This window comes from Chitinophaga sp. SVR4-12A, from assembly GCF_056754765.1.
Map to the genome: position 1 here is coordinate 1,960,831 of NZ_JBPGWP010000001.1, position 57,671 is coordinate 2,018,501.

At 49.1% G+C, this 57,671-nt stretch carries 39 protein-coding genes (1 of these 39 running past the window's edge); 15 read left to right on the top strand and 24 right to left on the bottom strand.

Annotated features, from left to right (window positions below):
• Positions 1-75: 75 nt before the first annotated feature.
• The 13 genes from ACR9Y8_RS07945 to ACR9Y8_RS08005 form a co-directional block, all read right to left on the bottom strand.
• Positions 76-1,371 carry an AAA family ATPase gene (locus ACR9Y8_RS07945; protein WP_481212710.1) on the bottom strand — a complete coding sequence of 432 codons (1,296 nt, stop codon included), beginning with the start codon at positions 1,369-1,371 and terminating at the stop codon, positions 76-78.
• A 213-nt stretch (positions 1,372-1,584) separates the two neighbouring features.
• Complete coding sequence (locus tag ACR9Y8_RS07950) at positions 1,585-2,730, bottom strand: glycoside hydrolase family 76 protein (protein WP_481212711.1); 1,146 nt, start codon at positions 2,728-2,730, stop codon at positions 1,585-1,587.
• Between the two features lie 118 nt (positions 2,731-2,848).
• Positions 2,849-5,230 (bottom strand): ABC transporter permease, encoded by a 2,382-nt coding sequence (locus ACR9Y8_RS07955; RefSeq protein WP_481212712.1) that lies wholly within the window; start codon positions 5,228-5,230, stop codon positions 2,849-2,851.
• 115 nt (positions 5,231-5,345) lie between these two features.
• Positions 5,346-5,693 (bottom strand): hypothetical protein, encoded by a 348-nt coding sequence (locus tag ACR9Y8_RS07960; protein ID WP_481212713.1) that lies wholly within the window; start codon positions 5,691-5,693, stop codon positions 5,346-5,348.
• A 28-nt stretch (positions 5,694-5,721) separates the two neighbouring features.
• Positions 5,722-6,225: a hypothetical protein gene (locus ACR9Y8_RS07965; RefSeq protein ID WP_481212714.1), complete on the bottom strand. Its 504-nt coding sequence runs from the start codon at positions 6,223-6,225 to the stop codon at positions 5,722-5,724.
• Between the two features lie 87 nt (positions 6,226-6,312).
• On the bottom strand, positions 6,313-7,866 hold the full coding sequence (locus ACR9Y8_RS07970; RefSeq protein WP_481212715.1) for an MFS transporter: 1,554 nt from the start codon (positions 7,864-7,866) through the stop codon (positions 6,313-6,315).
• Positions 7,867-7,902: 36 nt separating this feature from the next.
• Positions 7,903-8,391 carry a hypothetical protein gene (locus tag ACR9Y8_RS07975; protein WP_481212716.1) on the bottom strand — a complete coding sequence of 163 codons (489 nt, stop codon included), beginning with the start codon at positions 8,389-8,391 and terminating at the stop codon, positions 7,903-7,905.
• 131 nt (positions 8,392-8,522) lie between these two features.
• Positions 8,523-14,807 carry an SDR family NAD(P)-dependent oxidoreductase gene (locus tag ACR9Y8_RS07980; protein ID WP_481212717.1) on the bottom strand — a complete coding sequence of 2,095 codons (6,285 nt, stop codon included), beginning with the start codon at positions 14,805-14,807 and terminating at the stop codon, positions 8,523-8,525.
• A gap of 57 nt (positions 14,808-14,864) precedes the next feature.
• Positions 14,865-16,106, bottom strand: coding sequence for an SDR family oxidoreductase (locus ACR9Y8_RS07985; protein ID WP_481212718.1), 1,242 nt, complete (start codon positions 16,104-16,106; stop codon positions 14,865-14,867).
• Positions 16,072-16,896 (bottom strand): oxidoreductase, encoded by an 825-nt coding sequence (locus ACR9Y8_RS07990; RefSeq protein ID WP_481212719.1) that lies wholly within the window; start codon positions 16,894-16,896, stop codon positions 16,072-16,074. The genes ACR9Y8_RS07985 and ACR9Y8_RS07990 overlap by 35 nt, the downstream gene beginning before the upstream one ends.
• Positions 16,897-17,444: 548 nt before the next feature.
• Positions 17,445-18,974: a RagB/SusD family nutrient uptake outer membrane protein gene (locus ACR9Y8_RS07995; RefSeq protein WP_481212720.1), complete on the bottom strand. Its 1,530-nt coding sequence runs from the start codon at positions 18,972-18,974 to the stop codon at positions 17,445-17,447.
• 19 nt (positions 18,975-18,993) lie between these two features.
• A complete protein-coding gene (locus ACR9Y8_RS08000) occupies positions 18,994-22,056 on the bottom strand; it encodes a SusC/RagA family TonB-linked outer membrane protein (protein ID WP_481212721.1) in 3,063 nt (1,020 codons plus the stop codon).
• Between the two features lie 45 nt (positions 22,057-22,101).
• Complete coding sequence (locus ACR9Y8_RS08005) at positions 22,102-24,927, bottom strand: glycoside hydrolase family 2 protein (RefSeq protein ID WP_481212722.1); 2,826 nt, start codon at positions 24,925-24,927, stop codon at positions 22,102-22,104.
• A 177-nt stretch (positions 24,928-25,104) separates the two neighbouring features.
• Here ACR9Y8_RS08005 and ACR9Y8_RS08010 point away from each other — a divergent pair, with 177 nt between their 5' ends.
• Positions 25,105-25,542, top strand: a complete 438-nt coding sequence (locus tag ACR9Y8_RS08010) for a phosphohydrolase (protein WP_481212723.1) — start codon at positions 25,105-25,107, stop codon at positions 25,540-25,542.
• A gap of 49 nt (positions 25,543-25,591) precedes the next feature.
• Here the strand turns inward: ACR9Y8_RS08010 and ACR9Y8_RS08015 are convergent, their stop codons facing one another.
• Complete coding sequence (locus ACR9Y8_RS08015) at positions 25,592-27,493, bottom strand: glycoside hydrolase family 97 protein (protein ID WP_481212724.1); 1,902 nt, start codon at positions 27,491-27,493, stop codon at positions 25,592-25,594.
• 62 nt (positions 27,494-27,555) lie between these two features.
• Here ACR9Y8_RS08015 and ACR9Y8_RS08020 point away from each other — a divergent pair, with 62 nt between their 5' ends.
• Entirely contained in the window at positions 27,556-28,368 is an 813-nt protein-coding gene (locus ACR9Y8_RS08020; protein WP_481212725.1) for a M23 family metallopeptidase, read from the top strand.
• A 7-nt stretch (positions 28,369-28,375) separates the two neighbouring features.
• Here ACR9Y8_RS08020 and ACR9Y8_RS08025 read toward each other — a convergent pair whose 3' ends face one another.
• Together ACR9Y8_RS08025 and ACR9Y8_RS08030 are read right to left on the bottom strand one after the other, a co-directional pair.
• Entirely contained in the window at positions 28,376-29,023 is a 648-nt protein-coding gene (locus ACR9Y8_RS08025; protein WP_481212726.1) for an NADPH-dependent F420 reductase, read from the bottom strand.
• Positions 29,024-29,056: 33 nt separating this feature from the next.
• Positions 29,057-31,810 carry a substrate-binding domain-containing protein gene (locus ACR9Y8_RS08030; protein ID WP_481212727.1) on the bottom strand — a complete coding sequence of 918 codons (2,754 nt, stop codon included), beginning with the start codon at positions 31,808-31,810 and terminating at the stop codon, positions 29,057-29,059.
• A gap of 197 nt (positions 31,811-32,007) precedes the next feature.
• Here ACR9Y8_RS08030 and ACR9Y8_RS08035 point away from each other — a divergent pair, with 197 nt between their 5' ends.
• The 7 genes from ACR9Y8_RS08035 to ACR9Y8_RS08065 all read left to right on the top strand — a co-directional run bounded on the left by ACR9Y8_RS08035 (position 32,008) and on the right by ACR9Y8_RS08065 (position 42,936).
• Positions 32,008-33,333, top strand: a complete 1,326-nt coding sequence (locus tag ACR9Y8_RS08035) for a sugar porter family MFS transporter (RefSeq protein WP_481212728.1) — start codon at positions 32,008-32,010, stop codon at positions 33,331-33,333.
• Between the two features lie 44 nt (positions 33,334-33,377).
• Positions 33,378-34,271, top strand: a complete 894-nt coding sequence (locus tag ACR9Y8_RS08040; protein ID WP_481212729.1) for a carbohydrate kinase family protein — start codon at positions 33,378-33,380, stop codon at positions 34,269-34,271.
• Between the two features lie 178 nt (positions 34,272-34,449).
• Positions 34,450-34,665, top strand: coding sequence for a carboxypeptidase-like regulatory domain-containing protein (locus ACR9Y8_RS08045; protein ID WP_481212730.1), 216 nt, complete (start codon positions 34,450-34,452; stop codon positions 34,663-34,665).
• 2 nt (positions 34,666-34,667) lie between these two features.
• Complete coding sequence (locus tag ACR9Y8_RS08050) at positions 34,668-37,526, top strand: SusC/RagA family TonB-linked outer membrane protein (RefSeq protein WP_481212731.1); 2,859 nt, start codon at positions 34,668-34,670, stop codon at positions 37,524-37,526.
• Between the two features lie 19 nt (positions 37,527-37,545).
• Positions 37,546-39,267, top strand: a complete 1,722-nt coding sequence (locus tag ACR9Y8_RS08055; protein WP_481212732.1) for a RagB/SusD family nutrient uptake outer membrane protein — start codon at positions 37,546-37,548, stop codon at positions 39,265-39,267.
• Between the two features lie 35 nt (positions 39,268-39,302).
• Positions 39,303-40,988, top strand: a complete 1,686-nt coding sequence (locus ACR9Y8_RS08060; RefSeq protein ID WP_481212733.1) for a glycoside hydrolase family 32 protein — start codon at positions 39,303-39,305, stop codon at positions 40,986-40,988.
• 163 nt (positions 40,989-41,151) lie between these two features.
• Positions 41,152-42,936 carry a T9SS type A sorting domain-containing protein gene (locus ACR9Y8_RS08065; RefSeq protein ID WP_481212734.1) on the top strand — a complete coding sequence of 595 codons (1,785 nt, stop codon included), beginning with the start codon at positions 41,152-41,154 and terminating at the stop codon, positions 42,934-42,936.
• Between the two features lie 53 nt (positions 42,937-42,989).
• Here the strand turns inward: ACR9Y8_RS08065 and ACR9Y8_RS08070 are convergent, their stop codons facing one another.
• The 4 genes from ACR9Y8_RS08070 to ACR9Y8_RS08085 all read right to left on the bottom strand — a co-directional run bounded on the left by ACR9Y8_RS08070 (position 42,990) and on the right by ACR9Y8_RS08085 (position 47,217).
• Positions 42,990-45,530 (bottom strand): BamA/TamA family outer membrane protein, encoded by a 2,541-nt coding sequence (locus tag ACR9Y8_RS08070; protein WP_481212735.1) that lies wholly within the window; start codon positions 45,528-45,530, stop codon positions 42,990-42,992.
• Between the two features lie 94 nt (positions 45,531-45,624).
• The gene (locus ACR9Y8_RS08075; RefSeq protein ID WP_481212736.1) at positions 45,625-46,473 is read right to left on the bottom strand and encodes a DUF3667 domain-containing protein; all 849 of its coding nucleotides are present in this window, start codon (positions 46,471-46,473) and stop codon (positions 45,625-45,627) included.
• Between the two features lie 17 nt (positions 46,474-46,490).
• Positions 46,491-46,886, bottom strand: a complete 396-nt coding sequence (locus ACR9Y8_RS08080; RefSeq protein WP_481212737.1) for a VOC family protein — start codon at positions 46,884-46,886, stop codon at positions 46,491-46,493.
• A 46-nt stretch (positions 46,887-46,932) separates the two neighbouring features.
• A complete protein-coding gene (locus ACR9Y8_RS08085) occupies positions 46,933-47,217 on the bottom strand; it encodes a winged helix-turn-helix transcriptional regulator (RefSeq protein ID WP_481212738.1) in 285 nt (94 codons plus the stop codon).
• Positions 47,218-47,525: 308 nt separating this feature from the next.
• Between ACR9Y8_RS08085 and ACR9Y8_RS08090 the strand changes: the two genes are divergently transcribed.
• The 3 genes from ACR9Y8_RS08090 to ACR9Y8_RS08100 all read left to right on the top strand — a co-directional run bounded on the left by ACR9Y8_RS08090 (position 47,526) and on the right by ACR9Y8_RS08100 (position 49,222).
• Positions 47,526-47,882, top strand: a complete 357-nt coding sequence (locus ACR9Y8_RS08090; RefSeq protein WP_481212739.1) for a hypothetical protein — start codon at positions 47,526-47,528, stop codon at positions 47,880-47,882.
• A gap of 258 nt (positions 47,883-48,140) precedes the next feature.
• Positions 48,141-48,518 carry a DUF1801 domain-containing protein gene (locus ACR9Y8_RS08095; RefSeq protein ID WP_481212740.1) on the top strand — a complete coding sequence of 126 codons (378 nt, stop codon included), beginning with the start codon at positions 48,141-48,143 and terminating at the stop codon, positions 48,516-48,518.
• Between the two features lie 5 nt (positions 48,519-48,523).
• The gene (locus tag ACR9Y8_RS08100; protein WP_481212741.1) at positions 48,524-49,222 is read left to right on the top strand and encodes a hypothetical protein; all 699 of its coding nucleotides are present in this window, start codon (positions 48,524-48,526) and stop codon (positions 49,220-49,222) included.
• A 63-nt stretch (positions 49,223-49,285) separates the two neighbouring features.
• On the opposite strand, the gene ACR9Y8_RS08105 is transcribed toward ACR9Y8_RS08100, so the two are convergent.
• The 3 genes from ACR9Y8_RS08105 to ACR9Y8_RS08115 form a co-directional block, all read right to left on the bottom strand.
• Positions 49,286-50,902: a hypothetical protein gene (locus ACR9Y8_RS08105; RefSeq protein ID WP_481212742.1), complete on the bottom strand. Its 1,617-nt coding sequence runs from the start codon at positions 50,900-50,902 to the stop codon at positions 49,286-49,288.
• A 170-nt stretch (positions 50,903-51,072) separates the two neighbouring features.
• Positions 51,073-51,954, bottom strand: a complete 882-nt coding sequence (locus ACR9Y8_RS08110) for a Nif3-like dinuclear metal center hexameric protein (RefSeq protein ID WP_481212743.1) — start codon at positions 51,952-51,954, stop codon at positions 51,073-51,075.
• Between the two features lie 12 nt (positions 51,955-51,966).
• Positions 51,967-52,719, bottom strand: a complete 753-nt coding sequence (locus ACR9Y8_RS08115) for an MBL fold metallo-hydrolase (RefSeq protein ID WP_481212744.1) — start codon at positions 52,717-52,719, stop codon at positions 51,967-51,969.
• 27 nt (positions 52,720-52,746) lie between these two features.
• Between ACR9Y8_RS08115 and ACR9Y8_RS08120 the strand changes: the two genes are divergently transcribed.
• Together ACR9Y8_RS08120 and ACR9Y8_RS08125 are read left to right on the top strand one after the other, a co-directional pair.
• Positions 52,747-54,048 (top strand): peptidoglycan DD-metalloendopeptidase family protein, encoded by a 1,302-nt coding sequence (locus ACR9Y8_RS08120; protein WP_481212745.1) that lies wholly within the window; start codon positions 52,747-52,749, stop codon positions 54,046-54,048.
• 72 nt (positions 54,049-54,120) lie between these two features.
• On the top strand, positions 54,121-54,882 hold the full coding sequence (locus ACR9Y8_RS08125) for a TVP38/TMEM64 family protein (RefSeq protein WP_481212746.1): 762 nt from the start codon (positions 54,121-54,123) through the stop codon (positions 54,880-54,882).
• Here the strand turns inward: ACR9Y8_RS08125 and ACR9Y8_RS08130 are convergent.
• Positions 54,874-56,757 (bottom strand): serine hydrolase, encoded by a 1,884-nt coding sequence (locus ACR9Y8_RS08130; protein ID WP_481212747.1) that lies wholly within the window; start codon positions 56,755-56,757, stop codon positions 54,874-54,876. The genes ACR9Y8_RS08125 and ACR9Y8_RS08130 overlap by 9 nt on opposite strands.
• A 391-nt stretch (positions 56,758-57,148) precedes the next feature.
• Here ACR9Y8_RS08130 and ACR9Y8_RS08135 point away from each other — a divergent pair, with 391 nt between their 5' ends.
• Positions 57,149-57,671 carry the 5' end (the start) of an RtcB family protein gene (locus ACR9Y8_RS08135; RefSeq protein WP_481212748.1) on the top strand. It continues 701 nt past the right edge of the window, so the window shows 523 of its 1,224 coding nt (coding positions 1-523); its start codon is at positions 57,149-57,151; its stop codon lies off the right edge, out of view.

Genomic DNA, 57,671 nt, shown 5'->3' on the forward strand with positions numbered 1-57,671 from the left:
AGCATTTGGATATACCAGAATTCACATTTCCCATCTCCCACGACTGCATATTTGACCTTTTTAGGAGGTATTTTCTTACTTTCTCTCATTGCCCATAGAAATATAATAGTCCCCCAAATTAGGAATACCTCCCAATTTACCGATTTTATATGCGTTATATACATTGCTTGTGTCTCTGATTACCGAACTGTCAAAATCCGCTAAAGAGTATAGCTCTGTTGCACAACTTTCTTTTTTGTCAGTAAACCAAATTACATCATCCCTAAAAAGATCTCTGTTATTTAATATTTCCCTGTTATGCGTCGTAGCAATGATTTGAGAATTTTTAGAATTAACTAAGAAAGCAAGTATAAAATGAATAAACAAATCGGGATGCAACGACGATTCGATCTCATCTATCGGAGCAAAAGTTGGCCGGCTTATTAACAAGCTGAGCAAGCCTGCAAACCCGTAGTACCTTTGTGTGCCTTGTGATTCAGCATCAAAAGGAAGAAAATATTTTGCTCCTCCAACGGTATGTTCAAATTCGATCTCTTTTTGCCTTCTTTGTTTAATCCTTTCAATTTCCTCGTTCGAAAACTCGAATGCTGTAAATATATTGAGGGTCCCTTCGGATATTTCCTTTCCATCTTTTAATAAAATGTCCGAAATGTTTAAATCTGCCTTCTTCAATATACTAATTACGGTTGACTTATCTATTTCTGCACTGTCCAATCTTCTGGTGACGTAATCATCTAATCCGATTGTTGAAACAATTATAGACCTCATATGTTTGCTGAACCAGTCAATTACATCCTTTAGCTCTTTAAACTCTATGTTGGTCTTAAGAAATCCTCCTAAAACCGTATTATTCCAGAGTGTGTTTGATGCCAATGTTTTTTCAGCGGTCTTATCCGTTTTTATTTTGCTGCCAAAAGTTATTCTTGAGAATTCACTATCTAAATCGGTATCCCTTTTGAATATATTAGCTTTTGTAGGGTTATAGTGATCCAGTCTTTCCTTTATAATTGCGTTTCGGTTAAATTCAACCTCATAGTAGTAACGAATATCATTTTGTAAAAATTCAATTGACAAAATTGAATTTTGCTTTGGGGTAATTGGGTCGAAAAGGAAGGGGCTAAAGTTTAATTTATCTGTTTTCTTTTCTTCCGGGTTTAAAACCAGATCTCTTAAAAAATCAAGCGCTTTCAAAATAGTGGTTTTCCCGGACGCATTTGCGCCATAGATTAATCCAAATTTAAGTAGTCGTAGACCTTTCGCAGCTTCAACCACGTAGTATTCTTCAAGGTGGTCCGATTTTTCTGCTTCAAAAGACAACCTTTGTCTTTCTTTTACGGAGCCGAAGTTCTGCACATCAAAGGCAATAATCATCTTGACAACTTATTTAAAATTGTAAACAGAACCCAAATATAAGGCAGAAAATTGGATAAATTTGGATTATATATCCAAATAATGTAATCGATTTACATTTTTGACACCAAAAATGTACTTTTCAGTAAGACAAGGTCTTCCAGCGAGTAGCGCCTTAACGGGTTGGAAAAGAGCAGACCTTTGACACACGCCAAAGGCCTGCACCTTTCACTATCAGAACAACCAAACGCCATTCATCATAGCCACACCACAGGTAGTTTCAAAACTATTCACATAATTATCCGGTGTTCTGCGCCACCACTGTCCCCACATGAGGCCACTGGAATTCCGATAGGCCCAGGCTTCCGCTGCGTTATAGTTCAACCAGGCGGAATACGTGCCCTGGTAACCATGGTCTTTTACAAAGCGGCATGCCCAGCGTGCAAAGATGGATTTAAAGCCCTGGCAGTCTTCGTTATCATATTCATCGGGTAAGAGGCCCTGTGCGTTGCACATTACATTCTTCGTATAATCCATTGCTTTAGCTGCCATTGCCTTGAAGTTGCTGGACGGATAATAATTATGCAGCAGGCTGCAGGCGCCGATAAAAGTGCCCTGTGTATAGGTACGGGCGCCTTCTGTGATAACGCCTGCTGCATTCATAGCGCCTTTTACTTCACCGGTACCGGCTACGTATAATTTACTGACCATCCAATCTACGATCATCTTTGCTTTATCACGGTAGCTTACATCGCCGGTGGCCTGGTAGAGGTACATGGCGCAGATGGCGGCGGGTGCATTCACACAGGCGTTCTTGGTGTTGTTGGCGGTGGTCCACCATAAACCGCCGCCCAGGTTCGAGTCCCAGGCACGGTTCCATACCAGGTCGAAATTGTTCTTGGCCATGTCTTTCATACCGCCGTCGTTGGTGATCTGGAATGCGCGGATACACATCAATGCGCCCCAGATAACGTCGTCGTTAAAGCTGTTGGATGACCAGAGTAAACCGTAGGCATCACGCATACCGTTGTAGAGGTATACCATTTTGTTGCGGAGATCCGTATCGTTATGGATCAACACCGCATCGACAATGGTTTCGATCGCTTCTGCGGATTTCCAGAAATCCGTTCTGCCGGTATGGGTAATATCCGAATAGTAGTAGGCCTTAAAGGAAGGGCCATAGGTGCCATACTGGTGATAGAATGCATTATTATAGCACTGCATGGCCAGCAGGGCTTCGGCTTTTGTGGGCTGTGCAGATTCGACGCTTACCTGCCTGGTATCGGAGGCCGGTGTACCGCTTGTTTCGGAAAGGGTTGCTTCTTTTTTGGTACAGCTTACAAAAGCAAGCGTAAGAATGAGGATAGCTGGGATTCTCATGTGCTTAGTTTTTTGTGAATGAGGGAATTACGTGGAATTGGGTTTTTCCTGTCCATATAAGGACAGGTAAGCACATGAGAATTCCTTACAAGAAAAGAAAATAAATACCGGCGGCCGGCTACTCTGTCCGCAATGCTTTCAGTGGGTTGGCAAACCCGGCTTTGATGGTCTGGAAACTTACCGTTAGGAGTGTTACCAGGAGCGTGAGGATAGCGGCTACGACAAAGATCCACCAGGAAAGATCTGAACGGTACTGGTAAGCCTGCAGCCAGCTATGCATAAAGTACCACGCGAGGGGAATGGCAATCAGCAGGGAGGTGATCACCAACAGTACGAACTCCCTGGATAAAAGCTGCCAGATGCTGAATACGTTAGCCCCTAATATTTTACGTACGCCGATCTCTTTTGTACGTTGTTCTGCCACGAACGAAGCCATGCCGAATATGCCCAGGCAGGAAATGAAAATAGCCAGGATGGCGAAGAAGGCGGAGAGCTTTCCAACCCGCTCTTCCGCAGCAAATTTCCGCGCATACTCGTCATCCACAAATTTGTATTCGAATGGCTGGCCGGGGTTATATTGTTTATATACTTCTTCTATTTTCTTCAGCGCAGTGCCTGCATCCGTACCGGGATCTATTCTAATATTCAGCACGCCCACTTTCCAGGGAGCCATATAGAAAATAGCAGGAACAACCGGATCAAAAGGCGATTGCATCACCATATCTTTTACGACGCCGATAACGCGAAAGGAATAGCCCATCCAGCGTACTGTTTCACCCACTGGCTGGTTAAAGCCCATTAGCTTTGCTGCCGACTCATTCAATACAAAGCTCAGGGCATCGGCGCCTTCAGGGCCTGAGCGGAAATCACGGCCAGCAATGAACTGCCATCCAACCGTCTTTCCGTATTCTTTGGAGATGCCTACGGTGGCAAAGTTTTGCGTATTGCCCCGGCTCTCCTTGCCTGCCCAGTCAAAATTTGACTGTTCGTTATTTGATTCGGTTACAGGGGTGGAAGACTGGGCCACTTCCGCTACCGTACCTGTGTTGACCAGGTCATTACGAAAGGCGGCAAAATGATTGTAGATCTGGGGAGTAAGGGTCTTAACGGTGATCAGCCCATTGCGGTCATATCCAACAGGCCTGTTCTGTGTAAACCGTATCTGGCGGAACACGACAAGGGTGCCTATGATCAGTATAACAGACACTGAGAACTGTATGACCACTAAGGCCCTTCGCGCCAGCACCGCCGGCCTGCCTGCTCTGAATGCGCCCTTCAGGACCTTCACCGGCTGGAAGGAGGAAAGATAAAATGCAGGATAGCTACCGGCCATCAGGCCCGTAACAATACCGAAGCCGATACCGGCGAGCCAGTAAAGAGGATTTAACCATGGTAACACCAGCGTTTTACCTGCTACCTCGTTAAACAAGGGTAGCATCAGCCATACCAGCAATACGGAAAGGACCAATGCAAAACCGCTCAGGAGCAGCGATTCGGTGAGGAACTGGGCTATTAATTGCCGCTGCAGTGAACCGATAGACTTACGGATACCCACTTCTTTTGCCCTTTTAGCGCTGCGCGCTGTAGTGAGGTTCATAAAATTAATGCAGGCCAGGAGCAGCACAAAACCGCCAATAAGACCAAACAGCCATACATATTGGATCCTGCCGCCTACGTTCACGCCATTCCTGAACTGGGAGTACAAATGCCACTGCCGCATAGGATGAAGGAAGACAGCAGGCTTGAAGCGTTCATCCACATTGTCTATTTTCCGGGACTTGATATCCCTGATCTTTTCTGATACTTTGCTGATAGCTGTCTTATCTGCCAACTGCACGTAGATCAGCCAGCCGTTATTCCCCCAATTATTGATATTCTCTTTTACACGGCGGCCCTGCAGCTCCCAGGGCACGATAAACGATACGTTATTTAAGGTGGTGTTCAAGGGCAGGTCTTTATAAACAGCGGTTACCCTCAACTGTGCATCATCATCAAATTTCACCATTTTCCCGATAGGGTCTGCGCCTCCAAAAAGCGCAGCGGCAACAGATTCGGAGAGCATAATAGATGAAGGAACGCTCAATCCTTGTGGGGAACCTTTTACAATCGTTAATCCGAATAAACCCGGGGCGTCTGCCTCCATATAATTACCGCTTTTTACCAGCTTGTTCCCTTCTACTGCAAGAATATGGTTGTCGGTAACGGATGACATGACTACTTTCTTAAACTCGCTACCATAGGCAGTACGCAGTTCCTCGCCTAAAGGGATAGGCACCTTGCCTTGTGTTCTCACTTGGCCATTCAATTCCTGGTGCTGCATGACCTGTGCGATGGAATCATAATCCTGGTGATACCTGTCAAACGACAGCTCATCCCAGATCCACAGGCCAATCAGCATTGCCACGGCAATACCTGCTGATAATCCGGCCACATTAATGAGTGATTGCATCTTGTTCCTGGCAAGATTGCGGAAAGCGATTCTCAGGTAGTTTTTAAGCATAAGGGGCAGTAAAGCAATGCTGCCTCGAAAAACATGCCAGCGCTTAAACAGCTAATTTCCAGTTTATTAATTTTCGAAGTCTGGAGAAACTGTTCATTTCTGAACAGTGCATGACCTATTTCGATACAAGCTGCTTTTTCTCTTCCTCTTCCTGCTCCACCATCCATTGGGTAAGCTTGTATCTGGGCAAGAGTGCATCCAGCCTTTTCTTCAGCCATTTGGACACGAGCTCAAATACGATGAAGCCGATGATAATGGAGATGGCCCATTCCATCATGTTATAGGTTTGTTTATCTACCACTGTTCTACGGGCGGCCAGGCCCCAGAGATTTTTGATGCTGCGGGTAGTAAAGTAATGGGATACCAGGCGGGTGGAGATCATACCGATTACAAAGCCTATAAAGTTGCCGATGTAGTTATTGTAGACGTATTCCAGGAACTTCCTGATGATGCGGATCTTCATAGGCATTAAGATATATTATTTTCTTTTGTTAAGCAACTTTACAGCATCCGTACCATAAGGTACGGTTGCTATAAAGGATGAATGCCAGGGTATTGCAGGTCCATAAACCGCAGCTGTTCTGTTTCGCCTGCAGCACTGTTCCACCTTGTCTTACAAAGGGCACACGCAGGGTGTTCACCGTTAGCTTAGCGGGAGTAGTAGCAGCGCTATCCACTTTTACGCCTTCGATGTCAATACTGGCTGAGGGGATAGATACTTTCAGACCGCTGATCAGCTTTGTTGCATTGCGGCGGAATGCTACATATCCACCATATTCATCCACGGCAAAGCTATCGCTTTCGATGCGGGTCAGCGAAGCGGCGCCCCTTGCAGAGCTGATCACCAGCTTATCGTCTTTCAGTTCCACCAGGCCCTCCGTGATCTCACTGCCTTCCGTGAAATTGTACTTGCCTGTGTATTCATTTAAAGCGGCGTTCTGCGCGCGTGTTCCGAGCGCTGCTAAAAGCGCCATGATAAAAAGGACATTTTTCATCAGTAAATCCATTTAACGTTTTAAAAAAAGAGCGTGGAAATTACCCTGGCGGCACGATTCTTTTCAGAAAGAGGGATGAAATTATTGTTATGCTTTAAGCGCGTGCTTTTTTACCGCGCTGCTCCTGATGAAAAAGAATGCCATGAGGGCGCCTGCAAAGCCCAGCATGGCGGAGATCTTCATAATTCTGCCATAGGCGGCAATAAAACTGTTGTGATACAATACCCGGATCTTTTCCTTATCGGCCGCTTTGAGCGATGCGGGAACTGTGGCATTGCCTAATTCATCTGACTGCTGCAGCACTTCCTGCCTGGCCTTGTTGTCAAGCGGCAAATGAGTTAATTCGTTTTGTAGTGAAGCAGAAAAGAACAGCACCGCCATTGCACCAAAAATGGCATTGGCAAAAACGCCTGCAATACGAGACAGGGCATTGTTGATGCCGGAAGCGGTACCAGAGAAATGCTCGCTCACAGCTCCCATCACCGTTGCCGTGAGCGGCGCTACGGTAAAGGACATTCCAAGTCCTAATACGATCACACCTGGGAGAAAGCTGGAAAAATAATCCGAGGGCCCTGCTGTTTGCTTAACAAAAGATAAGAGCAGCAGGCCTGTTCCCGCTACTGCAGGACCAACAATAAGCAAGAGCCGGGGACCGATCTTATCTGCCAGGCTGCCTGCAAAACGCGCTAATAATACCATCAGTATGGTGAAGGGCAGAAAGGTAAGCCCGGACTGCAGCTGGCTGTAGCCCTGCACCTGCACCAGGTTCAGGGACAGGAACAACATACCTGCACCTAAACCGGCATACAAAAAGAAGGTAAGCAGGTTAGCCCCCGAGAAGCTGCGATTGGCAAAAAGCTGCAGCGGCATCATAGGATGCGGACTTCTCTTTTCAATGTAGACAAACGCTATCAGCAATAACAGGCCCAGGGCCAGCGATCCGTATACCTGCCAGTGGTTAAACCCCAGGGCAGGCATCCGTAGAAATCCAAACGTGAAGAGCGCCAGCCCCAGCATAACGGTAACGGCCCCTGGAAAATCCAGTGTTTCATCCGCGCTTTCATCCCTGGTTTCGTTTACCTTCTTCCAGAGGATCAGCATGGCGCCTATACCGATGGGAATGTTGATGAAGAATATATAACGCCAATAGCCCGCATCGGCCAGTGCTCCACCTAAAATGGGACCGCCAATGGTGACCACTGTGGTAAAAGCAGACCAGGTGCCGATGGCCTTTCCCCGCTCCTTTTCGTGAATGGAAGAGGAGATCAGGGCGAGGCTTCCGGGGATCATCAATGCGCCTCCTATACCCTGCAGCACCCGGAAGAAGATGAGGAGCAGTACACTCGGGGCCAGTCCGCAGGCAGCCGAGCCTGCAATAAAGATCACGATGCCAATCATGAAGATCTTCTTACGGCCCAGCTTATCACCAAGGGCGCCGCCGATCAGCATCAGGGAAGATAACATCAGCAGGTAGGCATTCAGGATCCAGAACAGGTCTGGCCCCGTTGCGCCAAGGCTTTTTTGTATGGAAGGCAATACCACATTCAATGCGGTGGAATCAATAAACGCCATGGCGGAGGCCATGATAGTGGAAACCATGATCCATTTTCCGGCGGCGCTTGCAAGGGGTACTGTAGGCATGAAGAAAAGTTTGCTACCTAAAGCTACGGGATTTATTTAGGGGAGCTTATAAAACTGTAGCCTGACGCGGTACACCCCATTGCTGTATTTACGTGTATAGGTGCCATATACGTTTGTATAAAGGCCTGCCCCGCCTGTGATTGGAAAGTCGTGATCAGGAGCGATGGTATCGCCGGGCGCCAGCTTAAATACGCCTGTAGCCGTGATAGTGCCTCCCAGGAACTGGAAGACCGTGGTGGTTACGCAGTCGTAATTACCGCTATGCTGGTTGAGGTACATGCTGGAGAATACGTTCTGCACGCTGGTGGTAGCGTCATTTGTACTATCGTGACAGATGGCCAGCGCCTGTTCCGTAATGCCTTTGTATACACCGGCGGTGGTTTGCTGGTGATCATACAGGGTATCGAACTGTTTCTGTATATCGTTCTGTGTATAGGTAAGGGAGATAACCGTTGGCGGAGTACCTTCCTGCTTACAGGCTGCAAAGAGCAGCAGTGCACTTGTGATAATAAAGATGGTCCTCATAGCTTGATATTCCAGGCTAAAATAGCATATTTTAACGTGCTGTGCTAATAAACTCAAAAGCAAAAGCCGTCTCAAAATTACTTTGAGACGGCCTCCTTTTAACAACACTTAATAGACATCAGCGGGATTTTTTACTTAGCAAGCTGGTAGTCCTCCACCTTCTCATGCAAAGGCGCTACAACTTCTTTCCTGGCGACCTTTTCGCTCTTCCGTTTTTCATCCTGCGTGCCTGTTTTTAACCGGTATATCTTAGTCTTTGCCAGCTGCGCCAGCTGGGTAATAGTTCCGGCGCTCAGTATTTCCATTACCGGGAGATCAATTCCTAATTTAGACTGCATTGCTACCACCAATTCAACAGACATGATGGAATCAAATCCCAGGTCTGCCAGTTTAGCTTCCGGCTGGAGCGCATCTGCAGCGGCGCCGGTGATTTCGGCAATCAGCTGCTTAATACCATCCAGCACGATATTATCCCATTGATCATGCTCCAGGGCCAAAAGATTGCTTATAAAAACAGACAGGGATTTGTTTTGTCTACTTTCCAGCAATCCTGCCACTCTCTTCCAGGTACCAGGGAGCGAATTCGTCATTTTATTCCAGTCAATATCGATAATGCCGATGTGGTTTTGAAAGTGGCTAATCGCTTCCCCCATTAAATTCAGGCCAATGGCAGGGTGAAGGGGCCTGTACCCGATATTGGCCACATGTGATTGCGCCTGCTGATTGCGTGCCAGCATACCCGTTTCACCAATAGCGCCCCAGCTGATACTGGTAGCAGGCAAGCCTTGCCGTCTCCTTTCCAGCACAAGGCCATCTAAAAAGCAGTTGGCCGTTGTATAAGCCACTTGCCCGGTATTGCCTGTATAGCTGGTTACAGAGGAATAACATACAAAGAATTTTAAGGGCAGTTTTTTGGTTTGCTCATGTAGGTGCCATGCACCCAATGCTTTTGGCAACAACACCTTATCAAAAAGGGCCGGTGTAACTGATTCAATGATACAGTCTTCCATTGCAGCTGCGGCATGTATTACACCTGCCAATTTCAATCCTTTATCCGATGAATGCAACACTGCTCTTTTTACCGAGGCAGGGTCCGTTACATCTAATTGGATAGTATAAACGACGGAACCGCAGGCTTCGATCTTTTCCTGGATATATCTGTCTTCGTTTGCTATGCGTCCGCTCCTGCTGCCCAATACCAGGTGCTTTACACCCTGTTCCGCCGCCCATAGCGCAGTCCGCAAACCGAAGCCGCCGCAGCCTCCTGTAATCAAAACGCTTTCGTTCTCAGCGAAGCTAAGTCTTTCGCTGGTTTCGGGTACTGTTTCCAGGTCGGGGTTGCTGAAATCAATCACCACTTTACCCAAATGGGTACCCGAAGCCAGCTTTTTAAATGCATCCCTACATTTAGCCCCGTCAAAAACGTCATAAGGAAGCGGAGGCAGCGTTTTAGAGATATAATCCTTTAGAAAATTCAAAAAGAACTGGCGGGCAGGCTGCGGCGACACAGGAAGTATCTTATCAAGATCAAGGGCAATGAACTGTATGCTTTTATTAAAAGGAAGCAATGAAAGCCTGCTGTTGCTGGTAATATCCTGTTTGCCGATTTCAATAAACCTGCCGAGTGTGCGGAGAAGTCCGAGGCTTTTATGCAAGGCAGGCCCTGACAGGGAATTTAGTACCATATCCACTCCTTTCCCATCTGTATCCCGCAGTATTTCATCGTAAAAATTCAACGATCTTGAATCATACACGTGCGTAATACCCATGGCTTTCAATAAAGCTCTTTTTTCACTTGTACCGGCGGTAGCATATACTTTGGCGCCCCTGGCCTGTGCTATATTGCACGCCGCCAATCCTACGCCACCGGCAGCCGCATGGATAAGTATACGTTCGTCACTTTGCAGGTGGCCCAGTTCAACCAATGCAGTCCAGGCAGTGTAGTATACGAAAAACGAAGCCGCTTCCTGGAAAGATACCTGGTCAGGCAAGCTGAATACATACTCCTCGTTAATATTAATATGTGTCCTTAAACCGTTGCCGATAAAATATACCCTGTCTCCTACCTTTAGTTGTTTAACAGACGGATGGACCTGCGTAACAACGCCGGCGCCCTCCAGGCCAAAATCAGTGCCGAAGAACGTGTTCTCCAGGGCAGCTTCATTCAGCATACCCATCGCCTTCATTACGTCCTTGAAATTGATCGAAGAAGCCGCTACTGCTATCTGCACCTCGTTAGCACCGGGTGCATTGATCTTCATGTTCCTGAAAACAAGGCTTTCCATTTTTCCTCTTTGCAGTATCTCCAGGCGGTATGGCCGGTTGCCTTTATTCTTTACCGGCCTTTGCGCCCTTTGGGGGAAACTAATGTCTTCTCTTACCAGGGCGCCCTGGCACCAGCCGGATGCAGTATAAATCAGTTCTTCTTCTTCAAATGAGCTTTGCAGTAGTGTTCTCAGGTCAGCTTCCGGCAGTGGATGCTGCAAATCGATCGTTTTTAAATGTATGTTGGGCATTTCCGTCATAACCGTTCTGGCAAAGCCGGTCAGCGCAGTATGATGAGGATTTATCTTTTCAACTGCAGGATTTAACTCATCGGCGAGGCCGTGTTCTATCAGCAGCAATAACCGCTGCAGCTGATCCCTTTTAACCGGGCTTTGCAATAAAGTGATCAACTGGTGACAATCATTCAGCATATCCGTTATATTGTTGCTGCCGCCACCTGCCAGGTAAAGCAACTGAAAATCCTTGTCCTTCACCCGCAACAGCTCAGCAAGCGGAATAAACTGAATGCGCAGCTGTGACAGCGCCGGAATCTTGTTAAAGGCTGTCCGATCTCCTGTTGCCAATAAAGTGGTGTCCGCATAATCATCATTGGAAACGAACCGGTACGTTGAAAAAGTATACTTATATATCAGGTTTTGCATTGGATTCAGCTCTTTGCCGATGCTTGCCTTTTTGCAGAAGAGCCCTTGCAGGTCAACCAGTACATCGCCTTTGTCATCCAGCAATTGCAGGTTGCCTGAGATGCTATTGTCGCTTTGCCCGGTAATCTCGCCTACACAGTAAACAATAGCGGGCAGCGGCTTAAATACCTTAATGACATCGATTTTAACAGGCAGGTAGGCCTTGCCTGGGTGGGTATTGGCCAGCAACAGCAAAATTGACTGAAAGGCGCCATCCAGGATCGCCGGGTGCACAACAGATTGCCCACTGTTTGTTTCACCTGCATTTTGCAAAGTAGCGAATACCTGGTTGTTGTTAAAAAATGAATAAGACGAAATGGTTTGAAAATGCTCCTTGTAATTTAACCCGATCGATACAAAATAACGATAGGCATCTGCTTTGGTAAACGTGTGGGGAAGCGCCCACAGCATATCCATGTCTTTGCGGGCTAAAGCAGCATATTTATCAGATACCCAGGCCGTGCCCTTTACATGGCTTGTCCAGTTGTCGCCAATTTTGGACGAAATCGAAAAATCACCTTCAGGATGCAGGGTAGTGAATAATTCCGGGTACTCCGCTTCCTGGAATGAAAGGGGTGCATTAAATTCCAGCTGCTCGACAATCACTGTTCTGCCGGAAAAACCGGCAGACATTACTGATAAGATGCTTTCCACATAACCTGCGCCGGGAAAAATGATCGTGTTCCCGATCTGGTGATCTTTCAGGTAACGCAAGGCCGGCCGGTTGATCTGAGTTTTCCAGCAGATACCTGGTCCGGCTATTTTTTCCTGCAAAAAGGGATTCTGGTTGTTTTCGCCCAAGCGGAAACTGGTAATTTCAGCCGCCTGTGCCCAGCAATATTCCTTGTCCCACACATAAGCCGGCAGCCTTATTATCTTACCTTCAATGCCGGGGTTCAATAGAACGGGCACTCCTGCACCTACCAGCTCCTCTATGTTTGCATAAATGGTCCCGGGTTCGTTGGCTTGCCGTTTTAATGTAAAGAAGGTGTTGGTACTTGCACCTGATGCTGCAGCAATCTCTTTGATGGCGCCAGCCAGTACGGGGTGCGGGCCGATCTCGATGAAATTAATATATCCCTGTTTCATCAGTTGTTCAAGTGTTTGACTGAAAAACACCTGCTGCCGTACATTTCTCCACCAGTAGTCTGCATGGTGTATAACGGTATCGACTACTGCGCCGGTAACCGTAGAATAAAGCGGTATCGCCGGCAGGCAAGGCTGTACAAAGCTGAAGGCCTCCAGCAATTCTTTTTCAAGCACCGCTGTCTGGGAAGAATGATAGGCTACTTCTACCCGAACAAATTTGGAAAAGATACCGTCTGCAGTCAATTGTCTATCAAGCAAGCTTAAACCGTCTTCTGTTCCGGCGACAGTCACAGATTGAGGGGAATTGATAGTAGCAATTTCAAGACCCGGGAATGATTGGAGGTAATCGGCTGCCTTCTCCCAACTAAGTCCCACTGCCAGTAGGGTGCCTTTACCCGCTATTTTCTCCAAGATAGCGCCCCTGTGGTAAATAATGCGCACTCCTTCCTCCAGCGTAATTGCTTTTGCGATCACTGCTGCAGCAATTTCTCCTACACTATGGCCTACTATCGCGTCTTTCGGAACGCCTTTTGCAGTCAGCATTTCACTCAAGCCCACCTGGATAAAGAAATTGGACGCCTGGGCAAGATCGTTCCTGGTGATTTGCGAAGCAGCGGCACTTTTTTGCATCTCAGTTAGCAATGAATAGCCGGCAATGGCAGTAAAGATCGCGTCACATTTGTTTAACGTATCCCTGAACACAGCATCATGCCGGTAAAGTTCCTGCCCCATACCATGCCATTGCGGCCCCATACCTGTAAAAACCCAAACCAGCCGCTGATCCTTGTTTGCTATCATCCTGGGATACTCTTCCTTTTGTATTTTCAATTTCAGGGCAGCCATCAGCTTTTCCCGGCCCGCTGCGTCTACAAGCCATGCAACATCATGCAGTGTTCTTCTTCTTGTTAACGTATAAGCCAGGTTGTGAAGTGACAAATCCTTTTGTTTTTCCAGGAGGCGCAGCAGGCTCATGGCGTTCTCTTTCAGCGCTTTGGGTGACTTTCCGGAAATCCTGAACTGATATATAGCCGGCTGTTCAGGTGCTTTAACGGATAAGGTTACATCCGGGCTAAACCGGGATAGAATCGCATGGCCGTTGGTACCGCCGTAGCCAAAAGAATTAACGGCAGCATAGGTTGGTTTGCTTTCCAGGTACCAGGTAGTGCCCTGAAGGGGAATTCGGATGTTTAATTCGGAAAACGGTATGCTTGTAGACAAAGGCCCAAGATTCATGTGCGGTACAATCTCCTGGTTTTTCAGCACCAAGGCAGCTTTAATCACACCGGCCAGCCCTGAAGCAGCTTCTGTATGGCCAATATTTGGCTTTATTGAACCAACAGGCAGAGCCTGGGGCCTGCTTTTTCCGTATATACTGCCTAACGCGCTCAATTCAATGGGATCACCTGCTTTTGTACCGGTTCCGTGTGCTTCCACATAATCAATTTTTGACGGGTGTATGCCACTTACTCTCAGTGCCTCCCGGATCACTTTTACCTGAGCATCCGGGTTTGGGAGCGATATGCCTTCCGTTCGCCCATCCTGGTTAACCGCGGTGCCTTCAATTACTGCATAAATGGAATCGTTATCTGCGATGGCCTTTTCCAGCGATTTTAAAACCAGGACGCCTGCGCCTTCTCCCCTTCCATATCCATCGGCTTGTTCAAAAAAAGCCTTAGACCGGCCATCCCTGGCCAGATATTTCCCTTTGCACATGTATATGCTTCCTGCCGGGTTAAGCATTACATTTACGCCACCTGCGATCGCCAGTTCTGCTTCGCCGTTCTTAATAGCCTGGCAGGCAAGGTGAAGGGCCACCATGGATGAGGAGCAGGCCGTATCAACGGTAACAGAGGGGCCCATCAGGTCAAAGGCATGGGAAAGCCTGTTGGAAAGTAAAGTAGCAGAACCGGCTACTGCGGTGTGTGTATTCATATACTGCAACGCATTGCCCGCTACCCGCAGCATCAGGTTATCCAGCATAAAACTGCCGATGAATACACCTGTATTTGTTTTCCTGAGCGCGTGAATGTCCAGCCCTGCATCGTCAAATGCTTCGTATGCAATTTCCAGGAGCAGCTTTTGCTGAATGTCAAGCGTCAGGCTCTCCCTACGCGAGAGGCCGAAAAAATTGTAATCAAAGTCGTAAATATTTTCCCTGAGGAATGCCCCCCTTTTTACATACATTTTCCCCGGCGCATCTTCATTCGGATCATAGAATTTGTCTAAACTCCATCTGTCTTCCGGAACATCGCTTAGCCCGTCGTCACAGTTCTTCAACAGCTGCCAGAAACTTTCAGGATCAGTGATATTCCCTGCATACCTGCAGCCAATGCCGATAATGGCAATTCTCGTTTTTTCCATAAAACAATTGGGTTAAATAGTGATAGTAAACAAATGATCTGTATGGACAATACTTTTTTAAAGTGATCTGAATTCGTTTTCAAAAGCGAACGCATACAGGTCTTTAAATCCTCTTTCTACATCCACCTCGGCAACGTCAGGTATAATTTCTCTAAGCCTCCTGGTATCAAATTGATGAACCGGGGTGGACAGGTAACTAGAAAACATAGGGCCTATTGTTTCATAGTACTGCTTTTCCAGTACTGACCTGTTCCCGGGCGGAGGCGTGTGGGGTATCAGGTCACATTTTATACCTGCATAACTGCACATACATTGCAACAGGTAGCTAACAGCCATATGCCGGGAACTGACTGCATTCAATTGATCTACAGTATCATTTTCAAACGATTTAACAATAGTTTTGGCTACGTAGTCGACCGGTACAATGTTCATACTGCCGGCGGGGTTCGATTCAATCCTTATTTTTTCTCCCTTATGAAGAATGTTTGACAAACTGCATGTCAGCAAAAATTTTCCAAACAAGTAAAACACGTTAAAAGTAGGGGTATAATATAATGGCTCATCCAGCATCCGGCCACATATGCTGGATGGCCTAATGATCTGCCACGCTTTACCATGATGCCGGCAGTATTGAATAAGTTCATATTCCATTTTAATTTTGAACTTTTCATACGGGTTACGGTTTTCAATCGAATCGCTTAAAACAGGGCTGCCATCTGCATCGAATTGTATATACTGGTCGGTGATCAAACCTTCATAATGACCTATTGAAAAAGCGCTGCTTATAAAAGTGAATTTATGCAATTTGGGCGTGCACCACGACAGTAAATGTTTTGTGGTCAGATAGTTGTGGGTAAAGGATTTTTCATGTGCAGTGGCAGTATTGGACAGGTCTGTTTCCGCGGCGGTATGAATAACATGGAGTTTATCAAAATCCTCCAATACGGCAAGATGCACGGTGTTCAATTCTTCAATGCCTGCTTCGATAAGTGTGATATGCTTCAATAAATCATCCACCGCATACCCGGCTAAATAGGCAGGCCTGTAACCATGGTCAATGACAGCTTTTAGCCGTTCCAACCCGGTTTGGTCCAGCCTGCCCCGTACAACAACGGCCAACTTCCCTTTCTTCTTCCCGGACGCATATAGCTGTAGTAATTCATACAGGACATGCCGGCCAAGTATCCCGGTAACACCGGTAAGCAATACATTTGTATCGGACATAAGAACAATGATTAGGTAGGCAAATAAATAAACGGTTCTATTATGCTCTAAGCAGGCTAAGTGATATTTTGTCAAATAATCTGTCATTGAGCAACCATCTCAGAAATATCATCTTACCCGCAAGGTATCCGACGGTATAGCGTGGGTTGGGCTTCCTGCTATTAATGGCCTTCACTATTACCTCACTTACCACCGTTGCACTTGAGGCTTTTCCCTCATAATACAATTTCTTCATAGTGGCCGCCAGACTGGTGACCATTGGAGTATAATCTGATTTCACCGTATTTTGTGTTAATGGTGCAGACACCACCTCATCAAATCCGGTTTTTATTATACCGGGCTCAATTATAATAACGTCGATCCCAAACTGCTGCAATTCAATTCTCAAGCAATCAGACCATGCTTCCAAAGCATGTTTTGTTGCATTATACCAGGCTCCCATAGGAGTGTATATCTTACCAACAAATGAGGAAACATTCACAATTGTTCCGGATCTTCCGGCACGCATATGGGGTAGTACTTTCTGTGTAAGGCTGGCTAAGCCAAAAAGGTTGACTTCAAACTGCCGTCGGGCATCCTGCAATCTAATTTCTTCTACCGCACCAAAAATGGCATATCCGGCATTGTTGACGAGGACATCCACACCTCCGTGCTTCCGGCTGATGGCTGCCACAGCACTCACAATATCCTCCTCTTCGGTAATATCCATTTTTATAATCGTTGCGCCGGCAGCCTCCAGATCATGCATTAGCTCGATCCGTCTTGCAGCTGCATAAACGATCAAACCTTCTTTTATTAGTCTTTTTGCCGTTTCTTTTCCTATGCCGGATGAGGCGCCGGTTACCAGTGCTACTTTTTTTTTCATTTTGTAATATTTAACGTTTTCAAAAGAGAATCATTAGCGCTTATTTATTAATTAACCATAGCCCTTCCTGCGTGCAGGGCATAAATCAGCCATACCTATCTCCGTTTGTGGAAAAGGAAGCAAATAAAGATGTGGGCTGCATGCGACTATTGCGGCACTTTATGAGATTATGTCATGAGCAGATATATGATATGGTCTTATTTAGATAAATGGGTTGTTGAACACGGGCGTCTTTGCGTCCTTCATCCCATACATCGCTTTTTTCAATGAGTGGGTTGACTGGTTGTGTGTTACTGATAGCATGACGCGCCATAGACGTATTATATCCGGGTTTTCATTTGTGGCAGTTCAAATATAGGTATTACTGCAAAATCGTAGTGTCGTATTTCTTCGCCCCCCAAGGTAGAATTAATTTTACATGAGGCAAGCCCAGAGCTGAGATGGTGATGTTATCGTAATGAGACAGCGTTGTAGAAATAATACTAACTCAAATTAATAATATGCCGTATAAATAGCTGCTTGCCGGCGTACCGGCAAGCAGCCTGTTCTTACCAGAGAGGATTCTGTTCTATCTTACCATTCGCATCGATTTCCTGTTGCGGAATGGGGTAATAATCATGTTTCTTCGCTACATAGAAATTCTTTCCTACTTTATCGCTGTTGGTCAGTTCCTGTTGCAGGAGGCCCCAGCGTTTCAGGTCATAAAAGCGCAAACCTTCGCGACAGAACTCTATCATGCGCTGGTGACGGATCTCTGCCATCATCTGGTCCTGCGTATAGCCGGCAGGGAGATCAGCCAATTTAGCGCGGTCGCGGATGCGTTTCACAGGGGCGTAGGCCTCTGCCGGACGGCCCTGCATGGTCACTGCTTCTGCGTACATCAGCAGGATGTCTGCAAAGCGTAAAGCCCGTTCGTTGATGTTGGAGGTGTAGTTACCGCCACCGGTGCCCCTGAGCTCATTTTCATTCTGCCAGTTCTGGTATTTCTTGAAGCGGGAGGTGAAGGAATACTCTGTGGGGAAAAATTTAGAGATAGCCTGTTTATAGAAGGTGCCTTCCTGTCCCTGCCATACCAGGGTGGCGTACATGCGCGGATCAAAATCGCCTGCGATGGTCTTTTCCTTCTTAAACTCGTTGAGCACTTTATTGGTAGGATAGGCCTCAAACCAGCCGGATACCAGCGAAGGAGCGAACTCCTGTGCGGTGGTAACACCGATTGATTCAGCAGGGCCCGAAGTAGCCCAGGGATTAGCGCCGCCTACATCCTGGATCTGGATCTCGAATACTGATTCTTCATTATTCTCGCGGGTAACGGTGAAATTGTCTTCATAGTTTGCCGTGAGATTGTAAGCATAGGGCGCCGCCAGCAGCTGTTTGAAAGCAGCTTCCGCTTTAGCCCACTGCTTTTGATACAGGTAGGCTTTGCCCAGGTAACCAAGAGCAGCGCCTTTGGTGGCGCGGCCGGTCCACTCAGGGGCCCATTTAATGGGCAGGTCTGTTACCGCTGCGCTCAGATCTTCCTCTATCTGTTTCCATACCTCCGCTTCAGGAGATTTAGCGATGGGGTATTCTTCTGTACCTGCAGGGATCGTTAAACGGATGGGCACATCCCCGAAATTGGTAACTAATATAAAGTAGTTAAGCGCACGCAGGAAGTGTGCTTCTGCCTTGTACTGTTTCTTATTCTCATCGGTAACACCGGCCACACCGTCTGTACGTTCCAGGATCTGGTTGGCCCTGAAGATAGCCTGGTAGGAGCCTTCCCAGAGGCCGTTCAACACGCCGTTGTCCGGGTTGTTCGTAAAGGTGGATAAGGAGTAAAGATCCTTTACATCGTTGCGGATGAAGAAGTCGTCTCCTCTGCCATTGGAAAGCTCTACGCCACGTACGCCCCAGTAACCGGTATTTACGTTACGCAGCAGGTTGTAGGTAGAGCCTAAAGCGGCCAGCACATCTGCTTCTGTTTTCCAGAAATCGTCCACCGCTACTGCATTCGGGTTCTTTTTATCGAGGAAGTCTTTGCTGCATCCCATGAACAGGACCGCCCACAGACATGCGTAAATGATATATCGTTTCATAAGAATCTCTTTGAGTGCGTTAGAAATTAAGTTGTACACCGATCGTAGCCGTACGTGCCAGCGGGTATTCTACGTGACCAAAATCCACCCCACGGTCAAGGATAGACGAACTGCGGCCAATGTCCGGGTTGTAGCCGTCATAGCCGGTGATGGTGAACAGGTTGTCGAAGCTCACATAGGCGCGCAGCCCGTCTGCACCCACCTTACGCAGTAGTGCGGTCGGCAGCGTATAGCCCAGCTGCAGGGAACGCATACGCAGGTAAGTACCGTTTTCCAGGAAACGGTCAGATACCCTGGTATTGTAGTTAGGATCATCGATCACAGCGCGGGGAAAATCCGTATGGCGCTCCGGTGTCCAGGCGTTCAGCGTGGCCTTGGAGTAGTTAAACTCGAGGTTCATGCCATCCAGGTCCATTCTGAGGCCGTTATAGATCTTGTTGCCAACAGTGCCCTGGAAGAACATGGCCAGATCAAAGCCTTTGTACCTGGCATTAAAGCCAAGGCCATAAGAGAATTTAGGGAAGGCGCTGCCGCAGTATTGTTTATCTTCATCGGAAATGATACCATCCCCATTGGCGTCTACAAAACGGATATCACCGGGCGATGCATTGGGTTGTACCAGGTTGCCGTTCTTGTCTTTGTATGCATCGATCTCTTCCTGCGAATTAAAGATGCCATCTGTTTTGATCAGGTAGAAGGAACCTACGGAGCCGCCTTCTTTGGTAGTGGTGGTGGAGGATCCGTGGTGCGTAGGCTGGCCGCCATAGAGCGGCAGACCGCCCAGCAGCTTATCTACTTTATTCCTGTCTAATGCGAAGGTGGCATTAACGCCGTAAGAGAGCTCTCCTAAGCGCCCGTTGTAAGCAGCGGCTATTTCAAGGCCCCTGTTGAAGATGGCGCCTGCATTCATCACCGGATCGGAGGTAACGCCTACGGAGCCGGGAATGGGCAGGTTCATAAGAATATCGGTGGTATGCTTGATGTAATAATCTGCCGTTAAGGTAAGTTTATTGTCAAAGAAACCGGCATCCACGCCTACGTTGAAGGTGGATGTATTTTCCCATTTTATGTTGGGATCTACCAGTGCGCGTTGAATGGCGCCGTACCATTTAGCCTGGTCGATACCGGTTACATAGTTGAGATTAGTGGCGATGGTAGCAATGTACTGGTAATCGGCCATTTCCTGGTTGCCCAGGATACCGTAGCTGGTTCTCAGCTTCAGCTGGCTGATGGTTTTGCTCAGCGGTTTAAAGAAGTCCTCGTTGCCGATGTTCCAGCCCAATGCTATTGAAGGGAAGTTACCATAGCGATGTGCCGGAGAAAAGCGGGAGGAGCCATCACGGCGGAAGCTGGCGGTGAGCAGGTAGCGATCGTCATAAGAATATACGATCCTGCCTAAGATAGACAGCAGGCCGCTCTGTAATTCATAACCACCGCTGCTGCGCACCCCGGCGCCGGCATCCAGTACTTTTACGCCATCCGGCAGATCCTGCACGGAAGCGGAGTCTGTACGGAAGCGGCTCACCTGTGAAGCATAACCTGCCAACACCTGCAGGCGGTGCTTGCCAAAAGTATTGCTGTAGTTCAGCGTATTCTCGCCCATTACAAAATTACGTTCATCACGTCTTTCCCAGAGATCGTTGGTGGCATGGGCAAACAGCTCTCCTACTTTGTAGCGCTGCGCATAATCGTATGCTTGTCCGCCGGTGTAGATATAACCCAGGTTGAACTTATAGGTCAGCCCTTTGAACAATGATACCTCTGCATAGGCATTGGTGATCACATTCGTATACCTGTTCCAGATGCTTTCCAGGTTAAGCTGCGCCATTGGATTGGCCACGTTCACCACCGGGCCGTAGGCGCCTGCGTAGCCGCCTTGTGCAGTGGGATCATATACCTGGAAGACCGGGATCATTTTTACGGCAGAGCCTACGGGGTTACCACCCTGGCCGCCCCAGCCGCCGGGCATGGTAATGGTCTTTTCGCGGGAGATAATAACGGTCTCGCCTATCTTAAAACGGCCTTTGGTGGTTTCAGACTTGATGCGCAGGTTAAGGCGGTTATAGCCTGTTACTTTTACAATGCCTTCCTGGTTGAAGTAACCGCCGGAGATGCTGTAATTGCCATTCTCGCCGCCACCGCTGATATTGAGCTCATAGCTCTGTATGGGAGCCGTGCGGTACACCTCATCCTGCCAATCCGTACCGGCGCCCAGGGAGTCTGGATTCTTTGCGATATCCAGGCGGGGAACGCCTGCTGCGTCATGAGCGGCATTGCTCACAGTGGCCCACTCGCTTGCATTGAGCACGTCTAGTTTCCGGGCCAGTTTCTGTACGCCATAATAGGCATTGAAGCTGATAGCCGTTTTACCACCGGCGCCGGAGCGGGTCGTTACCAGCACTACGCCATTGGCAGCGCGGGAGCCGTAGATAGCGGCTGCAGATGCATCTTTCAGCACTTCGATGGAAGCGATGTCAGAAGGCATCAGGTTGTTAATGCCGGTTACCTGTACGCCATCTACGATGTACAGCGGGCTGTTGTTATTCAGGGTACCTACGCCTCTTACCAGCACGCGGGTACCGGAGCCTGGGTCGCCACCGGCAGACTCTATCTGTACGCCGGCGATCTTGCCCTGCAAGGCTTTGGATACGTTATTCATTCCGGCTGTTACCAGGTCGCCGGCTTTTACGGAAGCTACGGCCCCGGTAAGGTCTGATTTGCGGATGGTGCCATAGCCCACCACTACCAGCTCTCCCAGCTGTTTGGAACTTTGCTGCAGCTGTACATTAGCAGCTGCGCGGCCATTGAGCGGCACATCCTGCGGCTGATAGCCGATGAATGTGAACATCAATGTGGCGTTAGGGTTGCTGACTGTTATCCTGTACTTTCCATCCGGTCCGGTGACCGTGCCGGTAGTTTTTCCTTTCTCTGTGATGCTCACGCCGGGTAATGGCGTGCTGGCTGAATCTGTTACCGTTCCTGTTACCACTGATCCCGTTTGTGCAGAGAGCCGGGAAGTGCATAGCAGGCATAGCAACAGCATGCAAATAAGGCTGCATGACCTGGTCATTGTTCTTTGCATAGAAATGGGTTTAATAGTGAAGAAAACTAAAGCGGGCGAAAACGTCTATTCATATAAAGCCTGAATATTTTTTATATCTACTGCTACAGCCGGTTTAAAATCTTTTCCTTCCATGTATGCCAGCAGGCTGCTGTACAACTGGCGTGCGGCCAGGCGATGCTCCAGGTCATGTGTGAGATCCATGGAGCTGACCATGATCTTTCCTTTTCCTACCTGCGCTTCGAACAACAGGGCCAGCTTCCTCGCATCAAACCAGGTGTCTATCAGCTGCACGGCAGGCATGAGCGACGCCGGAAAACCGTGCAGGTCCATAGGCTGCGCAGTATGCAGGAGGTCCCACCATTGCCAGTTGCTGTAATACTCCGTAGGAAAGCTTTTGAATAAAGGCGCAGCGGGCCTGCACAGGATACCGAGGGTGTGTGGCCCCTGGCCGCTGGTCCATTCGGTGTTCCAGAATACGGTTGACATGCCGGTCTTTATTTCCTTTCCTTTACCAGACCTGATCTTTCCATTGAGCAGCAGCAGTACGGAGGCGCCGTTCTCCAATTGCTTTTGGATCTGTGGGGTGAGTGTTTCGGTTACTACCAGATTGGCAGGTGCTGTTGTGTTCACCTGGTCTGGATACACCCAGAAGTCCCAATCGTTCACGCCTAGTTTGCCTACGCTTATCTCCAGGTTCAGCTTTTCCGGCGCCTTTACACGGGAAAGATCGAAGGAGATGTTGCCCGCGGGATTGTCTGTACGGAAATCGAGATCAGCCTGCAGAACGCCACTGGACAATACCCGTTTATCCTTTCCTGTTATTCGCCAGTGCAAGGGTGTTTGTTGCAGGCGGTCTTTTCCGAAGTGTGATACCTGCACTGCTGCGCTAAAGGTTTCTGTATTCTTCCAGGTGAATTTTGGTATCAGCGCCAGCGGAACAGTGGCGGAAGAAAAGCGGTGGAATGCAGCCGGTGTAAAGTAAGGTTTACTGTTCCAGAAGGGGTCCAGGATGCCTACGAGCGCAGTGCCTTGTCCGGGAAAATCGTGCAGGTCCAGCAACTGGTAGCCGGCATAATTGGTACGCATGCCTGCTTCAATGTCTGCCTTATAGCAAAGCGCCTGCAGCTTACCGGAGGCCATGAGAAAGTCATGCGCCTGTGGCAGCAGGTGTTCCTTTTTCATGAAATCGCGGAAGATCTCAAAGTTGCGTGCCTGCAGTAAACCTGTATATTTCTTTATTTCTGTAAAGTCGGGATATACGCACCACTGCCCTATTTCATGCGCTACTACGGGTTTGCCCGGTGCGGGCAGCTTTTTCATCTTCTCCTTAAAATCAAACAAAGTGTTGGGCGGCTGTGCGTTGATGACGCTTTTCAGCTCTTCGCCCCAGCCTTGTATACGGGGGTCAGGTGTGATGTGGTAATCGTTCTGTGCAATGAGCGGCCAGCCGGAACCAGCGCTATACAGGCGACGGTTGTCTTTCTGCTGCCAGTATTGAACGAAGGCGGCGAGATAAGGATCCCGTTTCTTACCGCCGGCAGGTTCATTGGTGGGCACCAGCATACAGAAGGAAGGGTGATTGCCATAGGCAGCTACGATGCGATTGCTTTCTTCATACAGGTAGCGGTCTATTGGAGTACCTTGTCCCACCTCGGCCCAGGCGTCGACTTCCACGGAGAGATAGATACCTGCATGATCGGCGGCTGTAAAGGCAGCCTCGGGCGGGCACCAGGAATGGAAGCGCATATGGTTCAGGCCGTGCGCCTGCAGGATGCGGAAGATGCGGCCCCAGGCAGCAGTGTCTGTTGGCGGATAACCAGTGAGCGGAAAGATGGCACATTCCAGTGTGCCGCGGAGAAAGATGGGGCGGCCGTTCACAAAAATCTTATCACCCTGGGCATGGATATCACGCATCCCGAACAGCACCTTACGTTCATCGCTGTACTTGTTATCCGCCGTCTGTAAGTGAACGGAGAGTTGATATAACCCGTGATGAAATTCATCCCATCGCTGCGGGTCATTCCCCATGGGATATTGCAAGGTGACAACGCTATCGGCGGCAGCAAGGTCTTGTGTAAGCGGTGGCAGTGCAGTGCCTTTGCCCGGTAATTGCGCATGCAGGCTAAGCTTAGCGGCAGCGGCCTGCGGAGTAGTATGCCCGATCCAAACCTTTACGCTGGCTGTTTTAGCAGCGAGATCAGGGAACACCTGTACCTGTTTGATGAATACAGGATCGCCTGCTTCGAGCGCCATGTTACCGGCAATGCCATTCCAGGTGCCCTGTGTCTGATCACTGGCGCTGTGTGCGTTCACGCCAACATCCACAATATAGCGGTTGTCTACCCGGATACTGAGCGTGTGTTTACCGGGTGTAAGCAAAGCGCTGAGGTCGTACACATGCGGTGTTGCCAGGCTGCTGTCTGCCCCTGCGGGCTGATCGTCTACAAAAACGGTGCTGCTCCAGTGGCAGCGTTCCAGCGTTAAGGTGATATGTTTATTTTTCCAGTTTGCGGGAATATTCACTTCCCGCTGATACCAGGCCGGGCCGGTGTAATATTTTACGGGCGTGAGCCAGAAGGGAAATTTATAATTCTCATCGCTGCGATAAGGGGCGTACTTTTCCTGTTGCAGGAAGCGCTCGGCTTTTTCACCGATCCAATTGATGCGCACGGAAGGGTTGTCGCCATAACCTTGAGCCTGCATGCTACCGGGCAGTTTTACAGGATCTGTCAGCTGCTGGCGGTACCATTGCTCATCAAGTCCTTTATCTTCCCTATCGAGCTTAAAATGCCATTGGCCTGCCAGTGGAAGCTTTTGCTGTGCGTGTAAGAAAAAAATATTGCAGCATAAGATGCCGCCAAGGGCTATCAGTAACTTGGTTTTTTTCATAATGTGGAATCTCTGTTATTGACTACTGTATGCTAAAAATGGAAAAGGTATGTGTATACAAATTTATCTACTGTGTGTTGGGTACACAATGGAAAATATAACTGTAAATGATGGACAATTTTCTTGTCAAACTGACATGATGTCAATGAAAATAGTGCTTTTAACTATATTTACCATATGACACTCCAAAAAGCGATCGAAATAGCCTTTGAGGCGCACAAAGGCCAGACTGATAAATACGGGGCGCCTTATCTTGGTCATGTTACCCGGGTGATGAACATGGGGAAGACAGAGGAAGAAAAGATCTGCGGTGTATTGCATGATGTGGTGGAAGATACGGACTGGACATTTGATCAGCTGGCGGCAGAGGGCTTTAGTCCAAGGATCCTGGAAGCTTTACGCTGTGTTACGAAATTATCTCCTGATGAAGATTATGATCATTTCACGGCACGCATACTGCCTAACCGCCTGGCCTGCCAGGTAAAGCTGAATGACCTTACGGATAACATGGACCTGCGGCGTATGCCGGAAGTAAAGGCGGAAGATGTTGCACGCCTGAACAAATATCTGAAGGCCTACCGGCAGGTTACCGCTGCTATTGATGCAGCTTCCTGAGCCGTGCTATATAACCGCCACCCGGGGCCATGTGGATGCTGAGCGAATCCTAAGCGGCCAGCCGAAAGGTATCTATACGATAGTCTGAAGGATAGCGGTCTGCATTAATGCCGTCTGCGCAAATAGTTGCCTCATAAGCGCCGGCATCCAGGAAAGACAGCGGGACAGATAATTCCCGGGGCGACCAGTCTGTCATCCCTCCAATGAACCACTCCTCTCCTTTCTTACGCGCAGTAACAATATAGTCGCCTAATGCGGCGGTGATGACCAGCGTAGTATCCCAAACAGTAGGGATACTGCCCAGGAGCTCCATATAAGCAGGCTCCATGAGGCCCTGGGAGGGGTTGCCGGAAAAGATCTGCATGGGACTGTCGTATACGATGAACATTGCGCCCTGGTGACAACGGGTGCCCTGCGACATCACCTTATCAGCAATGGGACGGAAGGTTTTTTCTGTCGCATTATCCAACAGACCGGGCTCATAGTCCATAGGGCCGGACACCATGCGGATGAAGGGTAAGAGCAGATCATGCTCCGGTGTGGCTTTATTGCTCCAGATGTTATATTCTGATCCCAGTACACCTTCGCGTGTCACCGCATGGGGCCAGGTGCGGTTAAAGCCGGCTGGCTTACATGCGCCATGGAACATGATCATGATGTGATGCTTTGCACAGGCAGCTGCTATGCGGTGATAGAAGTTAACCGTGCGCTGATCATCGCGGTCCATAAAGTCTGTCATAATAAAATCAACGCCCCATTTATTGAACTGCTGCAGGGCAGGTTCCAGCTGCCGGTCCAGCGTCATGGCGAGGGTCCACATACTGAGCTTGATATTGTGCGCTTTTGCATAGGCGGCTATCTCTTCCATATCCACGGCGGGATGGATCTTAAAGAGGTCTTTATAATCACTCCAGCCGGCGTCCATCATGATGCGACTAAAGCCGAAGCGTTTTGCAAAGTCGATATAGTATTTGTAGGTAGCCGTGTTGATGCCGGATTTGAAAGGAACGTTAAAAAGGTTGATGCCGATGATCCATTCATCGGTGCCTTTGCCGGGATTGATCCAGGAAACATCAGACAGCCTGGATGGAGCAGCCAGGCGATAGACAAGATCATTGAGAGGCAGCTCGCTGTCTTTAGCAGCAATCAGCAGTACACGCCAGGGAAAGGTTCTGCTGCCGGCGGTCCTGGCCAGGAAGTCTGCCCGTTTGGTAACCACCAGCTGCGGAAATTCTCCGTTTGTTGCTTCTTCTTCCAATGGATAGGGCGCAAATTTTCCTTGCAGGGAATGGTTCCCGGCGCCAGTGAGGAACATGCCGGGATAATCTTCGAGATCAGATTCTGTAATGACAATACGCGGTCCGTTTGGAACAGCTACCAGCACAGGCGTGAAGCAAAGGTTATTGGCAGTAAGGCTGTCTACAGGCTTGTGCTGATAAGGTTCTTCAAAACTGGTATGAAAGCTGTCGGCGTTCTCCCGTTTTACTACTTCAGGGTAGTATATGGGAAAAGCTTCGTAGAAATTGAACGCTGCTGTTTCTCCCCTGATGGTGATGGTGTCTTTTAGGTGAGTGGCAAAACGATAGGCTACGCCGTCGTTATACACGCGGAAGGTAAGGCTGAAAGGATGACGGAAACGGATGGTGACTTCGTTATAGGCATCGGGGATCCGCTTTCTTTTTTCGGGTACGGGGGATGTGATCAGCTCATTTACAGAGCGGGTAGTGACCTGTTTAATGGAAAAATCATCCTGGAGGCCTGCCAATTGCAGGGCGATCTGAGAAGGGCGGAGCAAGGTTTGCCCGTTGAATGTAAGAGAATAGAAAATGCCTTTGCTAACAGCAATGTGCACCCTGATCTTTTTATCGGGAGAGAAGATGTCTTTGATAACTGCGCCCTGTGAAAAGGCGCCTGATAACAGGAAGGCAAAAGCCAGGCAGACCGTCTTCATAGCGTGGACTTTATTTATTCCGAAAGCTTAGTGTAAATTAGCTGTTTTAACCCAGATATGTTATGCGTTCCCTTTTTGGTTTATTACTGTGTTGCTGTGTCACCTTAGCCCATGCGCAGCAGGAAGTAAAAGTATACACCGCTCAGAGAGGTACTACTACCATCCTGTATGCTGCCAATGCAGGACTTTGCCCCGCCTCTGTTCAACTGGACACTTATCTTGACAATATGCGTGTGGTGAGATCTGCAGAAAAAGTATTCATCGTTCCTGAAAGGACCGATGCTTTCAAGTTATGCGAGCTGGCGCCCATGAACCCTACACGCCCGTACAACTTCAGGTACAATTATAAATTTGTGCTGGGCAACGTGCTGCAGCAGCAGTATGACAGCACTTACGACTATGATCTTCCTTACCGCCAGGGATCCGGCCACCTTGTTTACCAGGGCTATAATGGCAGCTTCTCCCACCAGGGGCAGTACGCGCTGGATTTTACCATGCCGGAAGGCACGGAGATACTGGCCGCCCGTGACGGTGTGGTGATAAAGGTGGTGCAAAGCAACAGCCAGGGTTGCCCACAGGAAAGCTGCAAACAGTACGGTAATTATATACAGATCTATCATTCTGACGGCACCTTTGCAGAATATATACACCTGAGAAAAGACGGCGCCACGGTGCAGCCTGGTGATCATGTGCAGAAAGGGGATGTGATCGGTTACAGCGGGAATACCGGCTGGAGCAGCGGTCCGCATTTGCATTTTGACTGTTTCCTGGCGGGTTGGGAGAACAGGAAAACAATCATGACGAAATTCAGGCTCGGCGATGGTAACAGCGCCGGTTATTTAAAGGAAAGTGAAACCTATAGCAGGGGATATTAGCCGGTGGTCATGGCTTCAACAGCTTGAATGCGTGCGACCACTGGTTATGCAGAAGGCCGGGTATACACCAGAGCATACAGAGCGGTTCTATTGCGCGGGCGGCCACTGCCCTTCCCATATCAGCCGTTTCCCAGCCAAAATCTGACAGCAGCACACTTACGGTGCCCTTGGCGGCATCATCATCACCACAGATGAACATGGTAGGCGGGCCTCCGGGCAAGTTCGGCTTATACATTTGTGAGCTGCCTACACTGTTAAATGCTTTTACCATCTTAGCCCGGGGGATCAGGCGCTGGGTTTTTTCCATCAGTGATTCATCCAGGTCTGTAAAGAATTTCAGTACGCCGTGCTCAGGAGATACTCCGGCTATGGGATTGGTGGTATCGATGACTATTTTACCAATGAAGTTGATCGGGCCTGCCTGTTGAACGGCTGATGCTGCTACTCCACCCGCTACGGCCAGCACCAGGATCTCGCCAAATTCTGCCGCCGTTTCAAAGCTGCCTGCCTGCGCGCCGCTGTTATCATGCTTCCACTTTTTCACTTCCTTTTTATCTGTATCGCGGGTGCCCATCATTACCTCATGACCTTCTGCTAAGAACGCAGTGCCCAGGGTCTGGCCTACAGCGCCGGAACCTATAATACCTATTTTCATAGCGTGGAGTATTTAAACGAATATAACGAAAAATTACCGTTTACCCTTGAACGTGGTGGGCGAAATACCCAGTTTGCCCTTAAACACCGTAGAAAAATACGCGGGTGATGAGAACCCTGTTTTATAGGCCACTTCCGCCACCGAGAGATCTTCGTGCTGCAGGTAATATTTTGCCTTCCGGAGACGGGTGTCGAGTATGTATTCATTGATATTTACTCCCATCAGCGCCTTTACTTTGCGATATAACTGCACCTTGGAGATATTCATCTGCTTATAAATATCCTCGATAGAGAAATCCTCATTGCCGATGTTGCGTTCCACGATAGCGGTGAACTCAGATACAAAATGCAGATCGCCCTTACGCGATACGGTAGTGCGCAGGGCTGCAGGCATAGCGGCTGTGAAATGCTCTTTCAGATGACTACGGTTGGCCAGCAGGCTGGTTAACGTATGCTGCAGCACCTGGAAATCAAACGGCTTGGTAAGGTAGGCGTCTGCCTTGTTCTGCAGGCCTTCCACCTGCTGCTCAGGAGCAGATTTTGCCGTAAGCAGTATAACCGGTATATGCGCGGTGCGCACATCCGCCTTGATCTCTTTCAGCAGGGCGTTGCCATCTTTTACAGGCATCATCACATCACAGATGATCCCATCGGGCAGGTATTCAAAGGCCAGCTGCAGGCCTTTCTGCCCGTTATCAGCTTCCAGGATCTCGTAGGCATCAGACAGGCGGAGCTTTAAGAAGCTGCGCAGCTCGGGATTGTCTTCTACCAGCAGCAATACGCCTTTTTCCTGTGCGGCGCCTGGATTGACAGCTTCTTCTTCCGCCAGCGGCAAGAGATCTGCGGTGTAAAGCGGGTCTTTTTCCTGCAGCTCATTTGTGTCTACCTGCAGGCTCAGTTCTTCCGGCGCAAAATGCTGGTTGCCCAGGGGAATGGCGACGGTAAAAACAGCGCCTTTATGCGGTTCACTGGCAGCGGCAATGGTACCATGATGCAGGTTCACCAGCTCTTTGCAGAGGGCCAATCCGAGGCCGGAACCTTTATGGCTGTCGTAACCGCCCTGGTAAAAAATATCGAAAGCATGTTCCAGCACTTCCCGCGACATGCCGATGCCGTTGTCTTCCACGCTGATGAGGGCATTATGATCCTTCTTTTCCAGGCGCACCAGGATAGCGCCATTGTCGGGCGTGAACTTGAAGGCGTTAGACAGGAGATTGAACAGCACTTTATCCATCATACCGGCATCTATCCATACTGGCAGGCTTCTTTCAGTGGTGATCATACGGCAGTCGATACTGCGTTTCTTGGCAGTGGGCTGGAAGGACTCGATGATCTCGCCGGTGAAGTTCACCAGATCATGTTCTGCCGCCTTTACCTGCATTTTGTTGAACTCCAGCCTGCGGAAGTCTATCAGCTGGTTCACCAGCTGCAGCAGGCGGATGGCGTTACGGCGGATAATAGACAGCTGCTGGCGTTCAGCGCCCTGGATGCGGGAGCGGCGCAGCAGCTCTTCCAGGGGTGTGATGATCAGCGTTAAGGGTGTACGGAACTCATGGGAGATATTGGTGAAGAAGTTGATACGGGCCTCGTTGGCCTTTGCCGCAGCGGCGCTCATCTCTATCAGCTGGCGGCTCTGGCGGCTGATCTCTTCATTCTGCAAGGCCAGCTGCCGGTTGATACGCCGGTTGAGATAGCGGGAATATAAAAGCAGACCGGCAAATACAACGGCGGCGCCCAACGTAATGCCCAGGATATACAGCATGGTGCGCTGGCTGTTATAGACCCTTTTCTGTTCTGCCAGCATATCCTGCTGGCGTTCTATATCCTGCTGCTGGGCCAGTATTTTATTGGTTTGCAGCTGCATCATACGCACGTTGGTGGTATCTACCACCAATGTTTGCAGGAAGGTTTCTTTGGGCAGGGCTTTGTGCTGCAGTATGCTGATGGCATTACGAATGGCTTCTGTACCACCGGTAGGGTACAGCATGGAGGCGGTCAACACCCGCCGGGCCACCATTTCAAGTCCGGCGCCTTTACCGGGCAGCGCATCCACCCCAATAACCTTTATATGCTGTGCTCCGGCCCGTTCACTTGCCTCGCGGGCGCCCCGGGCCATCACATCGTTATGGGCAAATACCAGATCTGCCTGGGTCAGTGTTGCGGGGATGCGGTCCAGCGCTTGCTCGGCCTTCTGCTGTACCCAGTTACCGCGTACGGTACTCAGCAGGTGGATGCCCGGATGTTTTGCGATCGCCTCCTGGAAGCCCTGCGTTCTTTCAATAGCCGGTGAGGATGCCGGCAGACCGGTTACCTCTATTACCCTGCCCTGCCCTTTTAAGAGGGCAGCCACATATTCGCCGGCCAGCAGACCTACCTGGTGGTTATCGGCCCCAATATAGTTCGTGTATTTAGCGGAAGCGATCTTACGATCTACCACGATCACCGGGATGCCTTTATTATACACCTCCTCTACCACAGGGGTGAGCGGACGGGCTTCGTTGGGGGAAATGATGAGCAGGTCGATATCCCGGGCCAGCAGCTCTTTTACCTGGCGCACCTGCAGCTCGCTGTTGTCGTTTGCCTGTTTATAGATCAGCTCAATGCCGGGGTGGAAGGACAGCTCGCGCTGCATTTCCGCGAGCATCGACTTACGCCAGTGGTCTGCATCGCCGCACTGCGAAAAACCTATCCGGTAATGTTTAACGGGAGGAGAAGGACGGCAGCCGGTCCAGAAGACCAGGACGAGCCATAAAACGAAGCGCAGCTGAATACAATAACGTGGCATCATGATGATACAAAAGTAGAAAGCCGTGGTACAAATTTGAAACTCTCTCTTAAAATTAAGAAATAAACCGATGCTTTTTATACTGACTATTAACGTATAGTGTTTTATTACCAGATGATACAATTTCGAAAGTGATTGAAACGGAGGCATAGCGCTTTTGTATGCCATTGCGATAGTTTGGCGATAAATCTTTTCCCGTTATGATGAAAAAAGTCTTCTTCTGGAGCATAGTAGTAGCACTAGGCGGTTTTCTTTTCGGCTTTGATACAGCAGTTATTTCCGGCGCAGAACAATCTATCCAGCAATACTGGCGCCTGGATCATTTCCAGCATGGCCTTACGGTATCTATTGCATTGATAGGCACCATCCTGGGCTCGCTGCTGGGCAGCATCCCTTCTGAAAGACTGGGCAGGAGAAAGACTTTAATCCTGATCGCAGCCCTTTACCTGGTGGCTTCCCTGGGCACTGCGCTGGCCACCAATTGGTATGTATTCCTGCTTTTCCGTTTTATGGGAGGTATTGGGGTAGGCGCGTCTTCGGTGACTGCGCCCATTTATATATCAGAGATATCACCGGCGCATTCAAGGGGTAAGCTGGTAGCCTTATTCCAATTCAACATCGTGCTGGGCATCCTGATCTCTTACCTCTCTAATTACCTCATTGGACAGGAAAGTGAAACAGCCTGGCGCTGGATGCTGGGCGTACAGGTGTTGCCCTCTACCCTCTTCCTGGTGCTGTTAAGCTTCGTACCGGAAAGCCCGCGCTGGCTGATCGTAAAGAAAGGCAGGATAGCGGAGGCCACTGCCACCATGCGGATCATCAGCCCGGATCATTACGAGGCAGAAATAGCCGCTATCCGCAGCGACATGCAACGCAATCAGCATACTGCCGGTGAGTCGCTGTTCTCCCGCAAACACCGCTTCCCGGTGTTCCTGGCTGTGACGTTTGCCGTGTTCAACCAGGTGTCGGGCATCAACGCTATTATCTATTACGCGCCCCGGATATTCGAGATGACGGGACTGGGCAAACAGTCCTCCCTGCTTTCCAGTGTGGGGATCGGCTTTGTGAATTTCGTGTTCACCCTGATCGCCATCAATTTTATTGACCGCATCGGGCGGAGAACGCTGATGCTGATAGGCTCTTTAGGACTGATCGTAACGCTGGGGCTTGTATCGCGGGCCTTCTACACTAATGACCTGGGCGGCATCGCCGTGACCGTTGCCCTGCTGGTATACATTGCCTTCTTTGCTTTTTCACAGGGGGCTGTAATCTGGGTGTTTATCTCAGAGATCTTCCCCAACCAGGTAAGGGCCAAGGGCCAAACGCTGGGCAGCCTTACGCATTGGGTGATGGCCGCCGTGATCGCCTTCTCCTTCCCCATCCTGGCGGAAGACCTGGGCGGCGGGCATACCTTCCTGTTCTTCTGTATCATGATGGTATTGCAGCTGCTGTTTGTATGGAAAGTGATGCCGGAGACAAAAGGCAAATCGCTGGAACAACTGGAAACCACTTTTATCATGCATTAAACGCTGAACGCTAAATGCACATTGCTAACTGCTAATTGCTACTCATGAACTATCAACCAATGCAAGCGCATCAGGCCGTATGTTACGGGGAGCTGTTGTGGGACCTGCTACCCTCCGGCCCGCAGCCCGGCGGCGCGCCTATGAACGTAGCTTATCACCTGCATAAGCTCGGCTGTAACCCGGCTATGATCACCCGTATAGGCATTGACGAAAGAGGGCGCAAACTGCTGGACATCCTGAAAGGGAAAGGTGTTTGCACCGACTACATACAGCTGGACTACGAGGTACCTACCGGGATTGTACATGCTAAGCCGGATGCACAGGGCGATATGCAGTATGATATTGTTTCGCCTGCGGCCTGGGACCATATTGTGCCTGATGCCGCTACTACCGCTATGGTGGAGGCTACCGGTTACTTTGTATTCGGCAGCCTGGCCAACCGTAACAACACATCCCGCACTACGCTGTTTGAGCTGCTGGAAGCCGCCAACACCAGGGTGCTAGACATCAACCTGCGGGCGCCTCATTACAGCCGTGCACTGATAGAAGCCCTGCTGGAAAAGGCGCATATCCTTAAAATGAATGCAGATGAGCTGGAACTGGTTACCGGCTGGTTCACCGACTATAAGAGCATAGAGGACCGGATCAAGCTGGTGCAGGACCGGTTCCATATTCCCACGATCGTGATCACCAGGGGGGCCAATGGGGCTATACTGAATATGGAAGGCCAATTGTATGAGCATGCGGGTTACCGGGTGCCCGTAACGGATACGGTAGGCAGCGGCGACTCTTTCCTGGCCGCTATTATCGCCATGCTTATTCAAAAGGCCGATCCCGATACCATGCTGGATTTTGCCAACAGACTGGCTGCAACTATCACCACTTACAAGGGCGCTTGCCCGGATTATGACATAACAAATTTAAAGTTTGAGGTTTGAGGTTTGAGGTTTGAAGTTCGTTGAAAGTTACGGGTTCAAGGCAAGTTACCTTGCCTGCCAGTTGGACACTTAATGAAGCAGGATGGCATGTTCTGAACATCTAACCTTTAACGAACCTCAAACCTCAAACCTCAAACCTCAAACCTCATACCTGAAACTTTTTAAAATCCACGTTCGTATGAAAGATTGTCTACTTATGCTGGCAATCCTGCTGACAAGTTTCAGCAGTTTTGCACAACAAAAAAAGGTGACGGGCACTGTCACCGAAAAAAGCACACAGATCCCCTTACCGGGCGTTACTGTACAGGTCAAAAATCAGTCGGCTATTACCGACAGCGCAGGCAGGTTCTCCATCGCTGCTGCGCCGGAGAGACGATCTCTTTCTCTTATGTAGGCATGAAAAGAGCTTCGGCCAATGTGCCATCCAGCGGCAATATCAGTCTCGAAATGGAAAGAGACGCCAGTAACCTGGAAGCCGTTGTGGTAACGGGTTACCAGACACAGAAAAAGGCCGACCTTACGGGCGCCGTATCCGTGGTAGACGTAGGCGCTATCAAAGACATTCCTTTGGGCAACCCGGTAAAGGCCCTGCAGGGACGTGTACCGGGCGTATTCATCACCAGTAACGGCGCACCTTCGGGCGAGGCCACCGTTCGCGTACGCGGCATTGGTACCCTGGGCAATAATGACCCCCTCTATGTGATTGACGGCGTGCCTACCAAACGCGGTTTGCAGGAACTGAACCAGGATGATATTGCCACCATACAGGTGTTGAAAGATGCATCTTCCGCCACCATCTACGGATCGCGTGCAGCCAACGGCGTTATTATCGTGACCACCAAAAAAGGCCGCAAAGGATTTACCCGGATAGATGTGGATGCCTCTACCTCTGTACAGTTCTATACCAAAAAACAAAAGACACTGGATGCAGACGGCCGCGGAAAAGCTTACTGGCAGGCATCTGTGAACGACCGTACCGATCCTAACAACAACCAGATCTACCAGTACGACTGGAACGGTGATTATGATCACCCGGTGCTGAACAAGATCATTTACCCCGAGTTTATAGATGCTGCCAAAACCATGCGGCCTGCCAATACTTACTGGTATGATCAGATAGCACAGACATCCATCATACAGCAATATAACGTCTCTGTAAGCAGCGGCAGCGAAAGGGGCAGCACCCTGTTCTCACTGGGCTATTACGACAACAAGGGTATTGTAAAGGAATCAAACAATAAGAAGCTCACCGCCAGGCTGAACACAGATTATAACTTCCTGAACGGCAAACTGAAGATCGGTGAGAACCTGAACGTATCGTATATCCGCAACCGGCTGATCCCCATCAGTGATGTGATGTTCACGTCACTGGTACAACAGCCCATAGTGCCCGTACATACTGTAGACGGCGGCTGGGGCGGCCCTGCGCCTGGTATGACAGACCGTCATAATCCCGTGCGCCTGATAGCAGATAATAAGCAGAACACGAACCATTTCTATCGCGTGTTCGGAAATGTGTATGCGGATGTTTATCCACTGCCTAATTTGCATTTCCGTACCAGCGTGGGAGTGGATTTCAACGGCAGCTACCAGCGTACTTTGCGTAAATCCTATACTTCCGGTTTCCTGTCTGATCCTTCCAACCAGACAGCTACCCAACAGATCTATGACGGCAACTATCTCTGGCAGAACACACTGGATTATAAGCTGGACCTGGGCAAGCACCGCTTTGATGCCTTGCTGGGACATGAATACATCAAATACCTGAACCAAAGCTTCTCTGCATCCCGCCAGGGCTATGCACTGGAGAACATTGACTATGCCTACCTGGATGCCGGCTCTACCAATAAAGACAACGGCGGCAGCGGCACCGGTTATGCGCTCCTCTCCTACTTCGGAAAAGTGAACTACGTATATGACAACCGTTACCTGGCTTCTGTTACCCTGCGCCGTGACGGTTCTTCGCGCTTCGGCAAGGAATACCGCTATGGTATGTTCCCCGCCTTCTCACTGGGATGGCGCGTAAGCGAAGAAGCATTCATGAAAGGGCAGGATCTCATCTCTGATCTGAAATTCAGGTTTGGCTGGGGTAAATCAGGTAACCAGGAAATTGCGAACAACGCTACGTATGCTTTATACGCTGCTATCTACGGTGTTGATCCCACCTGGGTATTTGATAACGGCAGCGCTTATGATATAGGTGGGAATGGATCAGGACAGCTGCCATCCGGCTTCACCCGTATACAGCAGGGCAATGATTCATTGAAATGGGAAGGCACGAAAGAATCTAACATTGGTGTGGACTTCGGCTTATTCAACAATAAGCTGTCGGGCTCTGTAGATTACTTCATCAAAAAGACCTCGGATATATTGATCAGTCCAGGTTACCTGGCCGTACAGGGCGAAGGCGGTAACTACTGGTTCAACGGCGCCTCCATGCAGAATAAGGGCATTGAAGTGATCCTGTCTTATACCGGTAATGTAAGCCGCGAACTGGGCTTTACAGTAACCGGTAATTTCTCTTCTTACCGCAACAAGGTGACCAGTCTGCCTACACAGGTACTAACCTCCTATCCCGGCAACGGTACAGACAAAACCATCCTGGGACGGCCGATCAATTCTGTGTTCGGTTATGTAGCGGATGGTTTGTTCACTTCACAGCAGGAGGTGGATGAATCGCCTGCGCAAGTGGGTAAAGGCCTGGGCAGGATCAGATACCGTGACCTGAATAACGATAAGGTGATCGATGATAAGGACCGCGACTTCATTGCCGACGGTAATCCTGATTTCCTGTATGGTTTGAATGTGGAACTGAACTACAAAAATTTTGACCTCAGCTTCTTCTTCCAGGGTGTACAGGGTATTGATGTAAACAACACTTTTAAGACCTTTACGGACTTCTCTTCTCTCTGGGTAGGCAGCAACTGGGGTGAAAGAACGCTGAGCGCGTGGACACCGGAAAATCCCAACTCCACTATTCCTGCGCTGACACTGGTGAACCGGAATAACGAAGGAAGGACTTCCACTTACTTCTACGAGAACGGTTCTTATCTCAAGCTGCGTAATATACAAGTGGGCTATCGTTTTAAACATCTTTTTGGCAGCGGCAAGGTGCAGGCAGCCAGGGTATACCTGCAGGGCAGCAACCTGCTTACGTTCAAGAGCAAGGGATTTACTGCTGCCGACCCGGAAACACCGGATAATGCTTTCCCTATTCCGGCTATTGTTACCGCAGGGCTCAATGTATCATTCTAATCAAGCAAACACGTCTGTTATGAAAAACGTTATAATATTAACAATCTCCTTTTTACTGTTGTTATCCTGTAAAAAAGCATTGGATGAAACGCCGCAGGGCGTAGTATCCGACGAGGATCTCAACACACCTGAGAATGTAGACAAGATGGTGATTGCTGCGTACTCTTCCCTTGGCAATGATCACTACACCTCTCCTTACACCAGTATGTGGCCCTATGGCAGCGTACGCGGCGGAGATACCTATAAAGGCGGCGATGGACCGGGCGACATTAGTGAGTTTCACCTGTTTGAAACCTTCTCCCTGAACAGGATAGATAACGGGCTGGCCGATGAACTGTGGTTCCGTTTATATGTTGGCATAGGGAGGACGAATGATGCCTTGCGCAGGCTGGACAAGATGGATGAAGGCACTTATCCCAACAAATCAAAAAGGCAGGGAGAAATGCGTTTCCTGCGGGGACATTTTTATTTCCTGGCCAAGATCCTTTTCAAGTATGTGCCTTTTATAGATGAGACTATTCCGCAAACGGCGTATGAAACTATTTCCAACAGGGCTTTATCCAATGACTCGCTCTGGGGCAAGATAGCAGATGATTTCCGTGCTGCGGTGGCACAGCTGCCTGATGCGGCGGAGCAGGCGCAGGTAGGCAGGGCCAATAAGCTGTCTGCCAGGGCATACCTTGCCAAAGTATTGCTGTACCAGGCTTATGAGCAGGATGAGAACAACAACGTGACCCGTATCAATACCGGCAAGCTGATGGAAGTGAATAGCCTGTGCGATGAGATCATTCAATCCGGCCATTATGTATTGAATACTGATTATGGTTATAATTTCCTTACCTCGCATGAGAACAGTAAAGAGTCTGTATTTGCCATCCAGTACTCCAAGGATGACGGAACGCCCAAGGGACGGCTGGATTACGGGCATGCGCTGAACTATCCCATGAACCAGGAGTATGGCTGCTGTGGATTTCATGTGCCCAGCCATGACCTGATCAATGCCTTTAAAACAGGCGCTGACGGCCTGCCGATGTTCAATACGTATAACGATAACGATGTGGCAAAATCAGGCGATTACCAGACCAATACTTTTGATCCGCGCCTGAACCATACGGTGGCTATTCCCGGCAAGCCCTATAAATATGCAGCCGGTTTTGTCTTTCAACGCTCCTGGGCGCGGGCACCCGAAGTGTATGATGCATTTGCCAGCCTGAAGGAGGTGGTGACACCGGATGATCCTTCGTTTCAGAAGGTGCCGCCGTTTATGTCCAGCTCCAAAAACTGGGATATTATCCGATATGACGATGTACTGTTGTTTAAGGCGGAAGCTTTGATAGAACTGGGACGGCAGAATGAGGCATTGCCGCTGATCAATCAATTGCGTACCCGCGCCGCTGCGAGTACCGGTATGCTGAAGCTATTAAACGGCCAGCCAAGCGCTAATTACGGCATGAGCACTTACCAGCCCGGCGTGAACTGTACCTGGACACAGGATTTTGCACGGCAGGCCTTGAGGTGGGAAAGGCGACTGGAATTTGCGACGGAAGGTTATCATTTCTTTGACCTGGTACGCTGGGGTATTGCAGCAACGTATATTAATGGATATTTTACAGTAGAAAAAAAGCGATCGGCGCATTTGAATGATGCGGCTTTCAGGAAAGGACGGGATGAGTATTTGCCGATTCCGCTGAACCAGGTAAATTATAGCAGGGGATTGTATCAGCAGAATGTGGGATGGTAAAGAACGTAAAAAGTAAAAAAGAAAAAAGTAAAAATATGAAGATTGTACTGACAGGGTTTTTATTATTCTTTCTTTCTCTTGCAACGGTAAAAGCACAGAGCAGCGCACCGGAAGAAAGCTTCAGCCAGGTGTTCAAAGCTACTGATCAATGGCTGGTGCTGCCCGTAAAGAATGGCGCACCGAAAAAGAACGTGGAGTTGTGGATAGACGGCGTAGAAGAACGCCGGTTTGATATTGAGCTGGCAGATGGTAAGCCGGACTGGCTGGCTTATATCGATATCAGCGCCTGGAAGAACAAGGAGATCGAATTACGTGTGGATAAACTGAGCGCTTCATCAGCGGCTTTTCATCCTATTAAACAAAGCAATGAAGATACGAATGCGGGCACCCTGTATGGGGAAAAGCTGCGGGGACAATTCCATTTCTCGCCCAAAAGAGGATGGACCAATGATCCTAATGGACTGGTGTATTACAATGGCGAATACCATCTGTTCTTCCAGCACAACCCTTACGGTGTAAACTGGGGCAATATGACCTGGGGACATGCGGTGAGCAAAGACCTGGTTCACTGGCAGGAGCTGGGCGACGTGCTGCACCCTGACCACTCGGGGCCGATGTTCAGCGGCGGCGCCGTGGTAGACAGCAATAATACCAGCGGGCTTGGAACAGCAGGTAAAGCACCCATGGTGATGTTCTATACCGCTGCCCGCGCCTGGGGACAATTCCTTGCCTGGAGCACAGACGGCCGTACCTTTAAAAAGCTTGGCCATGCCGTTGTGCCACGGATCAATAAAGATAACCGCGACCCTAAAGTGATCTGGCATGCGCCTACGCAGAAATGGGTGATGGTATTATGGGTAGAACGCGATAAAGGACAGCATACCATTCAATTCCTCACTTCGCCCGACCTGCTGCACTGGACGGCTGTCAGCGCCGTTAAAGGCGGCATCGGAGATGACCGTTATCTCTTTGAATGCCCTGAATTTTATGAGCTGCCTGTTGAAGGTACCAACGAAAAGAAATGGGTACTAACCGCTGCCAACAGCCAGTATGCTGTGGGCAGCTTTGACGGCACTACCTTCACACCTGAAGAAGAACGACTGAACGGGCAGCTGGGCAGGGACTACTACGCCTCGCAAACCATCAGTAATGAGCCCTCCGGCCGCCGCATAGAGATAGGCTGGTGGAGAACACATACCAATAAAGAAGGCATGCCTTTTAACCAGTCGCAAAGCATTCCCATGGAGCTGAAGCTGGTACACACGGAGAAGGGTATACGCCTGAGCCGTACACCGGTGAAGGAACTGGAGGCGTTACGTGGGGCAGCTCATCCTGTAAATGCCCGCCGCCTGAAGGAAGGCGATGCAAATCCTTTGGCTAAGATCCAGGCCGGACCGGTGGAAATAAGAACAGAAATAGCGCCAGGTACCGCAAAGGAAGTGGTGCTGGATATACACGGCTTACCCGTGACCTATGATGTGAGCAAACAGGAACTGGTGATCGACGGTGTACGGGCGCCTGCGCCTTTGAGCAAAGGCAGGCTAAGCCTCATCATTTATGCAGACCGTATAGGTGTAGAGGTATTTACTGCAGACGGATTATTATTCATGCCGGTGAATGTGAATATAGACAGTGAGAACCATTCATTGGGATTATCCGTAAAAGGCGGCACTGCGGCATTAAAAAATATGACGGTGTATGAGCTGAAAAGTATTTGGTAATAAACACGATAAACGAGAAAGGGGGTGTCTCAACAGGGAGGCACCCTTTTTTTGTTTTGATTATATTAAACTATTTATTAACTTAACTAACTGAAATGTAAACCCGGCTCAAATAACCAGTTTAATACGTCATCAATTATTCATCATCTTCAAAACCCACGCTATGAAAAAGCTATTTACCCTTTTCGTGTGCCTCCTATTGTCTATTGTCAACAGTTATTCGCAGGTAACTACTACGGTCAGTTACAGCAAGGTTGGCCTGAACACATCCGTCTGTAATGCGCTCTATCTCACCACTCCTGCCGTGATCGGCGGTTTAACACACTACGCGGTGTCGGGTGGTGTGAGGTATGGATCCGACTCGGCTGCGCTCAGGCTGGCCACACGCTGGTCGTCCCAAGTCAACGATAACCTGGGCACTGCCTATGCCATGGCATATCCGTTCAAGCGGGGACATAACTATACCGTAGAAGTTACGGGTACTTCCACTGTTCCGAACGGGCAAGCCAATCAAACGCTGATGGTATCATTCGGCACCTCCTTACCGGATCCCAACGATACGCATCCTGGCGATTGCGGACCAGTATCCAACTGGGCGGCCATACCAATTGCCACACAGAGTTACTTTCCATCGGGCAGCAACAAGAGCCTTAAATTTACCTATGACAACTTCGGTGCTGATAACAATTATCTTATCCTGGTGGCCACCGGCAGTACGCCCAGAACAAACGTTGATACACTGAAGATCTCCAAAGTAGTGATCACGGACAATGTTCCGCTGAGCTTTTCACCTACTACTGTCAGCCAGACATGCGGCAACGCGATCGCACCTACGTTTACTGTCACTAACGTAAACAACGTGGATAACGTCAGCGCTTACAAATGGAATCTCAGCGCTGCGCCCAATGGTTGGATGTACAATGGCAGTCCGGCGCCGCAGTTCATCACCACTACCAGCAATTCACTGACATTAACGGCGGATGTATGCAGCAATGTACCGATACAAAATGTTTCCTGTAAGGTGGAGATCAACGGTAAGGATTATGCTGCAGGCGGCGCAACAGCCAGTGTGACCAATCCCAGCTTCTCTATTTCAGGGCCATCTACGGTATGTACTTCTTCCAATTTCTCGGTGAACAATCTTGTGTGCGGTAATACGGTGAGCTGGTCTGTATGGCCGCAGGGTGTACTCAACGTTACGTCTAATCCCGATAACACTGCTACGGCGTCCTGGGTGTTTGATGATAAATGCACGATCTATGCTACTGTTACGGGAGGATGCCTGACCAGTCCTGTAACTGTTTCAAAAGAGGTGGTTGCGGGTAATTCGGTGGACGGCTATTTCACGGCCAGCCCGGATGGCCCTACCAGTCCAACGCCGTTCCCTACAAGCCCTACCCCGACTTTTTCTTCTTTGAACTTCCTGGCTTACTACGGCCATATCAACACCAGCGGCCTGTCTAATATCTCCTGGTCATGGTACTATGATGCGCCGTATGCATGGCAGACCTACAGTGACGGCTTCTTCCTGGAGCACATGACCAACGGGCAGCTGACCTGGGTGGTGCTGGATGCAGACGGGACCTGCGGACATATTCATAAAGAGTATGCTTTCCTTTCCATGATCCGGGGATCGATGAGCTTCAGCGTTTCGCCGAACCCGGCCAGGGGTCAGCTTACCATCCGCAGTGGCACAGCTACTGCAGATTTCAAAACGTTCAAGGTGAACGGGCTTGCAGCAAATGCAAAAACAAGTGGAAAAACGGGATCGCAGATCTATTCGGTGAAAATCATGGATCTTTCGGGCAGGGTGATCAAACATGTGGAGAACAGATCCGGAGCAACACCACTTAATGTATCATTGGCGGGTATCCGTTCAGGATATTATTTAGTGTCTGTATTTGACGGGAAAACCTGGAGCACCAAGAGTATTGTTGTAAACGAGTAGTCACTTAGCAATAAAAACAAGGGGGCTCTTACGGAAAGAGCCCCCTTGTTTTATTAAAAGCGGTAGCCGAGTGTGAGATAGTTGATAGACCCTTCTACTGAGTAGCCTTTGGAGAACTGTAATAACACCAGCTCATTCGGGATGAAGTAAATACCCGCGCCATAGCCATCATGCCAGTCGGCAGAGGATTCTCCAGGCATCCATACCCGGCCGACATCATTAAAGCCGATAATGCCAATGGAACCGGGGAAAAGATAAGAGTTGAAATCAAGGAGCTTCAGGCGCAGCTCAAAATTATTATACACCATCGTCTTACCGGAAAAACGCCAGGTATGGTAACCGCGCAGTGTTTGCGGGCCGCCCACCTTTAAAAGCTGGAAATAGGCAGGATCACCAATGGTAGTACCGGCGGCGGTGCGGTTGGCGATCACTACTATATTGCGCTGGTCCGGGTTTACGTAGAAGCTGAATTCTGACAGCAGCTCTCCGAAACGTTTACTGCCATTGGTAATCTGCTGCATAGCCGTAAAGGAGGTACGCCAGTGTACACCTTTGGTGGGAGATGATCTATCATTGCGGGTATCGAAAACTGCAGCGCCTACCAGGCCTGCATACCATTTGTCTGTAAATACTTCTTCATCCGGTGCGAAGCGATCAAAGTCCTTGAGGAATTTTTCATCGTTGCTGGACAGTTTACTATTATAGAACTGAAGGCCGGGGCCACCACTGATGGTCCAGTTCTTCAGGGTACGGCTGATACGTACATCCCCCTGTACATAGTCGTAACGGTTGCGGTAATACGATATCTTTCCATCCCGCTCCCTGAAATACGTATCATTGCCTATACCGAAGAAATTGCTGACGTTATTAGGCCCGCGGGAAAAGACGTTAATGTTCAGGTCATTCTTACCGAACACTTTTTTATAGTCAGCCGTATAGTTGACCAGGAAGGATTTGCGTACAAACGAGTATTCGATCAGCAGCTGATGCCGGAAGGCATAAGGCTCTTTTCTAAAACCGTGTTTGGTGAGTGCAAAGCCGCCCACGATGCTGATACCGTAGTCATTATTGTAATGCAGCAGGGTAACCGGCTCAAAGCGATCATACTTAAAATTCTGCGGATCGAAATCATTTACCGTAGTATCCCGGGAAGTCCTGATCTTAGCCAGGGAGCGGGACGGCAGCTGGTTCTTCTTATCTGAACGGTCGTAGATGTAGAGGTGTTTCTTATCGTGCGTGGTGCTGTCTATAATGAAGCTGTCTTCTCCCCCACCGCCGATCATACGGATCTTAATGGCCGAAGTAAGTGGCCCGTTCACATAAAATTCATCCTGCCCGGAAAAACCATAAAGCCTTACTTCTTTGGTAACAGCAGGATCGAACGTGCGGTGATAGATGATGTCTTCATGGCGGGAAGTATCTTTCTTCAGCTTCAGGATGCTTACATCGAGCAGCCCTTTTTCTTCCCTGATGTTAAAGCGTTCCCGTTTATCAGACATGGGCACGTCTACATAGATGGAAATAAAACGGTAGTATTGTAATGCCTGCTGTGTAAGGTTATCGCGGCGGGCCATGAAGATGCGCGCGGTTTCCTTTCCCGCCTTTTGATAGATCTGCTCAGGCATCCGTTGCAGTGCGTCAAGGATCACGGAATCGGTGAGATGTTTTTGTACGTAGGTGATCTGTTCGCGCCAGTCTGCTTCGCTGAGCTGGTTCAGGAAATAGCGGTCAAAATACCGGGCGTTGAAGTTCCAGCCTTTAATGTCGCGGATCTCTTTCTTATAGGGCTGGAACTTTGATTTCAGCCATTGGTGGGAAACGATCCAGGGTAATACGCCGGAGGTTTTATAATACACCTGGTCGCGGTCGCGGGGTACGGGTGTATATTTTGTTTCCTTGTTCTCTTTGACCTTATCCCAGCGCCACTGGTCTTCATGCCGGTCCCAGTCGCCGAGGACCATATCGAGCAGCCTTGCCCGCAGCACTATTTTCTGGTCTACTGCTACATCGTTATCGTCTTTCAGCTTCTCCTGTACTTTTTCCGTATTGTCTGTATCATGTGATTCGAGCGGTTCGCGTTCTTCCAGCAGGAAGGGCTTGTTGCCGAATTCTTCCCGGTATTTGCCCAGTTCGGGGTCTGCGGCTACGTATACGATTTCGGGATTTGAATGCGGTATATGCAGGGCATCTGCCAGGGGCGGCACGGTAACGGCGGCAAAGGGATTCCCGGTGGTGACCTGGTCTTGCAGGATATCGCGGGCTACTGTCTTACGCAGCTTTGGCGGCAGCTGGCGTTCCGGGTATTTCTGTACGCTTCTCAATACCCATTGCCTGCCGGCGGCATCGCGGAGCCTTAATGACCTGGTTTGCTGTCCGCCACCTTCCTGGACGATGGTGAGGCCTCCTTTTTCAGTAGCGAAATGAATGACGCGGATCTTTACCGGTATGGCCCAGAGCTCCCTGTAATTGGCGCCGAAAAAGAAACGGTGCATGCCGCCTACATTGTTATACCAGGGCGCGATGGCCACTTCGACGCTGTCATTTGCTGCCTGGTTTTGTGCCTGCGAGATAAAGGGCCTAAGCAATACAGCCATTAATATCACAAGATAAAGCTTAAAAATGCGGTGCTGCCCGTTCAAAATTATCATCTCTGGAAATTTACGTAGGGAAATATATAACTATTTGTCCTCAAATTGTCCATAATGTAAAAAACGTGATGAACAGCTTATAGAGGGCGCCGGTATAAATCAACAACTGGCTTATGATAAGGCCTTTTACAACCGTCCAGGCCCAGTTGTTCGCGTAAACACGGTGAAGGGCAAGTACCAGGTATACTGCATTCATCAAAATGATCACTCCCCATAGCCATTCCCTATTCTCATAAAACCAGCCCTGGTGATGATTCATCAATGGCCCGGCGATAAAGCGGGTGTAAAGGCCCCAGGAAATGAGATAGAAGGTAAAATAATGTGTTGCAAATATTACGTGAGGCACGTATTTTCTATAGTTCCTGTAAAAGAGGATGAACAGGAAAAGTGCCAGCACAGGGATCAGTAAAAAAACGAAAGCTTTTGCATTGTCTTGCGCGGCGTGGTTAAAATCATGGGTAAATGCGTCCAATGACATGCCATGGGCGGCGGCTTTGCTGATGGCGAGCTCCCGTGCCTTCCGGGAAAAAAAGTCATGCTGTTGTATAACGTACTCGAGATGATTATAGAAAAAATCGAATGCCTTCATAAAGATGAAATACAACAACGCAACTACCAGGTATAGCTGCAGTGGTTTCATCAGCCGGACCCGCCTGCCTGCAAAGTATTCTGCAGTGAGCTTACCGGGATAGACCAACAGATACTTTACGGTTTTAAAGAACTTGCCATCAAAATGAGTAAAGGCATCCAGGGCATCTGTCAAATATTTTTTAACAGCGTGCTCATTGAGGTCTACAGACTTTTCACCACAGTTATAGCAAAATCCTCCTTGAAACTTATGCTGGCAGGTGGGGCAATAACGTGGTTTATTGATAACATGCGTTCGCATTCGCATTGAAAGTATTGCTATGCTTTCTTGATGTCTTCCCAAAGGCCCAGCAGGTTTCCTTCACTGTCGGCCACGTAGGCATAGTACCCGGCGCCTTCGATCTCCTGTTTTCCCTTAATGATGCCGCCGCCGGCTGCTTTGATCTTCTCTACACATTCATCGATGGAGGGCACGTTCACTGTCACCTGGGGTGTTTTAAGGTATTCATTCCGTTCTACGATACCGCCGTTGATGGCGCCCGGCTCTTTAGGGATAAAGGTGGTTTCGTCTACTTCCACTGTCCTGGCGCCTGTATATACCGAACCGTCCTGCATGGGCCAGTCCTGCAATTGCCAACCAAAAATGTCACTGTAAAATTTCTTGGCCCGCTCGAGGTTATCAGCGGGAATTTCAAAATGAACTACTTTTTGCATGACAGTATAATTTACGATAAAGTTAAAGAATACCCGTCAAATGGCCTCAATGCCTGTATTTATCGGGCATCAGGTGTTGGGCGCCCCATTCCACTACCGGCATCAGGACCTCCAGTAAGGAGCTTCCAAGGGCGGTAAGGCTATATTCTACACGTGGCGGTATCTCGGCAAAGATCTCGCGGCTTAGTAAGTTATCCCGTTCCAGTTCACGGAGCTGAGCAGCCAGCATTTTCCTGCTGATCCCTGGCAGGTGCTTTTCCAGTGTGCTGAACCTGTTTATTCGCTTTGAAACAAGATAAACGATCATGGGCTTCCATTTGCCCCCGATCACATTTAATGTGAGTGCAAAGGGACATACTGCGGGTGGATCAGACCAGTCCTTCTTCCAAGATTTCGGCTTTCATTATCCATTGATTTACAAAAAGGTAACAATAAAATCTGCTAAGTCACTTCCTGGTAACCTATCGTTTTTGATCGTGGCGATCCTCAATTTTGCCAAAACAAAAATCATGAATACGATACAAAGAACGACCTTTTTTACATTGCTTTTGCTATTGATGACCTGTATTCATCACGTTTACGGTGCTATTGTGTATCATAACTCACTGGAGACTGCATGTTGTTTTTATAGCGGTACCGGTGGCGGCGGCAGTTGGGCTGCTGCATTACTTTTATGCGAAGAACAATAAGAGCCGGGCGCTTTTTATCTGCTATGCACTGATGGTGTTGCTGTTCCCGGTAATGTTGATAGGTATTTATGAGGGGCTGTATAATCACCTGGCTAAGAATATCATCTTCCCGTTTAGCGGGAACTCGGCTTTCTTTAAGATGCTGTTTCCCCCTCCTACTTACGAGACGCCGAATAATTTAGTGTTTGAGGTAACGGGCGTGCTGCAGGCGTTTATATTGTTTCCCTTGCTGCGCAGTTATGGAAGGTTGGTCAAGTGGGGTGTTCAAGCGCAGGTACCGGGGAAGCTTTCAGTAAAGGGAGACTAAGCTATTACCAGGCGCTGGCTAAGGACTTACTAAAGACTGACTAAGCCCTTACTAAACTCACACGTTACTGGTACTAAATTAACACTACAGGCATTCGGCGTGTAAACGGCCAGGAAAACCCATGTAGAAGCGGAGGTGAGGTGGACAGAAGGTGGACTTGAGGTGGAGTTGATGCGGGTTTAAATTGTATTAGTTTTGGACAGCCTGCGGGCAGGTGGTAATATAATATCGTTATTTACATAGCCAAACGCTACCCGAATGAAAATTAGAAACCTGGTTGAGCTGTTTTCCATTCTCCCTGAAGACGAACGAATAATTGTAGATGTACTACGGCAGATAATTATTGAAACGCTTCCGGCATACTGTAAAGAGAAAATATCGTACAATGTTCCATTTTTTTATGGTAACAAAGGTATATGCATTATCTGGCCGTCAACCGTGCCACGGGGAGGTATCAAAAATGGCGTTCTTTTAGGTTTCTGGTATGGATACAAATTAAATGACGTTGATGGCTTTCTATCTCACGGAACCAATAAGCAAATTTTTTATAAAATCTACCAGACTCCGGAAGAGATTGATGACAGGCCAATAAAGAAGCTGTTAAAAGAGGCGATCAAATTAGATAACTTACATTAACTATTATGGTAGATCTATCTCATGCGGAGCAACACATTCGCTATGTCACGAATTTTCAAGACCTTGTTTCTACACCATTTAATGGAGCAATTAATGCGATTTGCTGGACCCGTGAACTAACAGGTGATTTTTCTGAGATCGTTGAAAAGGTAGCATTAAGCGGGAATATAACGGAAATTGGACAAACGGAACTTTGTGAACTTCAGTTGAGTGAAGAAGGACAAGTTGCCCGTGAAATTCTTTTAAATGACCTGCGCTTATTGAAAGCGCATGGTGCATCGCCCATCCTTAATGTGATCAAATACTATGAGCGGGATGATAGCTACCCGTTTTTTTCCACCGATGTGTACTCTTTTCACGTAGATCGCTCTCCCATACCAACCAATACCTTTTTATGCACCTACTATGGCGAATCGAGTGAAATATTGCCCAATTCACAAGCCGAAAAGAAAGTACTTATTCCGGAAATTCGTGATGAACTCAAAAAACTATATCAGGGAACAGAGGAAGGTTTTGAATCATTCTTAAGTGAACATTTCTTTGATCTGCACTACCAGGCGAAACGGGATGCGCGTCCAATAAGCTTAGGTCTTGGTAACCTATGGAGGTTGGCGGTTGATCATCCTGAAAGCCTGGTTCCTCCTTGTGTTCACCGTGCACCAAAGGAAAAACCCGGAGAGAGTAGGTTGTTAATGATCTGTTGAACATACCTCCAAATGCATAGGAACATCGCGAATACGCCAGCGGCGTATTCGCGAGCCCAATGATCAATTCTGCAACACCCACTGACTGCTTTCAAAAAAATTCGGCACAGCGGTACATTGTGCAAAGCCACTTTGATTTTCCAGGTTCAGGTAAGTGCCCTGCCACTCGTTCTTCAGGCGTACGTTGCCGTTATAGTTCTCCAGCATCCAATAGCTGCTCCAGAAGGTGTTGGGTATGTCGGTGCTTTCTGCATAGGGGTAGAGATGTTCTATGTTCAGGTAGTGACCGGTGGCTACGTTCTTAAAACGTGTATGGCCGTTCACCTGTTCCTGTACCCATCTGTATTGGTTGCCCGTGTTGCTGCTGCTGTATTTTACCTGGCCGTTATCTTCATAGAGGTAAGTGCTTAGCCATTTGTTTTTAATCAGTACACCGGTACCTGTCGGAGGCGGATTGCCGCCGCCACCGATGCTGTTCAGTAAAGCTGCTGCATTGCTTACCTGCAGGTTGGCCAGGTAGCTGAATACCTGGTTAAGCTGCTGCTGTACGCCGCTGTTACCGCTGTATTGTTTGCGGTACTGGTAAAGGCGGAATACCAGGTCCAGCTCGTGTTGTCCGTAGGGAACGCCCAGTTGCTGCTGCATAGTAGTAAGGAAGGAGTAACCAAATTCTTCGGTGGGCTCTATCATGGTGCCTTCGCCATAGTCGTTCCAGGTAGCGAACTGGATAATGCTGACGCCGGAGCTCAGGGCTTTATCCAGCATCGTAGCAAAAGTGCCTGTACCATTGTGGGGAATCTGCCACGTAGGGCCATCTGCCCCGCCGGCTGCATAGAAAGGTTTGAAACCCGGGTATACTACGCCGATGGGTAATGCGAAGTTACTGACCTGGCGGTAGTAATTATCCACTACCGTAGGATGATCCTGGTAGATCCAGGGGAACTCGCCGCCTGCATTATTAGCTCCTATCTGGTTGGTAAAACCATACAGCGGGATCACTTTTGGACGGGGATTGATGCCATTCAGGATCTGGTCCCATTCGGAAGGCTGATGGAAGGTGATAGGACCGAAATTCAGCACTACGGGAACATTATTCGTCCTGAGGTAATTACCCTGGCCAAAGTAATTGTTCTGCATGTACACGAAATCGCCGTTGGCACCGGACGTCTGACCAGGGTCCCAGTTCCTGTCTTCATGGACGATGGAGAACTGCAGGCCCAGGGCGCTCAGCTTGCTGATCAGGGCATTGGAATTCGCGAGGTTGTCCGGATAGTCGTACCGCTGGCGGGTGCCCGGCCAGTCGATGAACACGCCATCGGCGCCTGCATATTTCATAAGCAGCAGCTGGTACTCTATGATATCCGGATCGCCGGAGGCATAGGGACCGGTTTTAGGATAGAAATAAGCGGCGATCTGGCGCTTGCCGTTCACGATAATGTCCGGGTTCCGGGTGTTCATTTTCCAGTGGTATCCCCAGGCGCCTCTTGAGGCCGGGGTCTCGAACCAGGGCATCCAATGGATAAAGATCTTTTTGTTGGTTGTTTTGTTCACTGCAAGGGCATTAGCGGATACCTGCTGCAGGGCGGATGCATCGGGCGATAAGGGCTCATCCTTTAGTAAAGATTTAGTGCATGCCGACAAAAACAGGATACAACCACAGATCCAGGAGATGGTTTTCATTCAGAGGGATTTAAGTGAAGAATAGGTTTTTCAGTGCGAAAAATAGGGAGATGCGCCAAGGCTGTATAATAATATCCAAAAAATATAAGGGGAAAATGTTCTTTCAAACATTTTCCCCCTGGTATTCATCACTTTAGTAATTGCGCTGTATTGAAAAAATATAACGGCTTTTAAACAAATCTGAAGGGGTTACCGGAGGCAATATGTGTTACGGGCACGCCCTCCAGTTTAGGTTGCAGCCAGTCTACCAGCCATTCCATACCCGGCTCTTCACTCTGGGAATGTCCCAGCACGATGAGGGCGGTCTTTCCTCCCAGCTGCCTGGCATCGCGGATGTATTCTGCCGTTTCCCATTCATGCACTTCGCCTACGATGAGCACATCGGGGTGCTCCTTCTCTACGATGGCGATCTGTCTTTGTCCGCCGGCGGCGCCGGGCAGCAAGGCTATACGCTCACAGGTTTGAGCAAGATCGCCGATCACGCGGAGCTGTTCAATGCCCAGGGATTGTTTAAGCGTGTTAATGATGTTTTGCAGGGAAGCAGATGGCAGCTGGAGAATCATATTGCCGGGCTTGTAGTATTGCAGCCAGCCTGTTTTCTTCAGCACCCCATATCCTATTCCATCCGGGCGGTAAGTATGCCAGTAATCGTGAAAGCGCCATACGGCGATGTTATGCTTTTTCAGCAGCTCCTGTTTCCGGCGTACCACGTCGTTCTGCCCGGACCAGTTCGTATCATCGAGATGGTTATAAAACGTAGGTTCGTGGGCGATGATGAAATTGGCCTTCCGTTTTGCCGCTGCTTCAATCACATCAATGGTGGCGAACATGGTAGTGACGATGCCGGTGACCACCTGTGTTTCGCTGCCGCTTTTCAGCGTGTCTACCGTTTCCTTAAAGGGAGCGCCGGGAATCTCTTTCAGGATGATGTCAATCACCTCGCGAACCGTATAGGTTTTGCGGGCAGCTATGGTGATGCGGGGAATGCTTAATACTGCTGCGGCTCCTGCAGCTTTTGCGATGGTAGTAATGAATGTTCTTCTGGCAAGCATGCGATATCAATTTTATTTGTACCAGTTACGCAGGCGTACCTCTATCTGTTTGTTTCCTTCATCTACCAGGCGCTTGAAAGCGTTTACGTCGCTCAGGCCATTTTGTCCGCGGTAGTGATATGGGTATACGACGCGGGGCTTAAAGGCCAGTACGGCGTCTGCTGCGTGGTTCACATCCATGGTATAGGGCAGGTTCATGCAAATGAAAGCCACATCGATGTTTTTGAGGCCGCGCATTTCAGGAATGTCTTCGGTATCGCCGGAGAGGTAGACGTTCTTACCACCGATATTGAGTACATAGCCATTGCCCCTGCCTTTAGGATGTTTGGCATCGGGACCACCGGGTGGATTGTACATGGGGATGGCGGTGATGGAAATACCAGCCTGTGTAGTTTGTTCTCCATTCCTGAGCACAACGGCCTTTGTGCGGTCTTCGGCTGCCAGTTTATCTGCCACTGCCTGCGGCACCACCAGGATGGTATTAGGCGTTTTAACGGCGTTCAAAGTACCCGGGTTGAAATGATCGCCGTGGATATCGGTGATGAGGATCACATCGGGCTTAGCGAAGCTTTTATACTTCTCTGCACCTCCATCGGGATCTGCGTAGATAGTAGTGCCATTAAAAGACAATACCAGGCTGGCATGTTGAACGGGCTGAATGGTCAGCACGCCTTTTGCGGTTTGCACGGTATCCGGCCCGCTCTGCTGAGCAGCCGCGTGTGTGGTGGTTAAAAGGAGGGCGAATGCAAGGTTCCTGAATTTCATAACAAATAGATTATATTGTATAAAATTATGAAAAAGAAGCAGCAGTTCAACCCCGGGATACTATTACTATCGGCAGCAGCACTGACCTTCTTTGCCTGTTCTTCTTCCAAAAAGACGTTGACGTCAAAAAAGGCGGCCCGTGAACAATATGCCAGCCGCATTGCGGATGCAGGACTGCAGAACACCACCGTAGGCAGACTATGGTTTGCTGCTGCGGAGAAAGCGTTGGTAAGGCCACTGACCATCACATTACCTTACCGGGAAACCGGCTACTTTGCCGCTGAAAAACCGGATGCAGTGGGTTATATCTTTCCTGTGAAACGGGGAGAACAGATCAATGTGCAGGTGAGCATCAAGCCCCGGGGAAGTTTCCTCCTGTTCACAGAATTGTGGCAAAGCGAAACGACGGGCAATCCTCCTTCGCTGCTGGCTGCCGCTGATACTACTGTGCTGCAGCTGCAATACGAAGTAAAGAAAGAGGGCCGTTTACTGGTGCGCGTACAGCCGGAACTGTTACGCGGAGGGGAATATACTTTGTCGATCAGCAGCAGCCCTACCCTGGGCTTCCCGGTACAGGCCAATGCTGCTTATAAGATCATCAGCCTTTGGGGCGATGGCAGGGACAAAGGCAGCCGTAAGCATGAAGGCATTGATATTTCCGGTAAGTTCAGAACGCCCGTGGTAGCAGCGGCCAGCGGCTATGTGAACAGTGTCCGTGAAAACAGCCTGGGCGGCAAAGTGGTATTCATACAGCCGGAGGGAAAAGATTATACTTTGTACTATGCTCACCTGGATGAACAACTGGTGCGGCAAGGGCAGCGCGTGGACAAAGGAGAGCCGGTAGGATTAATGGGCAATACCGGCAATGCCCGTAACACGGTCACGCACTTACATTTCGGCATTTACACCGCAGCAGGCGCCATTGACCCGCTGCCTTTTGTAAACCCCGACAAGGCAAGTCCGCCCGCTGTTACTGCGCCGCTGGAACTGTTACAGCAGCATGTACGTAACCCTGCTGTCACCACCCTTCGCGTAAGCCCTGCAAAAACAGGCATGACACTGGACAAGCTGCCTGCTAACCGGGTGATGCAGGTATTGTCCGCCACGGGCGACTGGTATAAAGTGGTGCTGCCCGATACACGGGAAGGCTTTATTGAAAGCGCCGCTGTTACAGACCGCTCCTACCGCACATTGGTCTTAAAAAACGCAGCGCCTCTGCTGGATGCTCCCGACAGCATTACCGCCATAATGACCACTATGCCGCAAGGCAGCAGCATTCACGTGCTGGGGGATACGGCGATTACCAGTATGTGCAGTATAAGGCGCTGAACGGCTGGATCAAACAGCCATTTACCGGAAGCAGCAACTGACCCCTGCCAGGCTCTTCAAAACATCTTTAGTATGCTTTTTGAAGATGCATTGAAAAGGACAAAGGCATCTATGACCCAAAGAAAAACAGCAGACCGGATACACGATACGAAAACAAGCAAGCTCCCGTTTATCATCTCCATTTCCATATTGGCTATACTGGGCTTGTGCTACTGGCTGATCCCCCCGTTCCAGGAGGGGGTGAAGGAGGCATATAAAATGCTGACCAGCGAAGACCAGGACCGCATCCGGGACTGGGTAAAGCAATTCGGGCTGGGTGGGCCAATAGTGCTGGTCATTATGATGGTGGTACAGATGTTCCTTTTTGTTGTGCCCAATGTGCTGGTGATGATGGTGGCCATTACCTGCTATGGTCCTATATGGGGCTCCGTTATTTCCCTTCTGGGTGTATTTGCTTCCTCTTCCTTTGGCTACATGATAGGAAGAATGCTGGGGCCATCTGTTGTCAATAAATTCGTTTCCGTAAAAACGCAGGAAAAGATCAGCGCCTTTATCAAGGCATACGGCGTACCGGCTATTGCCATTACCCGGCTTTCCTCCTTATCAAATGACTCCCTCAGCTTTGTTACCGGGGTTCTGAAAATGAAATACCACCGATATATACTGGCTACCATGGGTGGCATTACGCCCCTGGTAATATTGCTGGCCATATACGGGCATAACGGGCGCATTGAAAAAGCGCTGATCTGGATCGCTGCTATATCGCTGGCAGGGCTGATCGCTTACATTATCATCGATAAACGCAGAAAGAAAAAGCGGGGAGCATCAGTGTAAACTGATGATCCGTGTGATCTGCCAGCCATCCCCTTTCCTTTGCCAGATCATAACAAATTTACCGGGTCTTGATATTGACTTTTCTACCAGGTTATGAAAACGGTGATACCCTATTTCCACAGCGCCGTAGTTATTAATGGGATAAACTTCCACACTCCCGGGCAATAGTTCACGTTTTACCTTATTGCAGATATTTCTTGCAATGGCATCCATGACATCTTTTTTGGAAGTGGAAAGCCCGGTTTTATCATGATAGAATTCCAGGGTATCTGACAGGAAAGCGCGCTGGGTTTCCAGGTCACAGTTGTTGTAAGCGGTAAAGAAGGTGCTGTCCATCTTTACAATTTCATCGTATAGTTTTTTGTCGTCCGGCACATAAGGTTCGGGGCGATAGTTAGTATCCTTTTCTTCTGTGAGCCTGGCCAACACCTTTCTGCCATTGTCATTACCGGCATTCAGGTCAATGGACTTTTTATACATGCTGATGGCTTCTTCTTTCTTTCCCATTCTGGCCAGTACTTCGCCGTAGCTGTCGTATACATTCCAACTGCCGGGGTAGAGGCGCACATTGTTTTTAAACACCTCGTAAGCGGCTGTATCCATCCCTGCATTCAGGAAGTCATATCCCAATACATTGAGATCTTCTTCTCCCAGCACATAGTTGGCGGTATCCTTTTCTATCCTGGCCAGCATCTTATTGCCGCCGGTGCAGCCCTCTTTTGCCAGGGCGATGGCATATTCCCTGGCGCCGTTCTTCGCAGGTCTGAGGGGCGTGGCTCCGTTCAGGATCTTCAGTGCCTCGTAGGCCATGGAGTAGGTATCGTTACCGGTGTTATCAAACACGATGATCGTTTGATGTTTGCTAAGATCCCGGAACAGTATGGCCCGCAATCCCGGTATGCCGCCCGTATGCAGCACACATTCGCCGAAGGCGCTGTCATATGTTGTTCCCCAGCCAAGACCATAGTGCTGTGCATTGTCTCTGCCATTGGCGAGCTTTACGGGCGTGAATGCTTCTTTCAGAGTGGCCTCACTTAATAGCTTTCCATTGTAAAGCGCTTCATCATATTTCAGCAGGTCCCTGGCGGTTGTGATCATATCTCCATGTCCCTTGAGATTAAAATTATACAGCCTGCGGAACTCTGCCGCCGTATCCGGCTTTTCCAGCGCCGGCGACCAGGTATAGCGGTAGCGGTATAGTTTGGAAAGATGCTGATCCTGCCGTGAAAAAAACTCAGACGATGTTATACTGCGCATACCTGCAGGCGCAAAGATGTGACGGGCGAGATAGGTTTCATAGGGCTCTCCTGACAACTTTTCTACGATCACTGCCAGTATATTGAAGTTAGCGTTATTATAACTGAACTCCTCACCGGGCTGAAAGTTCAGCGGTAGCTTAGCGGCGATGGCAGCGGGGATGAGATCGTTGTTTGTGAAGACGGTATCCGGGTGCTGGTCTATGATCTTGAAGAACAGCTGTGCATAATCGGGGAAGCCGGAGGTATGCGAGAGCAGATGCCTGATAGTAATATTGGGATAGGGAAAATCGGGCAGGAATTTAGTGACCGGATCTGTGATCTGCAGCTGGCCCTTTTCCTTCAATTGCAGTATAGCCGTGGCAGTGATAGTCTTTGTGATGGAGGCGATCGGAAAGGTAGACAAGGCTGTGTGGGGCCTTTTGGTGGAAAGATCTGCATAGCCGAAGGAGTGCTCATATACCACTTTCCCGTTTTCAGCTACCAGTATGTTTCCGTTAAAGCGGTTGTTGGCGGCGAGTGCAGTAAAGTACTGATCGAGTGCTTTTGCTTTATCCTGTGCAGTTACCGTACCGCTGATGGCGGCAATAAAAAGAAGGCAAGCCAGTTGGAATTTCATGTTGTATTATTTGTGCGTAAGCTGTTTGCAATATTGGCACCATGTTATCGCTATGATCCTTACCAACTATTTATACATCGGGATTTTTATCAATTGTCCGCTTTTGAAACCCGAGGTGTACGCTTCCGGCCATTTGTAAATTAAAAATAAATGTATACATTTGCGCCCGATTCCTAATTGTTTCACCCTTTAAAATTATAGGAATTATGCTTGAACGTACCTACATATCATCTCTTTCATTAGCTGCCTAAACGGCAAAAGCTACCCCTTTTCCTTTTATTTACCGGAATAGTATTGCCTGATCATTCATGATGGTCATGCCGGTTATCTTTTGCCAGCTTTTTCGCAGCGGGGGCTATTGCCATTCCCCATCGCTAACATCAAAAAAGCTATGAGCAATTTAAAAACAAAAGAACTCAGTAAAATAGGATATACGAACGACCAGACCAGAAGCCTGGTTATCAATATCATCTCAAAACATTTCAAACACAGTACAAAAGCAGACATCATCACGCTGCTCAGCAATATCAAGGACAGGCCGGAAGCATACCTGCAGGATGAGGTGCTGGGCAGGATCGCAGGCACTTTTGTTGAACAGGAAGCAGCATGCAATTTTCAATCTTTTGAGCTGCTGGAACAAACAGGCCAGCTAAAAATATACGGCGGTAAGGAAATAGAGCATGCCGCTAAAAAACAAATGGAGCTGGCCATGTCATTACCTGTGAGCATACAGGGCGCGCTGATGCCGGATGCCCACATGGGCTACGGCCTCCCGATAGGCGGCGTGCTGGCTACGCGTAATGCCGTGATACCCCATGCAGTGGGTGTAGACATTGGCTGCAGAATGGCCCTGTCTATCCTGGATGAAGGCGAGCATTATGTAAAACGCTATGCGCACCAGGTAAAGACAGCCC

Bases quoted from the DNA above. Each gene is read 5' to 3' on its own strand.
- ACR9Y8_RS07945 (WP_481212710.1), bottom strand. From the start codon at position 1,371: ATGATTATTGCCTTTGATGTGCAGAACTTCGGCTCCGTAAAAGAAAGA.
- ACR9Y8_RS07950 (WP_481212711.1), bottom strand. From the start codon at position 2,730: ATGAGAATCCCAGCTATCCTCATTCTTACGCTTGCTTTTGTAAGCTGT.
- ACR9Y8_RS07955 (WP_481212712.1), bottom strand. From the start codon at position 5,230: ATGCTTAAAAACTACCTGAGAATCGCTTTCCGCAATCTTGCCAGGAAC.
- ACR9Y8_RS07960 (WP_481212713.1), bottom strand. From the start codon at position 5,693: ATGAAGATCCGCATCATCAGGAAGTTCCTGGAATACGTCTACAATAAC.
- ACR9Y8_RS07965 (WP_481212714.1), bottom strand. From the start codon at position 6,225: ATGAAAAATGTCCTTTTTATCATGGCGCTTTTAGCAGCGCTCGGAACA.
- ACR9Y8_RS07970 (WP_481212715.1), bottom strand. From the start codon at position 7,866: ATGCCTACAGTACCCCTTGCAAGCGCCGCCGGAAAATGGATCATGGTT.
- ACR9Y8_RS07975 (WP_481212716.1), bottom strand. From the start codon at position 8,391: ATGAGGACCATCTTTATTATCACAAGTGCACTGCTGCTCTTTGCAGCC.
- ACR9Y8_RS07980 (WP_481212717.1), bottom strand. From the start codon at position 14,807: ATGGAAAAAACGAGAATTGCCATTATCGGCATTGGCTGCAGGTATGCA.
- ACR9Y8_RS07990 (WP_481212719.1), bottom strand. From the start codon at position 16,896: ATGAAAAAAAAAGTAGCACTGGTAACCGGCGCCTCATCCGGCATAGGA.
- ACR9Y8_RS07995 (WP_481212720.1), bottom strand. From the start codon at position 18,974: ATGAAACGATATATCATTTACGCATGTCTGTGGGCGGTCCTGTTCATG.
- ACR9Y8_RS08000 (WP_481212721.1), bottom strand. From the start codon at position 22,056: ATGCAAAGAACAATGACCAGGTCATGCAGCCTTATTTGCATGCTGTTG.
- ACR9Y8_RS08005 (WP_481212722.1), bottom strand. From the start codon at position 24,927: ATGAAAAAAACCAAGTTACTGATAGCCCTTGGCGGCATCTTATGCTGC.
- ACR9Y8_RS08010 (WP_481212723.1), top strand. From the start codon at position 25,105: ATGACACTCCAAAAAGCGATCGAAATAGCCTTTGAGGCGCACAAAGGC.
- ACR9Y8_RS08015 (WP_481212724.1), bottom strand. From the start codon at position 27,493: ATGAAGACGGTCTGCCTGGCTTTTGCCTTCCTGTTATCAGGCGCCTTT.
- ACR9Y8_RS08020 (WP_481212725.1), top strand. From the start codon at position 27,556: ATGCGTTCCCTTTTTGGTTTATTACTGTGTTGCTGTGTCACCTTAGCC.
- ACR9Y8_RS08025 (WP_481212726.1), bottom strand. From the start codon at position 29,023: ATGAAAATAGGTATTATAGGTTCCGGCGCTGTAGGCCAGACCCTGGGC.
- ACR9Y8_RS08030 (WP_481212727.1), bottom strand. From the start codon at position 31,810: ATGATGCCACGTTATTGTATTCAGCTGCGCTTCGTTTTATGGCTCGTC.
- ACR9Y8_RS08035 (WP_481212728.1), top strand. From the start codon at position 32,008: ATGATGAAAAAAGTCTTCTTCTGGAGCATAGTAGTAGCACTAGGCGGT.
- ACR9Y8_RS08040 (WP_481212729.1), top strand. From the start codon at position 33,378: ATGAACTATCAACCAATGCAAGCGCATCAGGCCGTATGTTACGGGGAG.
- ACR9Y8_RS08045 (WP_481212730.1), top strand. From the start codon at position 34,450: ATGAAAGATTGTCTACTTATGCTGGCAATCCTGCTGACAAGTTTCAGC.
- ACR9Y8_RS08050 (WP_481212731.1), top strand. From the start codon at position 34,668: ATGAAAAGAGCTTCGGCCAATGTGCCATCCAGCGGCAATATCAGTCTC.
- ACR9Y8_RS08055 (WP_481212732.1), top strand. From the start codon at position 37,546: ATGAAAAACGTTATAATATTAACAATCTCCTTTTTACTGTTGTTATCC.
- ACR9Y8_RS08060 (WP_481212733.1), top strand. From the start codon at position 39,303: ATGAAGATTGTACTGACAGGGTTTTTATTATTCTTTCTTTCTCTTGCA.
- ACR9Y8_RS08065 (WP_481212734.1), top strand. From the start codon at position 41,152: ATGAAAAAGCTATTTACCCTTTTCGTGTGCCTCCTATTGTCTATTGTC.
- ACR9Y8_RS08070 (WP_481212735.1), bottom strand. From the start codon at position 45,530: ATGGCTGTATTGCTTAGGCCCTTTATCTCGCAGGCACAAAACCAGGCA.
- ACR9Y8_RS08075 (WP_481212736.1), bottom strand. From the start codon at position 46,473: ATGCGAACGCATGTTATCAATAAACCACGTTATTGCCCCACCTGCCAG.
- ACR9Y8_RS08080 (WP_481212737.1), bottom strand. From the start codon at position 46,886: ATGCAAAAAGTAGTTCATTTTGAAATTCCCGCTGATAACCTCGAGCGG.
- ACR9Y8_RS08095 (WP_481212740.1), top strand. From the start codon at position 48,141: ATGAAAATTAGAAACCTGGTTGAGCTGTTTTCCATTCTCCCTGAAGAC.
- ACR9Y8_RS08100 (WP_481212741.1), top strand. From the start codon at position 48,524: ATGGTAGATCTATCTCATGCGGAGCAACACATTCGCTATGTCACGAAT.
- ACR9Y8_RS08105 (WP_481212742.1), bottom strand. From the start codon at position 50,902: ATGAAAACCATCTCCTGGATCTGTGGTTGTATCCTGTTTTTGTCGGCA.
- ACR9Y8_RS08110 (WP_481212743.1), bottom strand. From the start codon at position 51,954: ATGCTTGCCAGAAGAACATTCATTACTACCATCGCAAAAGCTGCAGGA.
- ACR9Y8_RS08115 (WP_481212744.1), bottom strand. From the start codon at position 52,719: ATGAAATTCAGGAACCTTGCATTCGCCCTCCTTTTAACCACCACACAC.
- ACR9Y8_RS08120 (WP_481212745.1), top strand. From the start codon at position 52,747: ATGAAAAAGAAGCAGCAGTTCAACCCCGGGATACTATTACTATCGGCA.
- ACR9Y8_RS08125 (WP_481212746.1), top strand. From the start codon at position 54,121: ATGCTTTTTGAAGATGCATTGAAAAGGACAAAGGCATCTATGACCCAA.
- ACR9Y8_RS08130 (WP_481212747.1), bottom strand. From the start codon at position 56,757: ATGAAATTCCAACTGGCTTGCCTTCTTTTTATTGCCGCCATCAGCGGT.